The sequence below is a fragment of the Chryseobacterium sp. II3a genome, assembly GCF_057815135.1.
The window spans coordinates 1038087-1081617 of the sequence record NZ_JBYPZJ010000001.1 but is presented as its reverse complement, the minus strand read 5'-3'; the positions used below and the strand labels follow the sequence as shown (position 1 = coordinate 1081617).

The window sequence follows — 43531 nt, the reverse complement described above, 5'->3', positions numbered from 1 at the left end:
CCGGATCTTTCTGAGCGGGATTCACCGCCAATGATATAGCCGTTCGACGTTAGAGCCAGGGTTCTGATATGATCATCTCCTTTCCCGCCAAAGTTCTTTTCCCATTCTACTTTTCCGTTTTTATCCAGTTTAACGATCCAGTAGTCGCCTTCACCGAAGTTGCTGCTTTGTTTTGAGGCAGCAGATATCAGGTTATAGTTAGTAGTATTTCCAGTCGAAGATTTACTTTCAGGATTTCTAACCCCAGAATCCTTAACTTCGGAGCTCCTTGAATAGATTCCCAATAAGGCTCCCCCATCTCTTGTTGGAATCATTTTTTCTACTTCATCCAGACCTTTTCCGCCTAAAATCAATTGAGAGAGTTCTTTTCCGTCTTTGTCGAGTCTTGTGATCCAGACATCTTTAGAGCCATAGCCTTTGGAGGCGTTTTGTACATTTCCGGCAACAAAAAATCCTAGATCTGTAGTTTGAATGACTGCTTTGGCTTCTTCATCAGAGACAGTTCCCAAGGTTTTCTGCCACAATTCATCTCCAAATTCATTGATTCGGATCAGCCACATATCAGATCCGCCTTTGGAGTCCTCTTTCTTATCCAGTCCTTTATCTGAATACGAAGTTCCGGCTACAAGAAATCCGCCATCCTGGGTAGATACCGTGGCAGAGAGATAATCATGATTATTTCCTGAGAAATACTTTTCCCAGGCCTGTTCTCCCTGTTGATTCAGTTTCACCAAATGGAAATCATAGCCATTGTTCTGCTTACTTCCAGCCTCCAGCTTCCCGCTTCCTGACTGTATAGAGCTTCCGGTGATAAGATACTGCTGATCGATCGTAGTAGTCACCTGACTCAGAAAATCCTGAGTAGAGGATTTGATGTCTTTTTGCCAGAGAACTTGCTGGGCAGACAGTCCCAGAATGGTGCATAGCGTACATGCACTAAAATAAAGTTTTTTCATTCCCGTGTTGTTTTGAGTTGAGTATTAGTCTTTTCAAATTTTTGCAAATTTAACATTTTTCACATTACACAAGTCATATTTATGTGATTTAACATGAAATATTTCCATTAATAAAGACCCTTCATTGCATTTGCGCCATCCTTCATGGATCATACAAAGCTACTACGGCATAGCGACAGAACTTGACGTATTTTAACAACTCAATCAAAGGTTCTTGAAAAAACAGTGAATGAATCTCTGACTTAATTTTTGAGATGGCTATTTCATTTTAGGTTTTGACTAAAGTGGGATATATACATTTAAGACATCTTCGATTAATTAAGATAAGAATGATAGCTAATATTGATGTTGAAATACAAAAGGACAATAGATCCTTAACGGCATATCATTTATTACTCATTGCTTATTGCTCATAAAATAGCCCCGATAGAAACGGTTACCCCGCAGCATGGAGGTGGCCCTTTGGTTACGCTAAGGGTAAGGGAGGTGGCGTGAGGAGTATGAGTGGATAGCGGGATCAGGCTCCTGAAAATATTTTAAATCTGAGATGTTAATTCATAAAAAAACCACCCTATTCGAGTGGTTTAATTTTCTTGTAAAATATCATTTATTGATAGATTACTTCATCATCTTTTTTAATTTGGTAGCCCGTTTTTTTGTAAGGTGTTAATACATATGTCTCTTTAATATAGCTTCCACTTTTCCAGATTTTACTTTTCCCTTCTCTATCAAGAAGAATGCTTTTTGCGTTTCCTTGCGGAATAAAAATTTCTGCCTGCTTCATATCTTTACTAAAAATAACAGCTGTCATACTAGTATAGCTTTTATCTGAGCTAACTTCTTTTAATTTAATTTTCTGCGCGAAAACCTTTATACAATTATTTCTGAGTTGTGAATACGTATACCCCGCAGAGCCTATACAGCCATGAACATCCCTATCACCTCCCAAAACAGGGGCTTTTTGTTGGGCTAAAGCTAAAGATCCCAGGAACATCATGCTCAATAAAATTGGTTTTTTCATATTTAAATTATTAATGTTTTCAGTTTGGTAAAAGTATTTTGAAATAAAGATACTAATTCATTCTTAGTTACAAAAAATATTCTTGCTCTAAGTAGTCTATGAATTCTATTTTATGTGAATTAATTTTACAAAAGAAGCCACTCCTTCGAGTGACTTTTTTTCTTTGAGAATCTGATTTTATTGATAGATCACTACATTATCCTTTTTAAGCTGATAACCGCTTTTTTTGTAAGGAGTCAGTACATACCCATCTTTTTTCCAAGCTTTTGCTTTTCCTGCTCTGGCAAGAATTATACTTCCTCCTTCTGCATCTTTAACAAAAACTTCAGCTTTCTTCATGTCTTTACTGAAAATAACCGCTGCGATATAATCTCCTTTTGTAGCAACCTCTTTTAATTTGATTTTTTCTTCAAAAGTTCTTACACAGTTTTTCTTGATCTGTGAATACGTATATCCTGCTGAACCGATACATCCGTGAGCATCTTTATCGCCACCTAATACCGGTGTTTGTTGTGCGAATGCTAAAGTACCAAGGAACATTGCGCTCAATAAAATTGTTTTTTTCATGTTGTTTGTATTATTATGATAACTGATCAGGATATTAATAAAAATCATGCCAAAAATGACCATAAAACACATTACTGTGAAAAAAAATAATTTTTACTTTGTCCAATTGATCTTTGAATGTTTCACCTCATCGGAACTAGTTCCAATCATAATATCGAATTCCCCTGATTCCCAGTCATATTTTAAATCTCCATTATAGAACTTTAGATTTTCCGGGGTGATGGTAAAGGTTACTTTTTTCGATTCTCCTTTTTTCAAAAATATTTTCTGGAAACCTTTGAGTTCTTTTACAGGTCTTGTAATACTTCCTACCATGTCTCTGATGTACAGCTGAACAACCTCAGCACCATCATAGTTTCCGGAATTGGTTACTGTAACAGATGCCTGAATTTCCTGATTACCCTTTGGATTTGTATTGGAAATACTGATGTCAGAGTAATTGAATTTTGTATAGCTTAATCCGTATCCGAATGCATACAAAGGGGTATTACACTCATCCATATAATTGGAACGAAATCTTTGGTATTCACATTTATCCGTCAATTTCTGATCTAGCGGACGGCCTGTATTTTTAGCATTATAATAAATAGGAATTTGTCCTAAACTTCTTGGGAACGTCATTGGTAATTTTCCTGATGGGTTTACTTTTCCAAAAAGGACATCAGCCATTGCATTTCCAGCTTCTGAACCTGGGAACCACGCGTTAAGGATGGCATCAGGAGTGTCTTTCACGTTTGTTAATGCTAATGGTCTGCCAGTGAAAAGAATCATTGCAATTGGTTTTCCGGTCTTTTTCAACTCGTTTAACAGGTCAACTTGTGACTGAGGAATAGTGATTTCTGATCTTGATGAAGATTCTCCACTCATTTCTGCTGATTCTCCGATCGCCAGAACAATAACATCTGCTTTATTGGCAACGTCTACCGCTTCTTTTAACAATTCTTCTTTGGAACGGTTATCTCTGTCGGTTTTCTTTCCGTGAGCTGCATAGATTTCTTCCAATTTTGCATCGTAATCAATGTTGGCTCCTTTAGCAGAAAGGAATTTTACTTCTTTGCCGTAATTGGCCTGAAGCCCCTGCATTAAGTTAACTGAAACACTGTGTTTTGTAGCAACACTCCAGGTTCCGGCCATGTTCATGGAGTTATTCACCAAGGGTCCGATTACCGCAACCGTTCCTGATTTTTTCAAAGGTAATACCTGATTTTCATTTTTCAATAAAACCATTGACTGGGCCGCAACGTTTCTTGCAACATTACGATTTTCCATATTGTAGACTTCTTTAGCAGCAAGCTTTGCATCCCCATGCTTGTATGGATTATCGAAAAGACCTAAGTCGTATTTTGCTTCAAGAATTCTTCTCGCAGCCATATCAATTTCAGCCTGGGTAACTTTTCCTTCGGATAGAGATTTTTTTAAAGTAGTTAAAAAGCCTTCTCCTACCATATCCATATCAACTCCTGCTTTTAAAGCCAGCGCTGAAACCTGCTGTATATCTCCCATTCCATGATCAACCATTTCATTGATCCCGGTATAATCAGTTACTACAAATCCTTTAAACTTCCATTGATTTCTCAATACTTCGGTCTGAAGCCATCTACTTCCTGTAGCAGGAACTCCATCTACTTCATTAAAAGAAGCCATTACCGAAGCTACTCCAGCATCTACAGCAGCTTTGTAGGGTGGAAAATATTCGTTGAACATTCTTACATGGCTCATATCAACCGTATTGTAATCTCTTCCGGATTCTCCAGCTCCATACAGTGCAAAGTGTTTTACACACGCTAATATATTTGTACCATTGGCAAGGTCTTTTCCCTGATAACCGTATACCATGTTTTTTGAGATCTCACTTCCTAAATACGGATCTTCACCGGAACCTTCGGATACTCTTCCCCATCTTGGTTCACGGGAAATATCTACCATTGGCGAAAATGTCCAGTTAATCCCATCAGAAGCTGCTTCTCTAGCGGCAATTTTTGCAGACTGCTGTACCAGATTCATATCCCATGAAGCAGCTAATCCTAACGGAATAGGAAATGTTGTTTCATATCCGTGGATCACATCCATTCCGAAAATCATTGGAATCTTCAGTCGGCTTTTTTCAACAGCTACTTTCTGAACTGCTTTAATTTTATCTGCTCCTTTTATGTTGAATAATCCTCCTACTAATCCCTGCTCTACTTTTTTTCCGATATCCGAACTCTGAGCCATCCCGGTCGTAAAGTCACCAGAGGTTGGAAGGTTCAGCTGTCCGATTTTTTCATCTAAGGTCATTTTAGATAAAAGATTATCTACAAAGGCTTTTTTCTTGGCCTGATATTGAGCAGTCTGGTAAGACTGTACTGGTTTATCCACCATTTCCTGAGCAGAAAATACCGGCGAAAGGGCCAGGGTTGCAAGTACAATTAACTTTTTCATAAATCTATCTTCTTATTATTATTGTTTTGATTTTTATGGAGTCTACTTTCGCTTTACGAAAATTGTATTCCTATTATTTTTCCTTTTTTTTAGACAGCATCCATTCATATAATTCGGGGTTTGAATATGCAGAATCCCAAGAGTTATGATTATCATTCGGGAAGATTACCAGCTCTGCTGTTGGATTTACAGGATGAAGTTTTTGATAAAATTTGAAAGCATTTTCAGGCAATACAATATCATCCATTCCGCCATGGAATATTTTCATATTCAAATCTTTAAACTGCTGAATATTGGCCGTCATCACCTGATCGGTAGGTGCACAAACTGAAGCTACTGCCGCAAACATTTCAGGATGCTCCATGGCCAGTTTTAATGTTCCCCAACCTCCCATAGAAAGTCCTGTAAGGTAAATTCTAGAGGCATCAATTTTATATTTTTTCTGAATTTCCTTGATCAGATTATATACTGTAACGGTGTCCCACCAGCTATCTGCCGGACACTGTGGAGCCAGAATAGCCACAGGTTCTTTGATCAGATTTTTATAAGTGAAAGGGCTGTGGGCCTTTACCAACTCAAGGTTATTTCCTCTTTCTCCTGAACCGTGAAGAAAAACGATTAATGGTACATTTCCTTTTGTATTTTTAGGATAATCCAAAATATAGGATATTTTTTCCTGCCGTTTAAACTCTTTGTTCAGTTCTGCTTTTATTTCCTGGGCATTAAGCTGTAAGGAAAACGGCAGTAATAAGAGGGGAATATGTTTTAAATTCATAGTCATATTAGGTTTTGGTTAAAGCCTTTGGATTTGATTTTGCTTTTCTCGCTGATTATGCAGATTAAGCAGATTATTGTGTTTGAGTTCTATTCAAAATCTGTGGTATCAGCTAAACCTGCGAGCTTTATTTTTATCATTGATTGAACTTGTCTTTATAAACCTCTTCCAATCAATTATTTTATTCCATATTTAGTAGATTGAAAGCTCAGTTTTTTTAATCCTTGTTGAATTTCGGGAGCATTCATAAATAGTTTCCACAAAAATCCGGTTCTATAGTTTTCGATCATGGGAGCTATTGTTCCTTGATCGATGGCCAGGTATCTTGGGGTAAACCAATTGTTATAATTGATGGATGTGGCATCGTAAGGTCCTGCCGAACCAATAAATTCAGGTTTCTGAGTATAGATAAATCTCAGAAAATCCATAGATTCTTTTGGAGTGTAAGGAAAGCTACTTAAAGCAGCTGTAGGAGTAATCACACCACTATCATTACTTGGCATGTGAGCAGTATAGCCGGTACTTCCATCCTCATTTCTTGTATATCCGGCTGTTAACCCCCAATAGTTAGGCCCATACCCTTTCCATTGTTTTGGATTTTCAACACAGTATTTATAATCGATAAGAGTTTGATTTTTATTAATATTAAAGTAATTTTTCACCAGTTTATCAGATAGCCCTGTCGGGTCAAGCCCAACGTATGAATATTGAGCCCAGAAGAGTGGCCCGCCGTATTCTTCGGCATAATTGTGTTTTACATACAGGGGTAATCCGTATTTTGTTTTATCGGTAAGATAAGCTCCGTTTCGGGTCCAGCCTTTATAATACGTTTCAGCATCTATGGAATAGGTAGGTGAAGATGCGGCAAGAATATAGGTAATTAAACATTCATTATATCCTTCCAGTGGAAAGTTCATTTCCCATTGGTATTCTGGGGACCAGTGCCAATACAGTACTTTTTCCCCACCTTTGGTGTACCAGTTCCATTGAATTCCTTTCCAAAGTTCATCACATTTTGCAGCCAAGGATTTTTCTTCAGTATTTCCATTTTTAAAGTATTCACGAACCATTAATATTCCTGAGGTAAGAAAAGCGGTTTCTACAAGATCTCCGCCATTATCTTTTTTCCCAAAAGGTACTGTCTTACCCGTTTCCCCATTGATCCAATGTGACCATGCGCCTTTGTGACGGTCTGCTTTTGCCAGAAAATCCATGATATGAGTAAGTCTTTTCACTGCCTCTTTTCTTGAAACGAATCCTCTCTCTACTCCTACCAATAAAGTTGCTAATCCAAATCCTGAACCTCCGGTTGTGATGACATGTTTATCATTATCCGGATAGATATTGTCCTCATGGTAACGTTCTCTTCCTAACAGAGAATTGGGTTCTGCATAATCCCAGAAGTACTTTAAGGCATCTTTCTGTACTTGATCCATCAGCTGTTCATCTGTGATGGTACTTTTCACTCTATTATTTTTTACAATTTCCGGTTGGGAAACCTGAGTATTTTTACAAGAATAAGTAAAGAATAAAGAAGTTACGGCAATTGATAATAAGGTCCTTTTCATTGGTATCGGGTTATAGGTTATAAAATTAGAGGAGAATTTTCACTCTCCTCTAGTTTATGGTTATATGTTAATATCCTGGGTTTTGTTGAGACAACCCTCCTGCTTCCATGATAAAATCTTGAGGAAGAGGAAATACTTCGTGTTTTCCTACTTGAAATACTTTTCCTCCATCTGCAGCCATGGCTGACTGAGCTTGTCCGGTTCTTACCAGATCAAACCATCTGTCATGTTCAAAAGCAAGCTCCAATCTTCTTTCTTTCCATATTGCTGTTCTTACATCTGCTTGTGAAGTGGCAGTTGTCGGATTAATTTTAGCTCTTTCTCTTACTTGATTTAATAATGAAATTGCTGTACTTGTCTGCCCTAATTCATTAAGTGCCTCTGCTTTAATTAATAAAACTTCAGCGTATCTTAAATAGCGAATATTAACATCTGTAGCACCTGAACTTCTATAATTGGAGGAGTATGCTTTATAATTATAGAATTTGTTTTCTACAAAAGGTCCTACATAATATCCGTCATATAATGTCATATCTTTATGAATAATAGTAGCATCTCTTCTTTGAGAATCACCTTCAGCCGTATAGGCATCATACAATCCTTGTGTAGGAGTTGCAAATCCCCAACCCCAGCCTGTAGTACCTCTAGCTCCCTGTACCTGACTATACTGTTGAATGGCTCTTCCTGCAGTTCCTCCGCTTCCATTAATCTCAAAAACTGATTCAGCATTATTTTCACCTGAAACTTTATAGATATCCTGGAAAATCGGAGTTAGTGAATATCCTGTAACTTTTCCACATTCATCTGCTGCAAGTTGCCATTTTTTCTGATAAAGATATACTTTAGCTAAAAGAGCATGTGCAGCTCCTACAGAAGCTCTACCTACATTATTTCCAGTGTATGCAGACTTTTCAGGAAGAGCGTCAATAGCCTCTTTTAAATCCTTTTCAATAAACGCATAGATTTCTTCTTTGCTCTTTCTTGTCAGTGTCATTTTCTTATCCTCCTCAACTCCTGAAACAGGAACATGGTCGACTAATGGAACACCTCCAAATGAACGAACTAAAGTAAAATACATAAAGGCACGCAGGAATTTAGCTTCACCTATTAATCTTTTACGTAATTCCGGATCAGCCTTATCTAATGCAGGTATATATTTCAACGCCTGATTCGTTCTATTGATTCCTTGATAGTTAGAAGCAAAAAGTTCCTTAAAAGACGGAGTAGAGGGTGTAAAGTTCAAGGCATCAAGAATATCCTTATCTGATCCTGTATCTCCAGGACTTGATCCTTTATCCGCATCATCAGATACAATAGAAGTAACACCTATCCATGCAAATGTACTCATATTCCAATCCAAGAATTTTGCGTAAATAGCCGTCACAAAACTACTAGCCCCTTCATTACTATTATAAATATCTAAATTGCTCTCAGGAATGGATTCCGTAGGAGACACCTCTATAAAGTCATTACTGCAACTTTGGTTTACAGCGCCTAAAATTAAAAATGCTGCTGCTATGATATATTTCTTATTCATTATTTCTAAAAGTTTAGGTTAACACCAAATACAAAAGATCTTAAAGTAGGATAATTATCCAATTCAACTCCTGCTCCTTTATAAGGGTTTCCTTCAGTTGAAGGATCAGCCGGGTTATATCCTGACAATTCAGAGGTATATCCTGAATATTTTTGAAATACTATAGGATTTATTGCACTTACATACAATTTCACAGATCTCAGATAATCAGTTATGTTTTTAAATGTATATCCTACTGAAATGTTATTGATTCTAAAATAATCTCCCTTTTCCAAAAAGAATGTTGATGCAATAGGAATTTTCGTATTCGGTGCTGGATTGGCTGCATTTGTATTATTAGCAGTCCAATAGTTATCGGCTACTGATGCTTCTATATTTTCACCACTTATCCTTTGTGCCTTTTTACCATTATATACACTGAAACCAAACGCTCCATAGCCATTCAATGCAAAATCCCAATTTTTATAAGTCATTGAAATATTAATACCCAAAGTAGATTTCGGAATATATGAACCTACAAAACGTCTGTCACCAGCATCTGCACTTCCAGTAACTCCATTCCCATTTAAATCTTTAAATTTCATATTTCCATCAGCATCATATCCATCAAATTCCCATAAAAAGAAACTTCCTAAAGGATTACCAACAGTCTGTGCATTAAAATATTTAGTATCCTGTCCATTCCCCAGACCTCCACCTACAACCTGAGATACAGGTTTAGAAGTATTCATGCTTGTAAGTTCATTTTTATTATAAGAATAATTAGCTCCAATGGAATAGGTGAAGTCTTGCCCAATTTTATCGGCCCAATTAAGGCTTACCTCAGCTCCTTTATTGACAACGCTTCCCATATGAGAATAATTATCTTCAGAAATACCCGTCGTCATATAAGGTTTAACCGCAAGAATAATATTCTTTGTCTCTCTATTATAGATATCGAAAGTACCAGTCAATCTGTTATCAAATAATCCAAAATCTAATCCTATAGATGTTTCATCCGTAACCTCCCATCCTAATTCAGGATCATAACCTTTATTTACCGTAACTCCATTACTTACTGCAGAAGCACCAAAACCATAATTATATGTAGCACCAGATAATAAAGGTAAATAGTTAAGTGGAACTTTTTGGTTGGCTATTCTACCCCAGCCTCCTCTCAGCTTCAAAGTTTTGAAGAAACTATCTTTCATAAAATCTTCTTCTGAAATAATCCATCCTGCTCCAAAAGAAGGAAATGTTCCCCATTTGTGACCATCAGCAAACTGAGAAGATCCATCACGTCTTACTGTAGCGCTTAAAAGATAACGGTTCATAAATTTGTACTGTAATCTTCCAAAATATGAGATCGTCGTATTTCGATCCCCTTGAATAGACTCAAGAGCCTTAGTCTTATCATCACTGAAAAGAAAACCGTAGTAATCAGTATTTGATGTATTCCAATAATCTGCCTGACCTGGAAGATCTTTTCTGTTCATAATCAAAGTACTCAATCCGCTGTTTACAGAAGCTTCAGTACCTGCTACAATTTCAAAATCATGGTTATCTATTTTTTTATTGTAGGTAAAATAGTTACTCAACAACCAGTTATAATAGTCAATATTTTTATTCATTAACCTATTAACAGGATCTGTAGATGAATACTGAGAAATTGTCCTCATAGGATCACTTGCCAGCCATATAGCCCTGGTGTCCGTAAAATTATAATACTTGGAAGTTCCATATTCTCCGTTAAACTGCGAAGTAAATTTCAATCCTGTTATAATATCTACATCTAGCTTCAGCCCTCCTTGAAGAATAAAGCTTTTCCCTTTTTGATTATCGAAAAACAATTGCTGCATAGGATTTCCTACGTTATTAAAACGTCCACCTGTATAGCTGATATTTCCCTGCGCATCATAAATAGGCTGCCCCCATTGTCCATTTGGATAATAGACAGGAACCAAAGGAGACTGTTTATAAGCCGTTGTAAAAACACCTAAAGATTTTGGAGTATCGTGAGTGAATGTTACACTTAAATTTTGAGATAAACGAATACCTTTGGAAATTTTATATTCGTTATTTGTCCTTACTGTAGTCCTATTATAATCCGTTCCCTTAAGAATTGACTGCTCATCATAATTACTAAAACTTAAGAAATATTTTACAGCATCAGAAGATCCAGAAATAGACACATTATGCTGATTATACACACCTGTTCTTGTTATTTCTTTAAACCAATCCGTATTATATGGCTGATCGGGATTTAAAAGCCCTTTCTTCTCTGCTGCAAGTCCAATATTGTTATAAGGAACAAACTGCTGGCTATTAGCCATTTTTACAGTTCTCAGAGGAGTTCTCACCCCTATTAGTCCATCGTAGGTTACATTAAGTTTTCCTTTCCCAGTCTTTGTAGTAATGATAATAACCCCATTTGCAGCTCTATTACCATAGATTGCTAGTGCGGCAGCATCTTTAAGAATGTCATAGGTTAAAATATCATTAGTATTGATATTATTAATATTATTTACATACATTCCATCGACTACATATAATGGAGTTCTTCCACCCAATACGGTTCCTAATCCTCTAATGGTTACTGTAGGAGTAGATCCCGGCATATCAGATGCTACAACCTGAACACCTGCCGCTTTCCCCTGAATGGCCTGCGAGGCATTCAAGACTTTGGTTTTACTTACTTCTTCTGCACTGATGGAGCTGATGGATGTTGTATTATCCACTTTTTTACGGCTACCATACCCGATCATGACTACTTCGTCAATCTTCTGAACTTTGGCAGAGTCATTTGTAACCTGCGCATTCACGTTCATCCCGAAGTATAAAACTGCGATGAGGCATGGATACTTTAAATTACTTTGTTTCATATAGTTTCAATTTTATTCGTACAATCAGATTTTCAACATTGTCTCATTTGGAAGCATTCAATTTCTCAAATGAAGACATTAGCCAAAAATAGAAAAAAAACCGAAACATGTTAAAGTATCTTAAAAATTCAAAAAAAAATGCTTTTTTTTACATAAAAACCATAGTTAAATAATATTATTCAAATTAAAAACCAATATAACCATCAATTCGATATCATATCATTAATAACAAAATCAAGTTTTTAACAAAAAAAATCACCAAATAATTCACTAATCATTAATATTTTGTTAAATACAAAATAGTATTTACCTTTGGTGCAGTTTTTGAAAAAAGCAATAAAAAGATCAATGAAAAAATATATCATTGCATCGGCTCTTATTATTGGGACCGGTGCTGTTATTACCACTACCGTACAATCCTGTACAACACTTGCCACAAGTGATATGGGACTTTCCATTATTAAAAGAATGCTACTCAACGGTATTGATAAAGGAATGGGAATTTACACCAATAAAGAAGCCTTCTTACAAAACAATATGGTCGACAAGGCTCTTCCGAAAGAGCTGCGAGAAATTAACTCCATGCTGGAAAAGATTGCTCCGTCATTGGTGGCTAAGGAAAGAGATTATATCGCACAGGCAGCAGCCTACACGGTAAACACATCAAGACCTATTCTGCAAGGTGCTGTAAACAGCCTAAATGCACAGGATGTAACAAGAATTATTGAAGGCACTACAGCCACACAGATTCTGAAGGAAAAAACATCACAGCAGCTTATTGCGGCGATCGCTCCAAAAGTAGACGAGAAACTTAATGAATATGGGATTGTAAAAACCATCAACACTGCTTTATCTGGAAGTAATTTCTTAGGGAATCTTTTAGGAGGAAATAAAAATACTGTAAATTCAGGCGGATTGAGCCAGCTTGCTTCTGAACAATTGGTTGCAGGACTCTTCAATATCATTGAAGATTATGAACATCAGAATTCCAAATCCCTTTTAGGACCATTTGGAAAATAGAAAAAATTTCGCTATATTTATATATTATATTAGAACTGCAGATGGATATATTACAAGGAAATCAACACGCAAATCCTGAAGAATTTTATAAATCTTTAAAGGATAAACTGGAGGGTCATCATGATTTTCCGGAAGATTATTTATTTAAATTTATCATTCCTACAGACCAATCAAAACTCACTGAAATATACAAAGTTTTTGATGGGATTAAATTTACACTGGGAAACCGCGAAAGCAAAAATGGAAAATACACAGCCTGCAACATCAATGCATTTGTTTTAGATGCCGATCAGGTAGTTAAAATTTATAAAGAAGTAGCAAAAATAGAAGGCGTTATTCTATTATAAACTAAAAAGGCTGTCATCTGACAGTCTTTTTTATTTTAATCATGATTCTAGATCACATAATTTCTTAAAAAACAAATCTGCGGCTGTTTCTTCGAAACAGCCGCAGATTTTATATATTTTTATTATTTTTCAATAAAGAACTTTACATTTTCAATAGGTCTTCCCAGCATAGCTACTGAACCTTTGACTAAAATAGGTCTTTGAATCAATGAAGGATTCTCAGACAAAATCCGGATCCATTCTTCCTCCGAATAATTTTTATCTGCATAATTTTCAATATACAGCTTATCTGTTTTTCGGATGATATGAAAAACGCTCTGATTGAGCTTTTTCAATACTGTTCTGATCTCCAAAATACTTAGTGGATCTTCAATGATATTAATGATCTCAAAAGGCACTCCATTTTCATCAAGATACTCCAATACTGCATTTGATTTTGAGCAGCTTCCGTTATGTAAAACCTTCACTAACATTTCCAATTATTTTAAAAAATTAAACTTGTCTATTACAAATTTAGCAAGAATTCAATGGACCTTGTCTTAATGTTCTAATAAATGTTTGTTAAAACAATCCGTGTAATTCGGTTTCAATTTTTTCCAGAATTAATCCGAAGTCTTCAGGTTTTTCAACGAAATCAAGATCATCCACTTCAATAATCAGCAATTTTCCTTCTGTATAGTTGGAAATCCATTTTTCGTATTTCTGATTTAATTTTGACAGATATTCGATGCTGATAGAGGCTTCATACTCGCGTCCTCTTTTGTAGATTTTCTTTACCAGATTTGGAACATCTGACTTAAGGTAAATTAAAAGATCCGGTGCTGAAACGAAAGATTTCATCAGATCAAAAACAGATGAATAATTGTTGAAATCTCTATCAGAAAGGAGATTCATATCGTTCAGGTTCTCCGCAAAGATGTGGGCATCTTCATAGATCGTACGGTCCTGAATAATATTTTTACCACTTTCTCTGATCTCTTTTACCTGACGGAATCTGCTTCCCAGAAAATACACCTGCAGGGCAAAGCTCCACTTGCTCATATCTGAATAAAAATCCTCCAGATAAGGATTGTGATCTACGTCTTCAAACTGTGCGTCCCATCCGTAATGCTTAGAAAGCATCGTAGTTAAAGTTGTTTTTCCTGCTCCAATGTTTCCTGTAACTGCAATATGCATAATTCTTTTTCCTTGTATTTACTGATTAATTGATAAGCTTTTCTACGCCTGCTGCCTGAACCTCGGAAGTTTCTTCAATCAACTGTTCCAATATATTGTCAGAGTTTTTCTTTTCTGCTCCTCCATTGGGTTTTTCTTCAGCATTTTCTACGGGTTTTCCTGTAGATTGCTCTATGATCTGAAGCTCAGTTTCCTGTTGTTTTTGCTGTCTGGCTTTCTTTACTTTTTCAAGGCTGTAAAGATAGAGTTTGTTCCCCTTGATTTCAAAATAAGAAAGGATGTTTTTATCCACAATTTGTGCATCAGGGTCATCAAAAATGACACTCATACCTTTCTCTGGAACATATTTTAAAATTGAATTATGGGTAACCACCAAAATATTATCATTCTCTCTTCTGAAACGTTTCCCGTTATCCACCGGAGCCTCAAACAGTTTTTCGAATTTCAGATTATACACTCTGATATGCTTTTTGGTGAGAACATATACTTTGGTTTCATACACCAGGAGATCCATCAGGTCCTCGAAACTAATATCAAAAGGAAATGAGTTGATGGTGGTATCATTTCTGAAATTATATTGAATTAACCTTTTTGTACTGTCATCCAGCAGCCACAATTGCTGTAAATCTTCAGCATAGGCCATTCTTATAAACCCAAATTTCTGTTTGAAATCAATACGTTGGATTTCATTCATATTCTGGTCTACAAATTTCATTTCCTGAGCATTTTCTGAAAATAAAGGCACGTTTAATGGATTTTGTACTGTCTGCACCTTGTAGGGAACAGTAAGCATCATTTTCCCGATCTGTTTCCCTAAAGAATCATATTTGGTAAAACTAAAGTCTTTATTTTTATAGATGTAGAGGCTCCCATAGTCATCAGCCAGCATATCTTTAGCTTCCTTCAGCTTCAAGGTATCCAAAGGAAGAATGTTCTGTGCGGCTGACGAACAGAAGACGAAAATGCATATCAGATAGATTAATCTCAAAATTCTTTTACTAAGATAGCGCTCCTCACGGAACGCTACCAATTTACACTTTATTTTATTCGAATAGAAATTGTTATGAAATTTTTCTTATTTAATAACAACTTCATAAATCTTCGGCCAGTTCTTTCCGGTCACCAACATATTTTCCCCCTTGAAAGCAATTCCGTTCAGAACATCATCTGATCCTTTTGTATTTTGCTTTGCAATTTCTGTGAAATCAAATGTACCTACTACTTCTCCGGTTGCAGGATTGATTTTCAGGATAATTGGTTTTTGCCATACGTTTGCATAAAGAAATCCGTTATGATATTCAAGCTCGTTTAATTGATCATATGCCTGCGAACTTCCTGCTACTGCAATATATTTGATCAATTTTGAAGGGTCATTCGGATCAAGGAAGTATAAAAGCTTGCTTCCATCTGATGCAATCAGGTTTTTCCCGTCATAGGTCAATCCCCAACCTTCTCCCAATACGTTTGGATAAGCAAACTCTGATAATAATTTCAGTGAGCTTTTATCGTAAATATATCCTTTCTTACTCTGCCATGTCAATTGATATACTTTATCTCCTACAATTGTACTACCTTCTGAAAAATCTTCAGGAGCCTGTTTCGTAGAAGCAAGTGGCGTAGTGGTTCCCAATGTATATTTTAAGATCTGTGAAGATCCGTTTTGTCCATCACTTTCATAGATTGTATTTCCTTCAGCCTGGAACCCCTGTACAAAGTTTTTAGGATCGTGAGGATATTCTGCTACAATCTGGTAAGCAATATTTTTTTCAGGATTTTTTGCAAATACATTAATGGTTGCATCCTGATTTAGGGTTTCTCCGCCTTTAGTTTTGATATTAAAAGTAACAGCATTGTCTCCTAAAGTAAAAAACTTGGGGTCAATCGTTAAATCTGTTGTTTCTTTATCTCCAAAACTGATGGTTACACTTTCCGCATTTTCCGTTACTTCTTTTGGAAGTTGAAGTTTATCACCAAAATGATATCCTTTTGCTTCCATTGAATTATTATAGTTGTTTAGGGTGTTAAGAATTTCTTTATCCTTGTTACAAGATGCCAGTAATAAAATTGCTGCGAAACCCGCTATTATATTTTTTTTCATTGACTTTCTAAATATTTCCCCAAAAATAGCAAATTTTATTCCGTATTGCCAATATTATCCACAGGTTCACCAAATTGTAGGATATATCCATTGTTATCGTATACTGCAAATTCTCTCATTCCCCATTCAAAAGTTTCAATTTCATAACAAATTTTGGTCTTTGTTTTAAGATCTTCCCATAATTCATCCACTTTATCTACATTAAAATAAAATGACCCTGTAAAGCCAATGGCAGCAGATTCTTCATGTTGATTAGGCAATGCAAACATGATATGAACATCATCTTTTCGAAGGGATGCCCAATGCCAGTCATCATTTCTGGTAAGCAGTTCAAAACCAAGAATATGAATATAAAACCCTATAGTTTCATCCAAATTTTCAGTCCAAAGCATAGGGCGAAGTCCCATAAATCTACTCATGATTTCTATCGTTCAAAAGTTTCTTTGTGAATTTTCATATTGATTGAAACCCATGTTTCATCATCAATTTTCACTTCATTCTTTATATCAGGATCAATCGCAAAACCTACTTTTTTGTAACATTCTACAGCTCCGGTATTCCAGTCATATACATTGAGTTCTGCCAGTTCTCTGCTGAAGTTTTCAAATCCATATTTCAGAAGTTCCTGCATTACTTTTTTCCCGTACCCTTTTCCCCTATTGTTTTCGTCCCAGATTAAGATTCTTCCCAGCAGGAAAGTTTTCTCTTTTAAAAATATCTGCGCGTGACCGATTGTGTTCTGATTCTCTACATCCACTATTTTGAACAGGGTTCTGTTTTCGTCAGACAAATCACCTTCAAGCTGATCTTCGGTCAATGGAAAATGATACATTGGTCCTGCAAATTGCAGAAGTGACCTTTTATCTTTAATGTTTGAGATCAATGCTGAAGCATCATCAATATTGAATGGTTGTAACTCTATCATACTCTTTTTTCTAAATATTCTTTTAAACTTTGGCCTAAAATCGAGTTCCATCCGCCGATAAAATTCTCTCTTGAAAAACCTTCTCCGAGGCCCTCAAAATTTTCAATTCCGTCATGAGTTAGCTTTACCAAAGTTCCGTCCTCTTCAGCCGACAGTTCCCAAGTTACAATTGTTTTCAGATCTGAAAAATCAGGATAAGACCAGGTATGCTTTACTTTTTGGTTGGGGATAATTTCCAAAATTTCTCCTTGATGATGGTATTTGTTTTCACCTCCGGGTTCATAGAAATTAAAAACCTTTCCTACTTGCGGTTCAAAATCCTGAATATCAAAATACCAGGACTTCATTTCATTTTTATCTGTTAATGCTTTCCAAACCTTATCGATAGGAGCATTTATTTTGTATTGGACAGTGATTGGTGTATTCATATCTATAAAGTTTAAAACAAAATATTTTAACCATAAAAGTCACAAAAGAACCTTAACACTTAAGTTATTTTAAAGCTAATATTCTTGTTTTTGAAAAGAACACTTAAGTTTTGAAAATCTGTAGATTTTCACTTTGTGAACCTTATGCAAGTTAACTTTAATTTTAGACTTAGCTTAAATCCTTTTGTGACTTTTGTCTATTTATTTTACGTTTCCGTAAGGGTTCTGTATTATCAATGAGAGAATCCTGTGATTTTGGCTTCATCGAAATCCAGCTGCATTTCTATGGTTCTCATTACATGATCATCAAATATTTTCTCTTTTTTCATCCTATGCAATTCGTTTCTCTGAGCCTGAATGACCTGACGAAGAACATCTTTATTCTCATTAATGGCGGTCACATAATCTCCAGTAGAAGCCATACACTGGGCTTTATCGGCCATCAGCATCATTTCGTTTTCCAATTTATGTTTTTGATGACGAACAAGACTGTTTGATACAGCCAATTCAGAAAAATCATTTTCCAGTTTATGTAAAGCTGTTTCTTTAAGCTTACGCATCAGGATAACTTCCTGTTTTTCTTCTGGCAATTCACTTCCTGCATCCTGGATATTCAATAATTTCAGGATTGGAGAAAGTAACAGCCCTTGCCCTACCAGGGTAATTAATATAATAACGAAAGTGACGAATAAAATGATATTTCGGTGTGGAAATGCATCGCCATTAGGTAAAAATGCAGGAATAGATAATGCTGCAGCTAATGAAACCACCCCTCTCATCGCTGCAAAACTGATGATAAAAGGTTCGCGCCAATCAGGTTTCGGAACTTTTAGCCTTAATTCTTTAGAGCAAACTCTTGGAAAATACATCAATGCATAGCTATAGACGATCCTTGTTCCGATAATCGCTCCACCAATTACTACACTATAGAAAATTCCTTCGGAAATGGTATAATCCGTCAATCCTTCTACAACAATTGGCAGTTCAAGGCCAATGAGGATAAAAATGATGGTATTCATCAGAAATATTAAAACACTCCAGACATTTCCGGATTGAATTCTTGAGGTATGACTCAGGTAACAATGAGAATTGTAAGACATCAACAATCCCCCGGCAACTACAGCCAAAACGCCTGAAAAATGAAAATGTTCTGCTCCAACATACATGATGTAAGGAACGATCAGTGTGATAACAGTATCTATATTTGAATTGGTAGGGATAATCCTTAATAATGCTCCAAATAAGAACCCTACGGCTACTCCTACTGCAATTCCGCCAATGGCCATCGTAAAGAAATCCTGCACCGCTTCCCGCCAGATAAACTGTCCTGAAATAACAGCTGCAAGGGCAAATTTAAATACAATTAAACTAGACGCATCGTTAATTAAACTTTCTCCTTCCAGGATATTGGTAATTTTTTTTGGAATTTTCATATGCTTCAACACTGAAGTTGCTGCTACAGCATCCGGCGGAGAATTTACCCCACCCAATAAGAATCCCATCGCCACAGTAAGCCCTGGAATAATAGAAGATGAAAGATAAGCGACCACTATTGATGTCAAGAACACAAGTCCAAAGGCCATAGAAAAGATCTGTTTTCTCCATTTGTGGAAGTCCTGCCAAGAAGTAAACCATGCAGCTTCAAATAAAATAGGCGGAAGAAAAATAAGAAAAACCAGATCAGGCTCTATTTCTACACGAGGCATTCCTGGTACGAAGCTTATCAATAATCCTGCAATAACAAGAAAAATAGGATAAGCAACCTTCAGTTTTTGCCCAATCATTACTAATATCATTACAGACAGTAAGACTACAATGGATATTATAACATAGCTGTGAATCATTTTGAGTTAGTTTTTTTTTAAGTACTATTTTTTATCAAATTAAATGAGAAAAAGTCTTTATAATAAATGGTTATAATGTAAACCCACGCAGATTTTGCAGGTAACGCAGATTTATTTAGAACAGATAATCAATTTTTGCTCTTTAATTTAAAGGACAATATTATTTTTTGGAGTGATTGCCGGCGGAAGATCCTTTTCATCCAGCATATCCCTCATATCAATTTCTATGGTACGGCTAATCTGAGTGATAGGAACATCATTGGCACTACCCTCAAATGGATTTACAGATGCCTCTCCTACACTATCCAGGGTATGAAAACACCATGTCACCAATAATGAAAAAGGAATATTGAACCAAATAGTCCATCCTTCCACCATAGACCCTTCGCCCAGTTTATCAAATTCTTTTAATAATCCAAAAGGAACAAATACAATAAACAATAACAAAAGATAGGTTGTAATGGAAGAAAAGTTCCTTGGATACGGAAAATTTTTAATTCTTTCTGCTTTTCCCTGGCTGTCGGTAAACTTTACCAGCTGCTGATTGATCTGTGTCCATTGAAAATCATTAATCTCTCCTTTTTCATAGGCTTCAGCCAATTCTTTACTCTGACCGGCCATCAGTTGTGTTGCCCTGTTTTTCTTAGTGAGAATATACTGAAGTTCTGCTTCTGAAAGGTATTTTTTAAGTTCGTCATCTAACTTAGAAAGACGCTCCGGAATATCATACTTTTTAGCATATTCATCAAACTGGGCAGATCCTGTATTTTCCCAAATTCTAGGTTCTCTAAGCTGAAATCTTAATGCTGTAAGCCATGCATAATGACGAAGAAACATTTCTTTTACTTTACCTGAGTCTTTTGTAATAAGAGCATCTCTTAGTATATATCCAAAACTACGGCTGTCATTGATGATAGCCCCATAAATCTGTCTTGCTTCCCAAAGTCTGCTGTAACTGGCATTGTTTTTAAAGCCCACAATAAAAGCAACTGCTGTTCCCATGATCGCAATGGGCTGCCAGGGCACGGAAAGAAATTTCCAACCTAGAAAATAAAGAATCGTAGGAATAGCTGCCAATACGATTAAAGCATAAATACTGCGGCGTGTCCAATTGATGAATTCACGCGCTCCAAATCTTTTTCCTGAATGCATATGTGTTGTTTTTTTGTGTTAATTTTAATCAATATCTCAAATGAGAGTTTCATCAGTGCATTCAGCAAAAAACAGGTACAATCAGTTTTTGGTAAATGGTATATTGTTATAAAAACCAATCTGAATTTGTCCTCTGTTTCTATTCTCCTGAATCTGATTCATATATCCGGCTTCAATTCTCATGTTCTTGTTAATTACATAGCCTAACGCTCCATAGACTCTGTTTCTATCAAAAGTAGGGCTGTTGAAGTGCAGGAAAATTTCATTATACACTGATGCATACAGTGTTTTGGGTAACATTTCCTTTTGAGTGATCGGGATATTTACTCCTAACATATAACGAAATCTCATTCTGAAATCGTCTTCCAGAAAACGTTCCTCTAAACGATAACGATGCTGAAGGTGAAAACGTCCGAACTTCTGTTTGGTAATATACTGCTGGAAGATTCTGTGTTCTATATTTTCTTTTTTATCGCCGTTTACATAAGGCTGGCTCAGAATAAAACCATACCCCAATAATACATTATTATTGTTCTCGGTAAGGTCATACCCGATCCCGGTACGGATTAGAAGCTGTTCCAGATCTCCAATCGCATCAAAATTTCTGTACTGAACTTCATTGTGCCAGTTCAGCTTTTTACTGATCTTATTATTCCCAAAATACATATACCAGGCTCCCAAATCGTTTTTTTGTGCCCATGTAAGAACCGAACCTAAGCTTATTACTGTGAATACCAACTTCGTTAAAACCTTTCTCATGTTATCAATTATTATTATCTATCGTTTTTAACAAAATTAATACTTTAAATCAATAATGGCAAATGGTATTTTATAAGTGGTTCAAGCAAGTTTATAGTATTAGATAACTTTATATCTGTGTTCTGACCGAATTCCAACTATTTTAACCCGGAATCTGCTCTACTAAAACTTCTCTTCGTTCTTTATCAAAGTAAGTAGAGGTCATTGCATTCAGATCCATTTTCCAACCTTCAATTCCATTTTCTGCACAATCTTTACAGAATGTCATATAATCTGTACCTCCTTGCTGATGAAGTTTTAATCTTGCTTTAAAATGGTCAAAATTCACCTTTTCAGCAATAGTAAGCTTATCATATTTACTTCCTGTGTGGGCAGATTCATTGTTATCATCAAAATATTCTGTATTTCCTTCTGCAACGTAAGCAGTATAATGAGAAACGCCAAGATTTTTTATGGTTTTTATATATTGCGGGAAATCTGCCCCGCTTTTTACTTTTTGATGTTCGGTTTTGACATCTTCAATGGTAAATTTCATCATGTTATTTTTAATTAATGAGTGTTGTTCTTGTTCAAATTTAGAAATTTTCGGGATGCAAATATAATATCAAATAAAAAACCGACAGTATGATTGCCGGTAATTTATAACTATATTTCATATACAAAATAGTAATCTTAAGGATGCTGCTGCATTTTAGCAGGATCATCATAATTAACCATCCAGTTGATCCCGAATTTATCGGTAAACATTCCAAAGTAAGCTCCCCAGAATGTATCGGCTAATGGCATTGTTACCTGTCCGCCTGTAGAAAGACCGTCAAATAATTTATTTGCCTCTTCCTTAGATTCTGCATTGATGGAAATTGAAAAATTGTTTCCTTCTTTAAAATTAGAAGCCCACTCTCCACCTGTATCACTTCCCATTAATACAGTTTCTTTAGAAATAGGAAGGGTTACGTGCATAATTCTGTCCTTATCTTCTTCCGGAAGTTCTTTTCCTTCCATTGGAGGCATTTCTCCAAAGGTTCCGATATAAGGATATTCTCCTCCGAAAACCGACTTATAGAAATCGAATGCTTCTCTGCAATTTCCATTGAATGTTAAATAAACGTTTACTGATGCCATGATTGTTTTTTTAGTTAAGTTTTAATTTGTTTTAAATTCTGTTTATCTATGCTGATCGATCAGGATCATATTTCCATCCGGATCTTTCAGGTAGATGTGTTCAGGACCTGAAGTGGTTTCATCCGCTTCTTTATCAATTTCTACTCCCCCTTCTTTTAAACGCTTCTGAATTTCACGCACATCATCAAACTCCTCAAGGTTCTTTGCATTTTCATCCCAACCAGGATTGAAAGTCAGCATATTTCCATCAAACATTGCCTGGAACAGCCCAATCAGAGTAGATCCATTTTTCATGATCAGATAATTTTGCTCGGCAGCTCCTGCCATAGTTGTAAACCCTAATTTTTCATAGAAATCTTTGGACTTCTGAAGGTCTTTTACACTTAAGCTGATTGAAAATGCTCCTAGTTTCATATTTTTAAGATTGATTACGGACTAAGCCTTTTATAAATAATTATTGATTATTAAAGACAAATTTACTTTTACTGATTCTTCAAACGGGTTTTGAACTCCAGACTTCCGTCATAGCTTTTCCAATCGCCGATCAGTTCAATATATTGTCCTTCTACTTTTTCAGTTTTTCTATTCCATTTAAAATTATAGACGAATCTTCCTTTAAAAACTCCTGAATGTTTTCCTTTATTCTCTTCGGCAAGCTCGTATTCTCCAAATACAGTTCCCTGCTTTTTAGAGTCTTTATATTTTAAAATGGTGATTGTTCCTTCCCATTTGGTATAATTGGTATCTACGAGGGAATATCCTGAAACAAAATATTGCTGGTCATTTTTCTTATTTTGTTCAGAAATATTAATTTTAAGCTTCAGTTCCTGTCCTTTATTTCCAATGGTTCCTATATAAGGTTTACTGTTGTTCAGCCATGTATTTGAAATATCCGGCATTTGGGCCAACGCAAAATTGCCAGCCAGTATGAAGAGTAATAAAAGTTTTTTCATATCGTAATTTTTAGACTCCGAATTGAGCCAAGTGATGGTTCAGATGTTTGGCAAACATATTGTTCCATTCCTGAGCTTTTAATTTCCCGAAAGAAAAAGATTCTTTACCATCAAAAGCGTCTGCTCCTAATTGCTGAGTTTTTTGGATAAAACCAATCAACCTTCTCTTTTCTTCTTCAAAGTTTTTTCTTCCGGATATCAGGAATTGAGGTGCTGTAGGGGAATCTCTCGGATAGGCTTTTTCACCCACCACTTTAGATTTTACAAAGGTTTTTAAAATAAACTTTGCAATAGATCCCGGTTTTTTATGTTTTTCCGGCTCATACACCATTTCATAAGAGATACAACAGTGTGCCAACATCTGATCTACTGTCATTTTCCCCCATAATCCATGTGTATCTTCTACCAGCCTGTTTATCCTATCAATATAGTTTTGAGCGTCTTTTGCGTCAAATACATTTTCCATATACGATCTGTTTTTACTATAGACAAATATATCAGTTTTTTTGTTTGATTTTGCGGAGATTTTAAAGGATCGTTCAGTATATTTCTGCAATCACCTATTAAAGATGATTTATCGTTATAATGTCACCATCATCTTCACGCCATTTTAGCAATGAATAATATTTAGAGATAAAAAAAGTAAGTATCTTATAATGAATTATTTTTTAATCAGAGCAAAGATTAATATTCATTATAAGATACTTACAAAAATTATGTAGTGATATAAAAACAACAATTTCAATGATTATTCTGTTATTTTTTTATTTAAACTGATGCAGTTATTGGCATTTACTTGGATAGAATCATTTTTTTTGTGTCTACAAGGTTTTCATCAATAATCAATGAATACAAATAATTGCCTGCCACCAAAGAACCTGCTTCTATATTCACAGATCCATTATCAGAAGAAGATAGTGGAATCTGCTTTATATTTCGTCCACTCATATCTGTGACTGTAATCTTTGCTGAATAAAATTTTTGTGGAAGTTTGTAGCGAATCGTTGTATTCTGCGTAAAAGGATTAGGCACATTTTGTTCTAGTAATACCGATGATGCAGTTTGTGAGATACTAACAGATTTTGTTGGTTCTTCGGTAACTTTTCCTCCAAGAGCTTTTTCTACCAATGCCTTTAATTCGTTAATTTCTTTGCGCAAAGATTTATTTTCTTCACTCAGTTCTTGTACTGCTTTTACTAGAGGAACCACAAAGTCTCCATACCTCAGGCTATACAAATCAGTATCATTTTTTGGAATATCCACGCCACTGAAATTATAATCAATTGATTTTGCTGCTTTCTCCACATCCTGCGCGATAAAGCCTGTGTATAGTATTTTTTGCTGATCGGAACGGATATTTTTACTCTGAGAATTGTTATTTACAGATACATTGGTAATTTTATCTGCGGTTGCATAATCATAATTATAAGTAACAGGCTGCAATTGGTTAATGAATGACAAACCAGGTACATTTTTCTGGATATTCTTTTTTATTCTGCCATCTGACAACACGCTCCAGTTAACTGTTCCTCCAATACTTGTAACACTGCTGTTTCCAAAGCGCATTTGATTGCTTGCTGTAGCTACAGCACCCGTTCCTATTGCTGTAGTATTATTAAGTCCATCTTTGGATACATTGGCATCCATGCCTATAGCTACATTATTACTTCCGGATTTATTGGTAATTAATGATTTCAGTCCTAACGCCGTGTTATTTCCCCCAGTTGTTGCATCTCTCATGGCTTCATAGCCTACTATGGTGTTGTTGGAATAATGTCCATAACCATAAGTGGTATCTCCTCCTGAAATATTAGGATCGCCACTGGCGTTATGAGTTGACCATAATGCGCGGGTACCCACGGCTATATTCCAACTTCCATCAATGCTTCCCGCCAGAGCTTCATTTCCTACCGAAGTATTCTCTGCCCCACTGATATTGGACCATCCGGCATCTGATCCGATCGCTGTATTTTTGGATCCTGTTGTATTTGAATAGAGAGATCCAGGCCCAAAAGCTGCATTTTCCTGGCCGGTAGTATTCAACTCCATAGACTGGCTGCCAACCGCAGCGTTATACCATCCTGTAGTATTGCTATGCATCGCCTTAGAGCCTACAGCTGTATTTAAATTGGCAACTGTAACTATTAGGGTTTCGTACCCTAATGCTGTATTGTGCAGACCTGTGGTATTCTTATTTAAAGCGCTGAAACCTACACCTGTATTACTAAATCCTGAAGAATTGGAGTAAAGAGCGTTTGTTCCCACAGCAGTATTAAAATATCCATCCATATTACTGACCATCGTCCATGCTCCTATTGCTACATTATTATGCCCTGTTTTATTATTGATCATAGAATTTAAGCCCATTGCCGTATTCTGGACTCCGCTTGTATTTCTGGCTAAAACGGAAGAACCAAAGGCTGTATTTCCTTCTCCCCATGAATAATCTAACGCCCATTGCCCAAAGGCTGTACTATTGCTTGAAGGATTAACAAATCCACTGTTGTTATTGTTAACTTTAAAGCGTAAGGCATTGTTGTCTGTGGTTCCTAAAAAACTTCCGGATGCTCCTGAATTTCCGGTTAAAGACCAACTTTGTGCGTGCGTAGAGGTAATCCCCAATAGCCACGCTACTGAAATAAAGATTTTTCTCATAATTGTAATTTTTTGTAGGTGTATTAATCATCACTCATGCAGATATTCTATTATCTGCATGAGTAAGTACTGAACTCACTAAAGATAGAATTTAATTTAAAACACAGGCCATCTTTACATACTTTTTTTACGCTTTTTTAATTGATAATGAGCAAAGTACGATTATTAAAGAATTCTTAACCGGACAAAAAAGCGAATACTATTTTTATGAAAAAAAATGAATTTTTTACATTCTTTTTTTAGATTGTAAAATGAAATTTAAAGACATTCAATAAGAGATGCAAGAAAAATAAATCTTTAAATCAATTTAAACAAAAAATTTCAAGGAAGACAAAGCACTTTTTAAAACTAAAAAAGTTCAACAATTATGATACGATCAACACCATTTTCTGAAGTCAATCTTTGTAAAATCTTATTTTTTAGAAATTTCAATGCAGCAAAAGGAATCTTCTACTCACTATCATTTTGAGCGTTTTCCGTGTTCTCAATTTCTATCGGAGTTGCTTTTTTGAAAATAAACCAAAGTTTAATCTTTAAAGCAATCCATCCTATGATAGCATACACTACTAAAAGAATACTTAAGTGCTTTAAATAAGGGAAAGTAAGTTCTACAGAACCTTTCTGAATCAACAGAATTTTAAAGGCCTGTAAGAACGGAGTCAAAGGAATGATGTTCGCAATAAATTGTACGAATGCCGGCATGGCGCTTAATGGCCAAGTAAATCCACTAATGATAAAGGCAGGAGAAGCAATGACCATAAGGATTTGTGTAGCCTTCAAAGCATCCGGAATTAATATACTAATGAACACTCCAAGAAATGATACAGAACCGACAAAAACGGCTGTCAGAAGTATAAAATTAAATATTCCTTCCGGCATCGGAACCCTGAAGATCATGTGCATGAAGTAATAAATACCTACAATAAGAATAGAAGATATCCAAATAGGAATTACTTTAATCAACATCGTTGGAAATGCCCACTTCTTCATTCTTACATACTCTTTTACAAAAGATCCTCTTTGGAATTCTGCGGCAAAGCTCACGGCCATTGCCAGCAAAATAACCTGTTGTAATACTACCGCCAACATTGCCGGCCACATAAAGATCAGATAATTTCCGGTAGTGTTGAAAAGAGTAATATAATTGGCTTTGAAAGGTTCATATTGGGTTGCAGCCTTTGCAGCAGGCATTCCTGCTTTCTGCAGCGCTTTAATGGATGCTCCGGCTGAAAATGTCCCTATCGTAAGTTGAAGTGCTTTGGAAGCAAAATTGGCTGTTAAAACGTTTCCCGTATTGATATAAACATTCAATTCAGGATATTTTTTCTGGAGCATATCTCCCTCAAACCGGGACGGGATAATTACCACTGCTGCTGCTTCATGCCGGATTACTTCATCCTTTATGCTCAGCGGTTCCTGAATATATTTGATGATCTTAATACTCTTATTATCATCCAGCATTTCCGTTAATTGGTTTGATAAAGGAGTATTATCTCTATCCACAACTAATACAGGTGTGTTTTCAACTTTTCCGCTTTGGTAAACAAACCCCAGCAAAGTGGCATAAAAGATCGGTGCCACGAAGAACACTGTTCTTAAGGTTGAATTGCTGAAAAAAAGCTTGAACTCTCGTTTTAAAAGACGGAAAAATTCTTTCATCTGTATATTTTAATATTTTAAATAACCAGACGGAAGCCCTATTTATCGAAGCAAACCGCCCTATTTCTTTTCATAATTATTTCAGGATCACATTGGCATTTACCAAAAGACTTTTGGCCTTATTCATGTCTGTTGGCTTTACTTTGATCTCGTAAATAGCATCCTGCAACTGATAATCTGGGTATGCTGTAGTGATATCAGCATATCTTGTAAGCTGTTTGATATATACAACAGTTCCCTGAAGATTTTCTTTGTTGTAAACAATCTGCATATTCACACTCTGGCCTTTTTTATATTTTGAAATAGCACTTTCCGGAACAGTGAATCTGAAATAAGTACTTTCAGGAATATATCCATTAAATAAAGCAAATCCTGCGGTAGCCAATTCACCTGTATTCAAGCTGATGGTTTCAATTTCCATATCATTGGTAGCGATGATGTATCTTTCTGAATAGGCTACATTCGCTTCCTGCAATGCTCCTTTTGCCTGAGAAGCTTGCCCCGCTGCCATTTCCACTTTTTCAAAACGGGTTCCTCTGTTTACATCATCCAACTCTGCTACTACTGCATCATATTGTGCTTTTGCTCCCTGTAGTTTTGCATATACTTCATCGTGTGCTTGTGGAGACATTAAACTATCACGGAACATGTTATTAGCTCTTCTGTAAGACTTTTGAGCAAAATCATACTGTTCTTTCAATCCTTTGTATTTTGCCTGAAGCTGTCTTAACTGATCAGGAGTAGCTCCGTTTTTAGCCATTTGTTCCTGAGCTGTAGCAGCACTCACAGCACCTTGTGCCTGTGCTATTTTTGCAGATACTTCCGGAACATCAAGCTGGGCCAACGTATCTCCTTTCTTTACCGTCTGCCCTTCGGCGACATATATTTTTAAAATCCTTCCGGTTACCTTTGGAGCAAATGAGATAACATCCTTTTTGGTTTTCCCTTCCGGTTCTTTAATTTTTTCGTTTTTCTTATCACAACTTCCCAGTAAAAACAGAGAAGCAAAGACTATAGCTATATTTTTATGCATCATTTTAATTTTTATGGGATTATATAAAATTTGGTAATATCCAGCTCCTGAGTTGCTCTCATCAGTTCTATTCCTGCTCTTCTCTGGTTAAAAATGGCATTTTGATATTCCAGTTCTGAAGCTTCAAGATCATTTTCTGCATCAATCAACTGGGACGATTTGCTCATTCCATATCTAAATTCTTTTTCAGCCTGTACCAATGCATTTTTAGCCAGCTCTTTTTCTTTAGCTTTTAAAGTGATCTGTGCGGTAGCAATATCATAATTGGTCTGATTATTTGCCAAGTTCAATGATAGTTTTTTCAATGCATCTTCTTTCTGATTCTGCAGTACTTCCTTCCCTACTTTAGCCGTTTCTTCAGCATGTTTCCCTTCTTTTCCATCAAAAATCTCCCACTTAAAACCAACACCTGCGGTGATTAAAGGGAAAATATTAACATTATTAGGGCTCCAGTCCAGTTTTTTACCTTCATAGCCAAGAATCGGAACAGCCGGAACTATATTTTCAGAGCTTTTGATGTGATTTCCATATAATCCGATATAGTAAGCAGAAGCCATCAGCTGAACTTTAGGGATCATCCAGGTTCTTTCTGCTTTTATTTTATAGTCTGCAGCAGCAATTCCATGCTCAAGGGCACGAACTTCTGCTCTCTGCTCTATTCCTTTTTCTGCCGCTAAAAGTTCTACGGGAGACAATACCGGATCTATCATTCTCAGACGCTCCTTATTGATTCCCGTTAAAATATAAAGCTGGGTAAGAAGCAACTCCTTTTTCCCTTCATATTCTACTACCTTTGCATTTAAAGTAGCCTGAGCCAGTTCAATCTTTTTGTGATCGTAAGGCGTAATCAAACCGTAACCTAATGCTTTATCGGCAGTTTTCTTGTTGATGTCTAATCTTTTTGTACTTTCATCCAATACCTTTTTAGACTGATGGATCAGTGCTAACTGGTCATAAGCTCTGGAAATACTCGCAACAACCTCATCTCTGGATTTTTCTAACAGCACATCTTCAGATTTTTTCTTTTCCTCAACAGCCTTTTTCAGGTACTTGACCTTTCCACCGGAATACACAAGCATCTTAGCTTCTGCCTTGGCTACTCCTGAAAATCCGGATACATTGAAGTTATTGTTGAACGCTCCTTCAGCAATATTGATAAAAGGGGCCAGATTAATTTCCGGTGACGTAAGTCTTGCTGTTCCGTTCAGGTAGCCAGCTTTACCGCTTAGTTCCAAAGTAGGAAGAAAGATATCTTTTAACTTGTGTTCGTCAAGATCGGTAAGTTTGTTTTGGGTAATCTGCATTTTCAGGTTCGAGTCCCGAACCATTGCACTATCCAGAAGTTCTTTAAAATCCGGCGCAGACTGTGCCCAGCCAAAAGCAGGAAAAGCAAAAAAACTAAACGTAAAAATCAATAAATTGTTTTTCATGGTTTATGTTTATAACAAATATAATGCAAAAAATGTTAAAATACTCAAAGATAATTTAACAAAACCATGAATTTTAAATAAGTTTAAAATGTGTTTAAGTATAAAAGTCTTTGAAATAACGTCTTATCAAAACCGTTTAAAAGTTAATTAAAAACTAAAAAAATTTGAAAAAAATTTTAACTCCACTTTTATGTCTCTTCTTTTAAGGGTCTTTTTCATAGAATACAAAGGCATTTAAGATCTCCTGATTAGAAATTCAAACAAATAGCACAGAAGATTAAGTTGGCTTTGAGACCATTAAATACTGTTTTTTTAACGCTGGGATCGCAAAGGGTTTTAATCTATATTAAAAATAACTTCGTTCACTAGGGCATTTCATTCAGCTAAGATATTTACGGCTTCATTGCTGAGTGAAACGCCTTGGCGGTCTTAAAAAAATGAAAATTTCAGAAAAAACTTTGCGAGCATTGCGTTATGAAAAAGACTTCCTAGGTAAGAATCAAAAGGTAATATGAGTAAATATTATTAACCTGAATTTGGATTATGAAGCTCTGGTTCTTTTACAGTGGAGGTTACAAAAGTTTTTTAAACCGAATAGAAAATAGTTTCGTTCGCAAAGGCATTTCATTCAGCGAAGATATTTACTGCTTCATTGCTGAGTGAAATGCCTTTGTGGTCTTAAAAAATGAAGATTTCAAAAAAAACTTAGTGAGCCATAACGTAATAATAATTCCTACGTAATGTATAAAAGCGAAAACTCCCCACATTACTGTGAGGAGTTTTCTGTTTATAATAAGCTTGCAAATTTACTTTTGAACTGCTTTTTTCATTCCGTTATCAGGCCTTAACACTCTGTAACGAACTTCTATGTCTTTTGGCACATAGAATACCAATGGCAGCTTACTGTTGTATCTTATGATTTCCGGCTTAAGGGTAACAAACTTTTTAGAAAGCTTCTGCCCCGGGCAAGCCATTAATGTTCCTGCTGTTTCTCCTTTGGATTCTACTTCATAATAGTTATAACCCCATCCCTGAAGATCCTGGCTTTTCATTTCTCCCATTAAAGAGTAATTGTTACAGTCTAACATTTTTTCAGCGCCTACAAAAACTTCCACTTTTAAATCGTTTTCATTTTTTGCAACAGGAAGCTGGATGTATACTTGTTTGTATCCTTCTTTAGCTTTTGGGAACATTTCAATCTGTAGTTTTTCAAACTTTTCAGCTTTCTTTTGAGCGAAAGCACTTACTCCAGCCATCAATACCAATCCAGTCATTAAAGTTTTTGAAAATTTCATTTTATTTGGTTTTAAATTTTACGTATTTCCTAATAGCCAAAAATCATTCCAAAATCTGAACACCGGTTCCTTGTGTGTGTGCATTCATCTGTGGAGCATAGTAATTCTGCATTGTGGTAATGCCGTTTGAGAACTTTCCTGATGCATTAGCAACCACATCATATTCAAATACATATTTACCTTTTGGCATATATTGAATATAGAAATTTGTGGACGCATCTTTAGTAGATTGATAATATCCTAAATTATTTTTCCACTGGTATCCTGACAACGCATCTATCGGTTCAAATCCTGCCGCTCTCATATCTTTAATATGAATAAACTCCATCGCTCTGTCTGTATTCAGGATCATTCTAACGGTTACCTTATCTCCTACTTTCAATGGTGTTTCTGATGAAATCTTCTGAAGTTCTTCTCCATTTACCGTTTTCACTTTTTTATACAGTTCTTTGGTTACGGAAATATAATTTTCAGATGATTTAATCTTATCAAGATCTTCATAATACTGCCAGAATAATCCTCCCTGAACAATTCCAGGACCTGGTTTAGTCACAGTAACAGTTCCCAAGTTTTTATCTATAGCATCCGTTTTCACTGTTGATTTCACATATCCTGTTGCCTGAGTCTGAGGAACAATTTCTTTTCCACCCCAAACTATGGTTGCTTTATCACTTTCAGCACCTGTCCATGATTTCCCTGAGTTTAAGATCGTAAAGATCACTTCTGCAGTTCCTCTTGAGCTTCCCCATGAGTTCACTTCTTTCTGAGTGACCAACCAGATCTTCATTTCTTCTATGAAGTTTGTGTCATTTGCTTTTAAAGTATTGAATGCCTCCAATGCTCCTGCATGGTTCACTACTTTTGAACTGAACCAGCCCCAATCGTTAAGATTCTGCTTCCAGTACACTCCTTGTGTTTTGGTATCTGTAGAAGTTTCTTTAAGATAATTCATCAATTTATCAGATACGTCTTTCACTCCGTAATCATTCATCAATAAAGCGGCACGATGAAGTCCGAAGAATGTAAAATCAGTAATTTTTGCCGTTTTCGCTTTTTGCTTTACTAATGTTTTTAAAGTCAGACCTTTTCCTTTTAAAGGATATTGTTTTTCCCAATAGTTTCTGGTATCCAGATAATCAAGAACCCAGTTGCTCCAAACATTTTCTTTCTTAGTATCGGCATATTTGCTGATTTCGTTATCTACATACTGGATCAGTTTTGCTACTAAAGCATTCTGTCCTGCATTTTGATACTCTTTTGCATTATCTTTTAACCATAGATTAACCTTTCCAAGGTTTTTCAGAATATACAATGAAGTACCATAAGAGCTTGGATAACCTGCATACCAAGAGAATCCGCCATCAGGGTTTTGAAGCTTGCTGAAATCATCCCAATTCTGGTTGATTGAATTTCTCATCGTGTTGACATCAAACAGAAGTGCCAGTTTTTGCATCTGTTCGTTTTCATTCTTGCTTTCCAGTACCCATGGTGTTTCATCCAATAATAACTGTTTCAACTCCTGGTTTTTTTCAAGATTTGAATTCAATAATCCTTTGCCCTGATACTCATCAAATACCGTTTTCATTTTAGGATTCGCTTTGAATATTTCTGAAGCCAATACATCTGCAAACCACTTATTGAAAACTACATCCGCAGAGCTATTCTGATCATTTTTCAAGCTCGGAAGGGCAAACATAATCTCCCAGATTGGATTGGTTGTTAATTCCAATGTATTAGAAACATTTGATGCTGTTGTAGAAGTGTTATTTTTAAGATTATCCAACACAAAAGTCTTTGTTTCTCCTTCTTTCACAAACACTGGTACAGCATCGGTCACTAACATTCTGTTTGGTAATACAGCTACCGCCTGTTGTTCCCCGTCAGAATAAGCTCCTGCTTTTGCTACTACTTTTAAAATGATAGAAGATACATTGTTTGGAACTTTTAATTTCCATGTTAATGCTCCGTTTCCGTTTTCATTTAAATCAAAGTTCTGTGTTCCTGAAGTGATTCCGAATTTTGAAGAGATGTTTTCATTGGTGAAGGCATCTAAAATCTGTAATTCGGCAGAACCATTCATTTTTTTATTGGTAAGGTTGGATAGTTTTGACTGTAAATTCAGTTCATCGCCTTCTCTTAAGAATCTTGGATAGTTTGGAGTTACAGAGAATTCTTTTTGTGTTACCACTTCTTTCTCCAAGGTAGCAGCTCTTGCATCTTTTGTATGAGCCAGGAACATCAGTTTCCACTTCGTTAAAGCTTCCGGAGAAGTAAATTCGAAGTTTACATTTCCCTCCGCATCGGTTTTTAAATCCGGATAGAAGAAAGCGGTTTCATTTAAGTTCTGACGTACCGGAACTTTATCTAATTTTTCAAGAGCTGCCACTTCTGCTCCATTACCAACAGCATCCATTGCCAATGCTTCTTCTTTTGCTATGGGAGCAGCAGGAGCAGCCATTTTTGCTCTTCTCATAGATGTATAGCCTGTAGCTTCTGCAGCAATTACATTCTTAGGTTTAGGACAACCATTATATTCTGGCATTCCCGGAACAGTAGGACAAGCATCATCTTTATCAGCAACACCATCTCCATCACGATCTCCGTCAATACCAAATTTACCATCAAACCAGTTAAAACTAGGAACTGTCACATAATTTCCATTATAATATGTCAATCGGTTCTGATATCTTTTCTGCAGCAGATATTCTCTCACATCATAAGATGTAATGATATTGAATGGGGTGTATAATTTATCCCAGCCATAGCTATTCACGGCAAACTGGTCTAAAGACATATCATACATATTAGCCAGTACCTCTGCATTTACTTTTTCTTTATCATTTCCAGATACTTTTACGGTCCATTTTTCTTTTGAATTCGGTTCCAGTTTATCTCTGAAGGTAACTGTTTCGATTTTTAAAGGCTTCTCTGTGTCCTTAATTTTCAAAGCAGCTGTTTCTGTCTGTACATCGTTATAAGCGACCAATTGGAACTGAAGATTAAGTTCAGAAACACTTTTTTCTTTTGGAATATCTGCTGTGTATTCCAAAATTCCTTTTTTAAATTGATGGGTTTCTGTGATCGTTTTACCAGATCCATTCTGAATAAATACATTTACCAATGCATCAGGAATGGCAGAGTACACATACACTTTTGCTTTTTCACCTCTTGAAACCTCATCTTTAGGAGCAATAACCGTTAAGAATGTTTTCTGAGCCGGCTTCAGAGATGCTTTATCCCAAACACTGAAATATTGCGTTGCTTTTATGGTGTCTTTTCCTTCAATATTGAACAGTTCCAACTGGTAATCTCCTGCTTCCAGTTTTCCTAAATCCAAATCAGAAGCCTGAATATCGGAAGATGGCTGCTGTTGTTTTTCAACAATTACTTTTTCTGTTTTCCAATTTTTAATCTCATCATTTTTATCAAACAAATCGTGTGGGAATTTGCTGATAAACTCTGTTTTTGAATATTGAGGAAGATTCTGAACTTCAGCTTTAAAATTATCTCTGAAAATTCTATCTGGAGCAGCAAGTTTAGATAACTTAACCTGATAAGCTTTTTTAAGAGTCTGTTCGTTGTAATTTTTGGTTTCTACTTTTAGTTTTGCATTTTCATCACTGAATACATTCTTAATTTCATCAGCTTTAATGTAATGAGAAACTGAAGCAACCTTAAGATCTGTATTAGCCGATTGAGTTTCCCCGTTAATATCAGTAACAGAAGCATTGATTTGGTAATTATCAATTTGTATTCCTTCCAGTTTTTCATCTTTCTTAAGGTCCAAACGGATCACAAACTCTCCTTTTTCATTCGTTTTGGCTTCTCCTAAAATTGAGTTTTCATTATCATTTCCTCTTGGATACCACCAGAAATATCTCCAACGGATATTTTGTTTTTTGATCTCGTAATTTACGGTTGTATTGCTTAAAGCTACACCGGAAAACATCATCGCTTTCCCTTTTAATTCTATGGTCTGACCGTATTTGTATTCATCTTTCACAGGCTCAAAGGACACTTCAAACTTTGGTCTTTTGTACTCTTCTACCCTGATATCTTTGTATCCCTGACTGTTTCCATCCGTATTCAGGTAAAAAGTACCATTTAGTTTTCCTTTTGGCAGCATAAAACTACCATGATAGGAACCAAATTCATTGGTGGTAAAGCTTTGAGAAGAAACTTCCTGATTATTGGCATCGATCAAAGTAATTTTCTGCTTCACTCCTGAAAGGACAGATTCCGTCTCATTATTTAATCTGGTATTCACTACTTTGAAATAAACCATCTGCCCAGGTCGGTAAATGGCTCTATCTGTAAAAATCTGTGCTTTGGTACGGGCTTCTTTGTTAGGATTATAATCTTCTAATCCGTTATTTCCATATACCTCCATGATCTGGAAGTCATTGGTTTTAGGCTGTTGAATCAGATAAGTCCTGTAATATTCTTTATTGCCTGTAGCTGGAAATTTGAAAACTCCTTTATCATTGGTTTTTCCTTCAATTTTATTGATTGAATTGTTATTAGCAAATTCATAAAAACTTAGGTTTTCATTTATTATCGGTTTCCCATTTTCACTGTTTACTAATTTCAAATCATCTGCAAGTGAATTTCTTGAGGATCTAGACTGGTAAATAATCTTGTTTCCCGAAACCAGAAAATAGAAATTCTTTTCAGGATCATTATCTTTTGTATCCATTCCTGCTGCTGCAAATGCTGCAACATATACTCCGGAAGGAAGCGGTTTAATTTCCAATGAAGTTTTATGAAGCTGATAATCTTTCGGATCTGTAAGCTGATACGTTTCCTTTCTTATCAGATTCTTTTTTACTTTACTGAAATAATTATTGGCATAGGAATTCTGTACATACTGCATCAGAGATGTAAAATCTTCTTTTACCTCATAAATGTTGATGGAAAATTCTGACACATTCTTAGACTCCGCAATAAAATGAATCGGCAGATTATTTTGAGTCTGCTTTTCATATTTGATACTCAATACCGGATTAGTGATTTGGGCCTCCTTGCTTTTGATATTTTCAAGGAAAGGAGATTTTGGGTACTCACTTTTAGCCTGAGCTGCCACTGCAATTGCCTCCTTTGCTTTATTTTTCATCACCAGCTCATTCATGATATCTTCCATGATGACTACTTTATAATCTCCCTGCACGTCAGATTTTACTAACTTCTGAAGCTGTTCCAATTTATCTTTACATTGATTGAAATCACAGTTATTTACCAATTTATCTTTCATGAAATACAGCTTGGCATTCCCATTATTCTGTGCAATCAACTCATCGAAAATCGAATTAATTGAAGTTCTGTTCTCTGTAAGTTCATTTTTCGTGAAAATATTATTTTCAGATAAAAAGGCAATTTTTTTGAGAGCATACCAATCATATAAACTTGGGAAATAAGCAATATCTTTTGTTTCCGAAAACAGGTCTTTATATTTTTCCAAAGAAGCTTTCTTCATGTCCTGTTTCTGCTGATCCAGTTCCTGATAGCTTTTGGTTAAATAATTTTTAAAATCAAGTTTTGTCCAGGTCTCAATCTGTGCAACATCCTGCGTATTGATATTGGTTCGTCCGTTGATCTTCCAATAATTCTGATTGTAATAATCAAGGAAAAATCCATTGAGAAGGACTTTGTACACCAGCTTCTCTTCTCCTTTCAGTTTTGCTTCTGCTGTCTGAAGCTTTTTAAAGAATTTTGAAGCCGCATCATTTTGATCGTCATCTACAGTTTGGTTGACAATGCTGAACTCTGCTTTCAGAGAACGGATTAACTGAATGGTGTTATTTTCTTTCATAGCTTGGTTTTCCAGTTCTAAAACAATGGGTAGATTAGATTTATAAGCTCCTTTCTGAGTGTTTTCTGCTATTTTTTTCCACTGGTCATCATAGTATTTCTGTGCGAAAACCGGTGAAAATCCCAATGATAGCAATGAAAGCATAAATATCTTGGAAAATCTTTTCATATATATTAATTTTGATAAATGAACTTTATAAAAATACTTAAAAAAACCGTCATAGACAGCCAAATTTATGTCTCCTTAATGGGAACTTTTTTTGCAGTATTTTTCATGAAAGAGCAAAACACATTCCGTTTTCCTACTATTCTTCTGATTTTCATTACGTATTTCAGTGGGTATATTTACACTAAGTATCAATACACTCAATATTTTTTCAGAATATTGGTTCTGAATGCTCTTGCTGGCATTGCCTGTGCATTTTTAATTATTCATAATCATAATGAAGTAAGATTACTGAAATGGTTTATCATTGTTGTCCTGGGATTATTGTATAACAGTTTTTTCCTGGATGTTTATATCCGGAAGATTCCTCTACTAAAGGTATTCTATGTAGGATTGGTCTGGGCATTGGTCAACTGCTGGCTGACGCTTCCTGAATTCAACCTGCCCATTTTCCTGATCAGCTTCTTTTATATTACAGCATTGGTTCTTCCATTTGATATCCGGGATATGAATAGCGATACCATAAAGACTTTTCCCATGCTGATTGGTATTCAAAATACAAAGTATATTGCATACGGAATGGTTTTCATCAGCTGCCTTATCGGAGTTTTTTATCTAAAACCAATATATGCCGCAGCATTTTTTCTGTCAAGTATCGTCACTTATATTTTCATTTACTTCTCTGAAAATAAAAGAGATGACACTTATTTTTCATTCGGAGTAGAAACTTGTTCTGCACTTCCTTTTTTATTTTTACTAATAATGGAGTATTTTTGACGAATGATTATCAAGAAGATTTCCCTATATAATTTCAAAAACCATTCTGAGAAAAAGTTTGAATTTTCCCCACAGATCAACTGTTTTGTGGGCAATAATGGAGCAGGCAAAACCAATATTCTGGATGCTCTTCATTATTTATCAGTAGGTAAAAGTTTTTTGGGGAATACGGATCTCAATAACATTAAAAAGGAAGAAGATTTTTTCACGATTGATGCAGAGATCCAGAATGAAGATGGTGAAGATAATATCAGGATCACTCAACCAAAAGAAGCCAAAAAAATTATAAAAAAGAATGATAAAAGCTATGACAGGCTAGCTGATCATATTGGCTATCTTCCAAGCGTGATGATTTCCCCTTACGATTCCAACCTTATTTCCGATTCCGGGGAAAGCAGAAGAAAGTTTCTGGATGCGATGATCTCCCAAACTGATTCTGAGTATCTTTTTGATCTGATCCAGTACCAAAAAACAATCCAGCAGAGAAATGCTTTATTGAAATATTTTGCCAAAAACAGAACCTGGGATAAGGATTCGCTGGAAATTTATGATGACCCAATTACAAGATTTGGGACTAAAATTTTCAATAAGAGAAAAATATTTGTAGAACAGCTCAATCCTATTGTTCAGAATTTCTATCAGATTATTTCCGGTGGGAAAGAAACTGTATCTGTTATCTATGAATCTCACCTGTTAGAAAATACTTTTGAGGAGCTGTTAAAAGAAAGCATTGAAAAAGACCGTATGCTCACCTACACTTCAAAAGGAATTCATAAAGATGATCTTCTTTTTGAAATGGATCATGTTTTAATCAAAAAAATAGGTTCTCAGGGACAACAGAAGTCTTTCCTGATTTCTTTAAAACTTGCTCAGATGAGTTTAGTAAAGGAGTTAACAAAGAAAACACCAATTCTTCTGTTGGATGATATATTTGATAAGCTTGATGATACAAGGGTTTCTCAATTGATTGAATTGGTCAATAAAGAAAACTTCGGACAAATCTTTATTACAGATACCCATAGAGAAAGAACGGAAAGTGTGGTAAAAAAGATTAATGAAGAGAGTGTCATTTTTGATATTTAAACCGAACCCCGCAACCCGCCTATGAAAAAGAAAAAACGCGAATACCAATCCTCAGAACTTGTAAAGTCATTTGCAAGAATCTATGGCTTTGAAGATAAACTTGTAGCTTTTGACATTAAAGATTTTCTTGAAGACTATCTTGATCAAAGTCTTTTCAATGAAATCAGAAGCGTGAATATTGAAAAAAAATGTATCATTATTAAAATAGATTCGCCTTTGTTAAAGAATGATTTCAAAATGCGGAAAAGTTTTTACCTGAAGAAGTTTCAGGATAAATTTGGTGAAGATAAGTTTGATGATCTGCAAATATTGTAAAAACGATTAAGATATTTCAAGGATAATTGATATATTTAACACTTTATAAATACAATCAAATTACCATGAAAAAAGTACTTACACAAAAGAAAGTATCAAGAGAAAATTTAAAAAAAATTCAAGGGTCGGGACGAATGGTTTGCTGTGCTGTATCCTGTGCAGATCTTACAACATGCGCTTTTTGGGAACAGTTACCAGCAGAGTGCCCGGATTTACCTTACTGTATATAATTCACGTTATTACATCGTATAGAAAATGCTACCGTTTTGGTAGCATTTTTATTTTTATTAATGTTCTTCTGATTTATTAGAAACTTCTAAAAAATAGAATTGGCTAACCATAGAGTTTCGATCACATTTTTATTGCAGATACTCATAGTGAAAGATAAGTTTAATAATCTTCTGGTATTTTGTAAGGTAACATTCTATCAAAATTTCTAATTCTTATATGTTCCTGAAGCAAAACCCCAATAATCTTTTTCATCAATCCCAGTTTCTGGATCAATTGGGCTATAATTTTTTAAAACTCCTGCTAGTTTTATACTGTCATTTTTAAATAAAAGTCCTTGAATCTCAGTTCCGGTAATTTTACCCAGATTATCTTTTTTAGTTTCTCCTAATATGATGATTGCTTTTTGAACATTGAACTGTGGATATGCATACGAAGTTACTTTCCCATTGTACCTTAAAAAATAACAAGGAGGTTTGATTTCTAAACCTTCTGAGAACTTATATGTATCTGAAGTAATTTTTATTTTGCCAACTCCATTATCATCTATTAATTCGAGTAGCATCCCATTAATATTTGCCGTATCTGAGACTACTATTTTATGATTATCCTTCAATATCTCTTTCTTATCCCGACAAGCCTGCAAACATACAATCATAATAATATAAATTATTGTTCTCATATCAAAAGAATTTAAATTAATGGCCAGAACCATATTTCAACACCCAAAGATAAATAATTAACAGATCCAGCTCTCAAAGAAATTCCATCCCATAAATCGATGTGATCTGTTGCTCCCCAACCATCTTTGATGAAAATTAAACCTTTATGTTTAAAACTTTTACTATTCATTTTAGGATATTTTTTTCTTGAAAGTTTTAAGGTATTACCAAATATCTCAGGGTGTTTATCCACCCAATTAGCCAATTCCTGAGCTCTTAAAATATGTCTAAATTTATCATCATGTTTTTCCCAGCATCTTGCTCCTGAAAAAGAACTTAAATCTACTCCTGATTTACTAAATGCTTCACTCATCCGTATTGCACATTGATTGGGAAATTCTACAACATTACAGGGTTTAAAAGTCCCAGGATGATTTTCCCATAAAATATCAAATCTTACCATATCGAAATAATTATGCCATCCAAATTAATAAATTATATTTAAATCACATAGTAGAGAGATTAAATTCAAAAAAAAACCCAGAATAATTTCTAGGATTTTTATATCTAATTATAGTATTCTAATGATCCTGCTCTTCAGATTTATTAGAAATCGTACTACTCATCAGATCATCTGCTTTTTTATCTAGCCCTGAACGTAGTGGCAGGAAGAATTTTAGCGGATGTTTTACGAAATATTTAAAAATCTCTTTATAGATCTCACTTACCTGTCCGAAGTTCATCTTTCTTGATCTGAACGCCAGAAACATTGATAAACTGAAACTTACCAGGAAGTTGAAGAAACCAATTAAGAAAACCGTTATAAAGGAAATCCAGAACGTATAGGAATCTACGGAGAAATCTTTTCCATATAATCCTAATGCAAAATTCCCGGCAGCAAAAGTAATGTGTCTGATATCAAGATCAAGCCCAAAGAACAATCCTACAGGCGCCGTAGCACCAAGGAAAACCCCGAACCAGAAATTAGAAACAATTCCCGGCCAGTTTTTAGCATAATATTTTGATAATCCTTTCGCAAATTTTTTTCCGAAGAAGCTTCTGATAGAAAGGTTTTTGGCAATTCTTTCCGGGATCTGGTAGAATACGGAGTTGTTTCCGATATTTCCAGAGATAATTCCTGAAATGAAAAGATAAAACCCTGCAATACTGGCGTGAAGAATGGCTTTGGATTTAAAAGGATCAAGATCTTTTAACAGTTTATCTGATCTGTCTACAGCAAGGTTTTGTGAAAAAAATACGTCTAATCCATAAATAATGGCAAGCGCTACCGGAAATGCCAGTAAAACGTTTCCTACGAAGGCAATAAACTGGCTTCGGAATAATTTAGAGACAAGGTGAGCAAATTCGGTATTGTTTCTTTGGCTGTTTCCTTCTTCAGATAATACTTTGGTCATAGTTGCAGCAGTCATTGCTGGCTGTTTTGTGGCTAATGTAAAGCCCATCAGATAGATCATCACAAATCCCATCGCATAGTTCATGGAATATAGAAACGCGTGTGAAAAATCACTTCCTGGAATATATCCGTACAACATTTTCAATACACAGAGTCCTCCTACGATAATTCCACCTCCACTCGCTTTGTAGAACATGGTCATATATTCCTTTCTGGTGGAAGTAATATAATGAGTCCCTGTTTCTGCCGTGTGATTCGTGATAAGGTGAGAAATCAGCCTTGTACTGTCATTGATGAGGTCCGCGATATTATTTTTGTGAGATTTATAATTCAAAATATTGAATACCAATTGCTTAGATCTCAACAAAACATCTTCTTCATTATCAATAATCAATAACTGTACGATCTCGTAAATTCTTTCAGTCTGCTGGCGGATTTTCAGCAATGATTGGTTAATCTTCCCTGAAATTCCATATTTCGCTGAATTTTTGAAGGCTATATTTACAAACTCCAGACATTGCTCGGAATAAATCTTGATTTGCTTATACCGGCTGTCTTTGGAATGAAGCTGTAGGTCAGGATCTTTAACCAGATCATCAGCTAAGGCTTCCAATTCGTTCTGAAGAGCCAAAAACGGATTGGAAAGATTCCTGTATTGGGGAGCCATTCTTACTACTTCCACTTCCATTGCCATTCCTGTAACCCTCCATGAAAGGATGTTCATTGAGAAGATCAGTTCCTTTTTAACATTGGGCTTAATGATGAAATCTGAAGCTCCGATGAGTGTCAGAAATTCATTTACTTCATTTTCCGGAAGGTTGTGAAGATATTTTAAGTCCGATTTAGGTCTTAAACTTACATTATCAATCATGTACCACACTGTTTTCTCGTTTTCAACAGGTGGCAGAACCTTATTCAGGATTCTTTTTTTAAGTTCCGGAAAGAAGGCATTTTCAGAAAGAATATTGGCTTCTGTCAGTGACAGGTTGAATGGTCTTCCCTTGAAAATATTGTGAATGTAATACTTAAAGTTTTCCGTAAAATTCGGATTGTTTTTAAGAAAATTAAGCACATCTGTAAAGTCTGCTCTTTTCACACTCTCCAGTAACTCTGCAAAGGGTTCCAAAGAAAGGGTTTCGTTCTTAAAAGAAAAGTATTTTTTAAGAACTGACTCAAAATTTGTGCTGGAATTAAAGAATTTCATTAGTACAAAGATACTATTTCAAACTCACATTCCTCATCTGTCTCATAATCCAATTGTGTTTCTTTCTTAAATAAGGGGATGGATTCTTTGGATCATATTTCTTTGGATTCGGCAGTACAGCAGCAATCCAGGCTGCATCTGAAGTGCTCAGATCTTTGGATGATTTACCAAAATAATATTGTGCTGCTGCTTCTACACCAAATACTCCCTGTCCCATTTCAATGGAATTCAGGTATCTTTCAAGGATAATATCTTTACTCCATACTTTTTCA

Annotated in this window: 37 protein-coding genes and 1 pseudogene (1 of these 38 running past the window's edge); 5 read left to right on the top strand and 33 right to left on the bottom strand. The window is 35.5% G+C overall.

Features of this window, described 5'->3' with window-relative positions; translation table 11 throughout:
- The 8 genes and pseudogenes from AC3HD6_RS04775 to AC3HD6_RS04740 form a co-directional block, all read right to left on the bottom strand.
- Positions 1-956 (bottom strand): annotated as a pseudogene (locus AC3HD6_RS04775) (T9SS type A sorting domain-containing protein); the annotation flags it as partial.
- Between the two features lie 607 nt (positions 957-1563).
- Positions 1564-1977: a hypothetical protein gene (locus AC3HD6_RS04770; RefSeq protein ID WP_488895331.1), complete on the bottom strand. Its 414-nt coding sequence runs from the start codon at positions 1975-1977 to the stop codon at positions 1564-1566.
- Positions 1978-2154: 177 nt separating this feature from the next.
- Positions 2155-2544, bottom strand: a complete 390-nt coding sequence (locus AC3HD6_RS04765; protein ID WP_488895330.1) for a hypothetical protein — start codon at positions 2542-2544, stop codon at positions 2155-2157.
- A 93-nt stretch (positions 2545-2637) separates the two neighbouring features.
- A complete protein-coding gene (gene bglX, locus AC3HD6_RS04760) occupies positions 2638-4965 on the bottom strand; it encodes a beta-glucosidase BglX (RefSeq protein ID WP_488895329.1) in 2328 nt (775 codons plus the stop codon).
- A gap of 73 nt (positions 4966-5038) precedes the next feature.
- Positions 5039-5740, bottom strand: a complete 702-nt coding sequence (locus AC3HD6_RS04755; protein WP_488895328.1) for a carboxylesterase family protein — start codon at positions 5738-5740, stop codon at positions 5039-5041.
- A 176-nt stretch (positions 5741-5916) separates the two neighbouring features.
- The gene (locus tag AC3HD6_RS04750) at positions 5917-7308 is read right to left on the bottom strand and encodes a glucoamylase family protein (protein WP_488895327.1); all 1392 of its coding nucleotides are present in this window, start codon (positions 7306-7308) and stop codon (positions 5917-5919) included.
- Positions 7309-7375: 67 nt separating this feature from the next.
- Complete coding sequence (locus AC3HD6_RS04745) at positions 7376-8845, bottom strand: RagB/SusD family nutrient uptake outer membrane protein (protein WP_488895326.1); 1470 nt, start codon at positions 8843-8845, stop codon at positions 7376-7378.
- 5 nt (positions 8846-8850) lie between these two features.
- Positions 8851-11706 carry a SusC/RagA family TonB-linked outer membrane protein gene (locus tag AC3HD6_RS04740; RefSeq protein WP_488895325.1) on the bottom strand — a complete coding sequence of 952 codons (2856 nt, stop codon included), beginning with the start codon at positions 11704-11706 and terminating at the stop codon, positions 8851-8853.
- Positions 11707-12054: 348 nt separating this feature from the next.
- On the opposite strand from AC3HD6_RS04740, the gene AC3HD6_RS04735 reads away from it, so the two are divergent.
- Together AC3HD6_RS04735 and AC3HD6_RS04730 are read left to right on the top strand one after the other, a co-directional pair.
- On the top strand, positions 12055-12726 hold the full coding sequence (locus AC3HD6_RS04735; RefSeq protein WP_488895324.1) for a DUF4197 family protein: 672 nt from the start codon (positions 12055-12057) through the stop codon (positions 12724-12726).
- A 41-nt stretch (positions 12727-12767) separates the two neighbouring features.
- On the top strand, positions 12768-13073 hold the full coding sequence (locus AC3HD6_RS04730; protein WP_488895323.1) for a DUF493 family protein: 306 nt from the start codon (positions 12768-12770) through the stop codon (positions 13071-13073).
- 122 nt (positions 13074-13195) lie between these two features.
- On the opposite strand, the gene AC3HD6_RS04725 is transcribed toward AC3HD6_RS04730, so the two are convergent.
- The 21 genes from AC3HD6_RS04725 to AC3HD6_RS04625 all read right to left on the bottom strand — a co-directional run bounded on the left by AC3HD6_RS04725 (position 13196) and on the right by AC3HD6_RS04625 (position 37579).
- Complete coding sequence (locus AC3HD6_RS04725; protein WP_488895322.1) at positions 13196-13546, bottom strand: ArsC/Spx/MgsR family protein; 351 nt, start codon at positions 13544-13546, stop codon at positions 13196-13198.
- 88 nt (positions 13547-13634) lie between these two features.
- Positions 13635-14249, bottom strand: coding sequence for a deoxynucleoside kinase (locus AC3HD6_RS04720; RefSeq protein WP_068943809.1), 615 nt, complete (start codon positions 14247-14249; stop codon positions 13635-13637).
- Positions 14250-14274: 25 nt separating this feature from the next.
- Positions 14275-15171 (bottom strand): hypothetical protein, encoded by an 897-nt coding sequence (locus AC3HD6_RS04715; protein ID WP_488895321.1) that lies wholly within the window; start codon positions 15169-15171, stop codon positions 14275-14277.
- A gap of 153 nt (positions 15172-15324) precedes the next feature.
- On the bottom strand, positions 15325-16347 hold the full coding sequence (locus AC3HD6_RS04710) for a glutaminyl-peptide cyclotransferase (RefSeq protein WP_488895320.1): 1023 nt from the start codon (positions 16345-16347) through the stop codon (positions 15325-15327).
- A gap of 35 nt (positions 16348-16382) precedes the next feature.
- Positions 16383-16766, bottom strand: coding sequence for a VOC family protein (locus AC3HD6_RS04705; protein WP_488895319.1), 384 nt, complete (start codon positions 16764-16766; stop codon positions 16383-16385).
- 5 nt (positions 16767-16771) lie between these two features.
- Positions 16772-17272 carry a GNAT family N-acetyltransferase gene (locus AC3HD6_RS04700; RefSeq protein ID WP_488895318.1) on the bottom strand — a complete coding sequence of 167 codons (501 nt, stop codon included), beginning with the start codon at positions 17270-17272 and terminating at the stop codon, positions 16772-16774.
- Positions 17269-17700, bottom strand: a complete 432-nt coding sequence (locus AC3HD6_RS04695) for an SRPBCC family protein (RefSeq protein ID WP_488895317.1) — start codon at positions 17698-17700, stop codon at positions 17269-17271. Before AC3HD6_RS04695 ends, AC3HD6_RS04700 begins: the two co-directional genes overlap by 4 nt.
- A gap of 233 nt (positions 17701-17933) precedes the next feature.
- Positions 17934-19544 (bottom strand): Na+/H+ antiporter, encoded by a 1611-nt coding sequence (locus AC3HD6_RS04690; RefSeq protein ID WP_488895316.1) that lies wholly within the window; start codon positions 19542-19544, stop codon positions 17934-17936.
- Positions 19545-19691: 147 nt separating this feature from the next.
- Positions 19692-20696 carry a bestrophin family protein gene (locus AC3HD6_RS04685; protein WP_488895315.1) on the bottom strand — a complete coding sequence of 335 codons (1005 nt, stop codon included), beginning with the start codon at positions 20694-20696 and terminating at the stop codon, positions 19692-19694.
- Between the two features lie 81 nt (positions 20697-20777).
- Positions 20778-21455, bottom strand: coding sequence for a DUF2490 domain-containing protein (locus AC3HD6_RS04680; RefSeq protein WP_488895314.1), 678 nt, complete (start codon positions 21453-21455; stop codon positions 20778-20780).
- Between the two features lie 142 nt (positions 21456-21597).
- On the bottom strand, positions 21598-21993 hold the full coding sequence (locus AC3HD6_RS04675) for a DUF1398 domain-containing protein (RefSeq protein ID WP_488895313.1): 396 nt from the start codon (positions 21991-21993) through the stop codon (positions 21598-21600).
- Between the two features lie 134 nt (positions 21994-22127).
- Positions 22128-22577 (bottom strand): VOC family protein, encoded by a 450-nt coding sequence (locus AC3HD6_RS04670; RefSeq protein ID WP_488895312.1) that lies wholly within the window; start codon positions 22575-22577, stop codon positions 22128-22130.
- Positions 22578-22619: 42 nt separating this feature from the next.
- Complete coding sequence (locus tag AC3HD6_RS04665) at positions 22620-22991, bottom strand: VOC family protein (RefSeq protein WP_488895311.1); 372 nt, start codon at positions 22989-22991, stop codon at positions 22620-22622.
- Between the two features lie 68 nt (positions 22992-23059).
- Positions 23060-23530 (bottom strand): hypothetical protein, encoded by a 471-nt coding sequence (locus tag AC3HD6_RS04660; protein ID WP_488895310.1) that lies wholly within the window; start codon positions 23528-23530, stop codon positions 23060-23062.
- A gap of 10 nt (positions 23531-23540) precedes the next feature.
- Positions 23541-23996: a DUF1569 domain-containing protein gene (locus tag AC3HD6_RS04655; protein WP_488895309.1), complete on the bottom strand. Its 456-nt coding sequence runs from the start codon at positions 23994-23996 to the stop codon at positions 23541-23543.
- Between the two features lie 326 nt (positions 23997-24322).
- Positions 24323-26185, bottom strand: coding sequence for a tail fiber domain-containing protein (locus AC3HD6_RS04650; RefSeq protein ID WP_488895308.1), 1863 nt, complete (start codon positions 26183-26185; stop codon positions 24323-24325).
- A 450-nt stretch (positions 26186-26635) separates the two neighbouring features.
- A complete protein-coding gene (locus tag AC3HD6_RS04645; protein WP_488895307.1) occupies positions 26636-27844 on the bottom strand; it encodes an ABC transporter permease in 1209 nt (402 codons plus the stop codon).
- Between the two features lie 76 nt (positions 27845-27920).
- Positions 27921-28877 carry an HlyD family secretion protein gene (locus AC3HD6_RS04640; RefSeq protein WP_488895306.1) on the bottom strand — a complete coding sequence of 319 codons (957 nt, stop codon included), beginning with the start codon at positions 28875-28877 and terminating at the stop codon, positions 27921-27923.
- Between the two features lie 11 nt (positions 28878-28888).
- A complete protein-coding gene (locus AC3HD6_RS04635) occupies positions 28889-30307 on the bottom strand; it encodes a TolC family protein (protein WP_488895305.1) in 1419 nt (472 codons plus the stop codon).
- 806 nt (positions 30308-31113) lie between these two features.
- Positions 31114-31602, bottom strand: a complete 489-nt coding sequence (gene eco, locus AC3HD6_RS04630; protein WP_488895304.1) for a serine protease inhibitor ecotin — start codon at positions 31600-31602, stop codon at positions 31114-31116.
- Positions 31603-31645: 43 nt separating this feature from the next.
- Entirely contained in the window at positions 31646-37579 is a 5934-nt protein-coding gene (locus AC3HD6_RS04625) for an alpha-2-macroglobulin family protein (RefSeq protein ID WP_488895303.1), read from the bottom strand.
- 18 nt (positions 37580-37597) lie between these two features.
- Between AC3HD6_RS04625 and AC3HD6_RS04620 the strand changes: the two genes are divergently transcribed.
- From AC3HD6_RS04620 to AC3HD6_RS04610, 3 genes are read left to right on the top strand one after another with little or no spacing between them, the layout of a single operon-like run.
- Positions 37598-38353 carry a UbiA prenyltransferase family protein gene (locus AC3HD6_RS04620; RefSeq protein ID WP_488895302.1) on the top strand — a complete coding sequence of 252 codons (756 nt, stop codon included), beginning with the start codon at positions 37598-37600 and terminating at the stop codon, positions 38351-38353.
- Positions 38354-38356: 3 nt separating this feature from the next.
- Positions 38357-39436, top strand: coding sequence for a DNA replication/repair protein RecF (gene recF, locus AC3HD6_RS04615; RefSeq protein ID WP_488895301.1), 1080 nt, complete (start codon positions 38357-38359; stop codon positions 39434-39436).
- 21 nt (positions 39437-39457) lie between these two features.
- On the top strand, positions 39458-39751 hold the full coding sequence (locus AC3HD6_RS04610) for a hypothetical protein (protein ID WP_488895300.1): 294 nt from the start codon (positions 39458-39460) through the stop codon (positions 39749-39751).
- 436 nt (positions 39752-40187) lie between these two features.
- On the opposite strand, the gene AC3HD6_RS04605 is transcribed toward AC3HD6_RS04610, so the two are convergent.
- The 4 genes from AC3HD6_RS04605 to mtgA all read right to left on the bottom strand — a co-directional run.
- Positions 40188-40661 carry a hypothetical protein gene (locus tag AC3HD6_RS04605; RefSeq protein WP_488895299.1) on the bottom strand — a complete coding sequence of 158 codons (474 nt, stop codon included), beginning with the start codon at positions 40659-40661 and terminating at the stop codon, positions 40188-40190.
- An 11-nt stretch (positions 40662-40672) separates the two neighbouring features.
- A complete protein-coding gene (locus tag AC3HD6_RS04600; protein WP_488895298.1) occupies positions 40673-41104 on the bottom strand; it encodes a type VI secretion system amidase effector protein Tae4 in 432 nt (143 codons plus the stop codon).
- Between the two features lie 118 nt (positions 41105-41222).
- A complete protein-coding gene (locus AC3HD6_RS04595) occupies positions 41223-43259 on the bottom strand; it encodes a recombinase (RefSeq protein WP_488895297.1) in 2037 nt (678 codons plus the stop codon).
- 13 nt (positions 43260-43272) lie between these two features.
- A protein-coding gene (gene mtgA, locus AC3HD6_RS04590; RefSeq protein ID WP_488895296.1) for a monofunctional biosynthetic peptidoglycan transglycosylase crosses the window boundary here: on the bottom strand, positions 43273-43531 show its 3' end. The gene runs 386 nt beyond the window's last position; the window shows 259 of its 645 coding nt (coding positions 387-645); the start codon falls outside the window, past its right edge; its stop codon occupies positions 43273-43275.

Excerpts from the sequence above, each read along its gene's own strand:
- AC3HD6_RS04660 (WP_488895310.1), bottom strand. The coding sequence starts at position 23,530 with ATGAAAAAACTTTTATTACTCTTCATACTGGCTGGCAATTTTGCGTTG.
- AC3HD6_RS04740 (WP_488895325.1), bottom strand. The coding sequence starts at position 11,706 with ATGAAACAAAGTAATTTAAAGTATCCATGCCTCATCGCAGTTTTATAC.
- AC3HD6_RS04750 (WP_488895327.1), bottom strand. The coding sequence starts at position 7,308 with ATGAAAAGGACCTTATTATCAATTGCCGTAACTTCTTTATTCTTTACT.
- AC3HD6_RS04595 (WP_488895297.1), bottom strand. The coding sequence starts at position 43,259 with ATGAAATTCTTTAATTCCAGCACAAATTTTGAGTCAGTTCTTAAAAAA.
- AC3HD6_RS04705 (WP_488895319.1), bottom strand. The coding sequence starts at position 16,766 with ATGAGTAGATTTATGGGACTTCGCCCTATGCTTTGGACTGAAAATTTG.
- AC3HD6_RS04635 (WP_488895305.1), bottom strand. The coding sequence starts at position 30,307 with ATGAAAAACAATTTATTGATTTTTACGTTTAGTTTTTTTGCTTTTCCT.
- bglX (WP_488895329.1), bottom strand. The coding sequence starts at position 4,965 with ATGAAAAAGTTAATTGTACTTGCAACCCTGGCCCTTTCGCCGGTATTT.
- AC3HD6_RS04600 (WP_488895298.1), bottom strand. The coding sequence starts at position 41,104 with ATGGTAAGATTTGATATTTTATGGGAAAATCATCCTGGGACTTTTAAA.
- AC3HD6_RS04755 (WP_488895328.1), bottom strand. The coding sequence starts at position 5,740 with ATGAATTTAAAACATATTCCCCTCTTATTACTGCCGTTTTCCTTACAG.
- AC3HD6_RS04720 (WP_068943809.1), bottom strand. The coding sequence starts at position 14,249 with ATGCATATTGCAGTTACAGGAAACATTGGAGCAGGAAAAACAACTTTA.
- AC3HD6_RS04670 (WP_488895312.1), bottom strand. The coding sequence starts at position 22,577 with ATGGCATCAGTAAACGTTTATTTAACATTCAATGGAAATTGCAGAGAA.
- AC3HD6_RS04735 (WP_488895324.1), top strand. The coding sequence starts at position 12,055 with ATGAAAAAATATATCATTGCATCGGCTCTTATTATTGGGACCGGTGCT.
- AC3HD6_RS04625 (WP_488895303.1), bottom strand. The coding sequence starts at position 37,579 with ATGAAAAGATTTTCCAAGATATTTATGCTTTCATTGCTATCATTGGGA.
- AC3HD6_RS04605 (WP_488895299.1), bottom strand. The coding sequence starts at position 40,661 with ATGAGAACAATAATTTATATTATTATGATTGTATGTTTGCAGGCTTGT.
- AC3HD6_RS04695 (WP_488895317.1), bottom strand. The coding sequence starts at position 17,700 with ATGAATACACCAATCACTGTCCAATACAAAATAAATGCTCCTATCGAT.
- AC3HD6_RS04690 (WP_488895316.1), bottom strand. The coding sequence starts at position 19,544 with ATGATTCACAGCTATGTTATAATATCCATTGTAGTCTTACTGTCTGTA.
- AC3HD6_RS04770 (WP_488895331.1), bottom strand. The coding sequence starts at position 1,977 with ATGAAAAAACCAATTTTATTGAGCATGATGTTCCTGGGATCTTTAGCT.
- AC3HD6_RS04665 (WP_488895311.1), bottom strand. The coding sequence starts at position 22,991 with ATGAAACTAGGAGCATTTTCAATCAGCTTAAGTGTAAAAGACCTTCAG.
- AC3HD6_RS04710 (WP_488895320.1), bottom strand. The coding sequence starts at position 16,347 with ATGAAAAAAAATATAATAGCGGGTTTCGCAGCAATTTTATTACTGGCA.
- AC3HD6_RS04725 (WP_488895322.1), bottom strand. The coding sequence starts at position 13,546 with ATGTTAGTGAAGGTTTTACATAACGGAAGCTGCTCAAAATCAAATGCA.
- AC3HD6_RS04645 (WP_488895307.1), bottom strand. The coding sequence starts at position 27,844 with ATGAAAGAATTTTTCCGTCTTTTAAAACGAGAGTTCAAGCTTTTTTTC.
- AC3HD6_RS04680 (WP_488895314.1), bottom strand. The coding sequence starts at position 21,455 with ATGAGAAAGGTTTTAACGAAGTTGGTATTCACAGTAATAAGCTTAGGT.
- AC3HD6_RS04700 (WP_488895318.1), bottom strand. The coding sequence starts at position 17,272 with ATGATAGAGTTACAACCATTCAATATTGATGATGCTTCAGCATTGATC.
- AC3HD6_RS04610 (WP_488895300.1), top strand. The coding sequence starts at position 39,458 with ATGAAAAAGAAAAAACGCGAATACCAATCCTCAGAACTTGTAAAGTCA.
- AC3HD6_RS04685 (WP_488895315.1), bottom strand. The coding sequence starts at position 20,696 with ATGCATTCAGGAAAAAGATTTGGAGCGCGTGAATTCATCAATTGGACA.
- recF (WP_488895301.1), top strand. The coding sequence starts at position 38,357 with ATGATTATCAAGAAGATTTCCCTATATAATTTCAAAAACCATTCTGAG.
- AC3HD6_RS04730 (WP_488895323.1), top strand. The coding sequence starts at position 12,768 with ATGGATATATTACAAGGAAATCAACACGCAAATCCTGAAGAATTTTAT.
- AC3HD6_RS04745 (WP_488895326.1), bottom strand. The coding sequence starts at position 8,845 with ATGAATAAGAAATATATCATAGCAGCAGCATTTTTAATTTTAGGCGCT.
- AC3HD6_RS04675 (WP_488895313.1), bottom strand. The coding sequence starts at position 21,993 with ATGATGAAATTTACCATTGAAGATGTCAAAACCGAACATCAAAAAGTA.
- AC3HD6_RS04765 (WP_488895330.1), bottom strand. The coding sequence starts at position 2,544 with ATGAAAAAAACAATTTTATTGAGCGCAATGTTCCTTGGTACTTTAGCA.
- AC3HD6_RS04655 (WP_488895309.1), bottom strand. The coding sequence starts at position 23,996 with ATGGAAAATGTATTTGACGCAAAAGACGCTCAAAACTATATTGATAGG.
- AC3HD6_RS04620 (WP_488895302.1), top strand. The coding sequence starts at position 37,598 with ATGAACTTTATAAAAATACTTAAAAAAACCGTCATAGACAGCCAAATT.
- AC3HD6_RS04650 (WP_488895308.1), bottom strand. The coding sequence starts at position 26,185 with ATGAGAAAAATCTTTATTTCAGTAGCGTGGCTATTGGGGATTACCTCT.
- AC3HD6_RS04640 (WP_488895306.1), bottom strand. The coding sequence starts at position 28,877 with ATGCATAAAAATATAGCTATAGTCTTTGCTTCTCTGTTTTTACTGGGA.
- eco (WP_488895304.1), bottom strand. The coding sequence starts at position 31,602 with ATGAAATTTTCAAAAACTTTAATGACTGGATTGGTATTGATGGCTGGA.